This window comes from Rhodococcus sp. C26F (assembly GCF_053345925.1).
Genome location: NZ_JBKFBA010000010.1, coordinates 57,672 through 112,071, shown reverse-complemented (window position 1 = coordinate 112,071; position 54,400 = coordinate 57,672). Strand labels below are relative to the sequence as shown.

Sequence of the window (54,400 nt, the reverse complement as noted above, 5' to 3'; positions counted from 1 at the left end):
GGTCGCCTCGGGTGTTTCCGGGGTCAGCTGCCGTTGAAGAACTTCCGCAGCCGCGTGGACAGCGGATGGGTGACGTTGAAGCTCCCGCCGCGGACCTTGCCTGTCACCACGACGTGCAGCGGTCCGTACGGCGCTCCGCCGCGCACCTTCGACGACACGCTCGACGCGACGTTCTCGACGCCGTTGACGTCGGCCGTGGCCTCGGCGGGGAGCACGATGTTGATCGAGCTGAGGTAGTCGCTCACGTCGATCCGCACGACCTGCGTCTGCATCACCGCTTCGGTGAAGTCGAGGGTCACGGAGGACGCGACGGTGTCGAGAACGATGGCGGGCGGCACGTGCCAGCGACCCTTGCGTTCGATGCCGGAGACGCGGCCCTTGATCACGAGAGGAGCGCCCTGGCCGGTCGCGGGGAAAGCAGCTGCACTCGGCGCCGGGTAGCCGGCCGCACTCGGCGCCGGATAGTGCGCCTGCGACATGCCCGGCAGATTCTGTTCCTGGAACTCGGGCCGGATCTGGATACCGGGCAGGTCGACGAGCACCTGGTTCAGGTCGCCTCGGGTCTTGGCCGCGAGGACGGTGTCCATCCGTTCGGTGAACTCCCCGAGCGAGAGCATTCCCTGCCCGACCGCCCGCTGCAGAAGTTCGCCGACGTGCTCGCGCTCGGCGTCCGACACCCGCAGATCCTTCGATTCCATGCCCCCGAGCTTAACGGGACGAACGGTATGCCTCCGAAGTCGTCGGGGCCACTGTGCGGGGCGCTATTCGAGGCCCTGTTCGATGACGTAGCGGGTGAGTTCGACGCGGTTGGCGAGCTGCAGTTTGCGTAGCGTCGCTTGGACGTGGTTCTCCACCGTGCGGTGGCTGAGCGTCAGTCGCGCTGCGATCTGTTTCGCCGACAACCCTTTCGCGACGAGACGCAACACTTCGGTCTCCCGGCCGGTCAGGGTCGGTGGGGGTCTCCGGTCGGCGACGTCGTTCGACATCCGGCGGTACTCGCCGAGCACGAGCCCGGCCAGTCCGGGGGTGAAGACGGCCTGTCCCCGCGCGGTCGCGAGAACGGCGTCGACGAGTTCGTGCACCGAGGCGCTCTTCACGAGATAGCCGGACGCGCCCGCCTTGACCGCGCCGAGGACGTCGTCGCGTTCGGAGGACGCCGACAGGACCAGCACCCGGCTGTCCGGGGAGACCTCGAGGACCGCGCGGGTCGCCTCGGTGCCGGTGCCGTCGGGCATCGCCATGTCCATGAGCACGACGTCGGGGCGGACGACGGCGGCACGGCGCGCGGCGCTCGCGACACCGTCGGCCTCGGCGACGACGGTGAACCCGGCCTCTTCGAGGTCACGTCCGACGGCGTTGCGCCAGATCGGGTGGTCGTCGACCACCATCACGCTGACGGTGCTGCGTTCCTCTGTGGTGTTCTCGTGTGTTTCCGCGCTGATCTCGGCCACTCATTCCCCCTTCGGTACCCGGATCTCCCATTCGGTTCCTTCGCCTACGTCGCTGTCGAGCAGTGCGACGCCGCCGAGCCATTCCGCTCGCCCGACGATCGACTTGGACACCCCCATGCGTCCCTGTTCGCGAGCTTCGTCGAGTCTGCCCGGTTCGATCCCGACGCCGTCGTCCCGGATGCTGAGTACGATCTCGTCGCCGAGATCCTCGAGGAGGATGTAGGCGGCGGCACCGGCGCCGGCGTGCAGTTGCGTGTTCGACAGCGCCGCTGTCGTGAGCGCCGCGAGTTCCTCCGCTCGATCCCGCGGGATCATGATCGGGTCGGCGGGCGCGGACACCGTCGCACCGGTCCCGGCCCGGGCTCGGACGAGGGCGGTGAGGTCGGCATGCTCACCGCCGCGGTCGACGTCGGTGTCCTGTTCGGAGATCAGCTGCCGCAGCGCGGTCTCCTGTTCGCGGGCCAACTCGGCGAGTTCCGTCGCATCACCGCCCAGCTCGAGTCCGCGCCGCTGCACGAGCGCGAGCACCTGCAGCACGCCGTCGTGCACCTGCCGGGCGAGCCGGTCCCGTTCCTCGGTGGCCGCTGCCACGCGCACGGCCTGCTCGAGTTGCCGGTGCGCACTGCGCGCGGTGGTGGTGGCGAAACCCATCGCCACACCGCACGCGACGAGCACCGGCGCCGTCGCGTCGCGCCACAGGTCCAAGTTGATCTGATCGCGCACCACCGCGCTGACGACGGACATCAGCAGCGCCGAGCCGATGCCCGTGAGCGGACCGCCGAGGATCGCGGCCGACAGCACGGCGTTGGCGACCCACAGCGTGGTGGGCATGGTCTGGTGGTTGCTGTACCAGTCGTGGTCGGCGACCAGCCGGGTCGCCGCCATCAACGCGACGGCGAGGATCTGGTCCACCACGGTGACCGTGCGCCGCAATCGTGCCTCGCGGGAGAGCAACACCGCCGAGACGAGCGACCATGTCACGAGCACCCCGACGAAGAACCACGACAGGCCCGGACGGGTGTAGTTCACAACGGTCGAGAACTGCGATCCCACCGCATATGCGACGGTCACGAGCCGGAAGACCTGGGCGGCCCGCCACAGGGGCGCATCCGCATCGGGACCGGTCGGAGACGGCCTCATGTGTACGTTTCGCACCTTTCGTCACAGTAGGTGGGGCGAGTGAATCCAACCACTCCGCGCCTCCAACGGTGACCGCCCCATCCTGTGACCGTCCGCACAGTGGTTTGATTTGAAGTCGTGCTGAGGTCGTACCGAGCTGTCGCCGCTACCTTGCGGAGTCGTTGGCCGCTCTACATGGTCTCCATGGGCGCGTCGAACCTGTTCGGTGCGATGCTCGTGTTCGCCTTCGTCCGGTACGGCATCCCCATCGCCGAGACCGACGCCATCATCGCGGATCGGGTCCGCAACTTCGCGGTCTTCGCGGTGTACCTGGTCTTCGCCGGCATCGTGAGCCTCGGTGCCGCGGCGATCACGCTGCGCTCGGTCGTCCGGTGGCAGCTCCGTGGCGGCCCGCCCACCCGGGCCGAACAGATGGCGGCCCTGCACGCCCCGTTGCGACAGGCGATCGTGCACCTCGGCCTGTGGCTGCTCGGCGGCGTGCTCTTCGTCTTCCTCACCGCCGAGGAGATGCCGTCGCTCGCGGTGGCGGTCTCGGTCACCGTCGCGATGGCCGCGACCAGCACTTTCGGTTTCACCTACATGCTCGGTGAACGCATCCTGCGGCCGGTCGCCGCGCGGGCGCTGAGCGAGGGAAACTTCGACCGGACGATGGCTCCCGGCGTCGGCACGCGCCTGGCCATGACCTGGGGCCTGGGCACGCTCATGCCGGTCGCCGGGATCGTGCTGCTGTGCGTGACGCAGTTGAGCGCCAACACCGACTTCGACGCCGACGCACTCGCCCTGTCCGTGCTCGCGCTCGCCGTGGCGTCGATCGGTCTCGCGCTCGTGTTGTCGCTGCTGACGTCGGCGCAGATCTCCGACCCGATCAAGCAGTTGCGCTGGGCGATCGAACGCGTGCAGCGCGGTGCCTCGGGAGTGCAGGTCGAGGTGTTCGACGGCAGCGAGATCGGACGCCTGCAGGTCGGCTTCAACCGCATGATGGCCGAGTCCGACGAACGCCGGCGTCTGCGGGAGTTGTTCGGTCAGCACGTCGGCGAGGACGTCGCGCGCCGGGCCCTGCAGTACGGCACCGAACTCGGCGGTGAGACGCGCTACGTCGCGGTGCTGTTCGTCGACATGGTGGGTTCGACGGCGACGGCCGCCGAGCGCCCGCCGAGCGAGGTCGTCGAGCTGCTCAACGAGTTCTTCCGTGTCGTCGTCGAGGTGGTCGACCACCATCACGGCTTCGTCAACAAGTTCATGGGCGACGCGGCATTGGTGATCTTCGGCGCTCCCCTCGACCGGCCCGACGCCCCCACGGCGGCGCTCGCGGCGGCCCGCGAACTGCGTTTCGCTCTGGACGAGATCACCGGACTCGATGTCGGGATCGGCGTGTCGGCGGGACTCGCGGTGGCCGGCAACATCGGCGCGGCGGAGCGCTTCGAGTACACGGTGATCGGCGACCCGGTCAACGAGGCCTCGCGCCTGACCGAGCTCGCGAAACTGCGTCCGAGCAGGGTTCTCGCGTCGTCGAGCGCGTTGTACTTCGCGGACGACGAGGAGCGCAGCCACTGGGAACTCGGCGACGAGGTGCAGCTGCGCGGCCGGCGGCGGATGACCCATCTCGCATGGCCGGTTCGCTATCCCGGAGCCCCCGGAGACGCGAACGGGACGGACGAATCGAACCCTTCGACGGACGAGTGACGGCCCGTCCCGCGACACCCGCGAACGACGCGGAACGGCCATAGCGCCCTCTTCGTGACCCGACGGTCGGTTACGGTGAACAGCGTGGCGCAGCCGCACGACGATCCTCCATGCCCCGACGCCACGCCGCGTCGGGGCTCGTTCCGGTGGATCAAGTGGGTATCGGCGATCGCCCTCGTGGCCCTGCTGACGGTCGAGGCGATCTACCTGTGGCCGACGATGAGCGACTCGTGGCGCGCGGTCACGGAGATGCACTGGGGCTGGTTCGCGGCGGCCGTGCTGGCGCAGATGATCTCCCTCAGCGGCTTCGCGGGAGTGCAGCAGCGACTGCTCCGCGCCGGCGGGGTCCGCGTCGGGCACTGGCGGTCGGCGTCGGTGATCTACGGCAGCACGGCGATGGCGGTGACCCTGCCCGCAGGACCGGTCTTCTCCACGGCCTTCACCTACAAGCAGACCCGCAAGTGGGGTGCGACCCCCGTGGTCGCCTCGTGGCAACTCGCAGTCTCCGGCGTCATCGCGGCCGTGACCCTGGCGTCGGTGGGCATGATCGGCGCGTTCGCGGTGGGCAGCCGGATCAGCCCCGTCACTCTCGTGTTGTCGCTCGCGGGCGCGATCGCGTTGATCTTCGGCCTGCGGTACGTCGCGAAGAACCCCACGTCGATCGAAGCGGCGGGCACGTGGGTGCTCCATCGGGTCAACCGCATCACGAGGAAGCCGAGGGACACCGGCTTCGACGTCTTCGAACGCACCCTCGCGCAGCTCGAGTCCGTCGAACTCGCGCGTCGCGACGGTGTGGCCGCGGTGGCGTGGTCGGCCGTGCACCGTGCAGCCGATGTCGCGTGCCTCGGACTGGCGTGCTGGGCCGTCGGCGGCTCCCCGTCGGTGGCGGGGTTGTTCATCGCGTTCGCGGCAGCGAAGGCCGTGGGCAGCGTGCCGCTCGCGCCGGGCGGCCTCGGATTCGTGGACGGCACCCTCATCGCGACGCTCACCGCTGCCGGGCTGAGCGCGTCGCAGTCGCTGGCAGCGGTCTTCGTGTACCGGATGGTGAGCTTCGCGTTCGTGGCCCTGACCGGCTGGGCCACCGTCGCCGCGATGTACCGGGGCAACGGACCCGACGAGATCGATCCGATCGCCGAGCGCGCAGAACACGAGCGCAGCGCCCTGGAGCGGCGGCGTCGTCCGGTCGAGAATCCCGAGCCGGCGTGATCCGCCTCACAATGTAGTTGCGCAAGCAACTATTTGGTGGCATGGTTGTCGGCAAGCAGTTGAAAGTTTAATCATCGAGGAGGACCACCATGACCACCGCCACCACCACCTTCCCCGGCCTGACCACCGGCACCTGGGCCATCGACCCCGTCCACTCGAACGTGGGCTTCACCGTCCGGCACCTCGTCGTCAGCAAGGTTCGCGGCACCTTCGAGAACTTCTCCGGCGCCATCACCGTCGCCGAGGACGGCACCGCATCGGTGAACGCCGAGATCGACGTCAAGTCGATCAACACCAAGAACGCCGACCGCGACGCGCACGTCCGCTCCGCCGACTTCTTCGACGCCGAGCAGTTCCCCGTCGCCACCTTCACCTCGACCGACGTGCGTGCCGACGGTGACGACTACATCGTCACGGGCGACTTCACGCTCCACGGCGTCACCCGCCCGGTCGACCTGAAGCTCGAGTTCAACGGCGTCAACCCCGGCATGGGCCAGGGCCCGGTCGCCGGCTTCGAGGCCACCACCGTTATCAACCGCAAGGATTTCGGCATCAGCATCGAGATGCCGCTCGAAGGCGGCGGAGCCGTCGTCGGCGACAAGATCACCATCACCCTCGAGATCGAGGCCGGTCTGCAGGCCTGACCTCTCTCGCACAGACAGCGCCCCTGCTCCGGCAGGGGCGCTGTCGCGTTCCACCCGCTCTACCGGCCCGGATCGTGCTCGAGAGCACGCGCCGGAGATTCCGACGCGCCCCGCGCCGCCGCTACTCTGGACCCGTGAAGAAGTACATCCCGGCGTTGGCGATCGACGTCGTTCTCGTCGTCGTATTCGCCGTGCTCGGTCGTTCCAGTCACGACGAAGTGCTCGATCTCGTGGGGCTCGCAGGAACGGCGTGGCCGTTCCTCGGCGGCCTCACCGTCGGATGGTTCTTCACCGCGTGGCTCTACCGCGACAAGTTCGACGCCTTCGCGGCCGTTCCCACCGGACTGCTCGTGTGGGTGAGCACCCTCGTCGTGGGGATGCTGCTGCGGGCCGTCACCGGTCAGGGCACCGCGACCGCCTTCATCATCGTCGCGACGATCTTCCTGGGCCTGTTCCTGGTGGGCTGGCGCGTGGTCGTCGGACTGCTCCAGCGCCGCAAGGTCGACGCTCACTGACCTCGCCGAGGTCGACCAGTACCGACCCTCCGGTCGCAGCTCTCACACTCGCACGCGAAGTGTGATCTGCGACCGCGGGATACGCGAATTTTTCGCGCTCGCGCCCCGTGCGGTGGAACAGTGGAGATCATGTCCACGCTGGAACCACCTACTCTGACCGGGTCGCGATCCGACCATCGGTTCTTCGGTCAGCCACTACCCCTGGCCAACCTGTTCGGTGTCGAGATGTGGGAGCGATTCTCCTTCTACGGCATGCAGGGCATTCTGATCTACTACCTGTACTACTCGGCATCCGAGGGCGGGTTGGGGATCAGCCAGGGGGCCGCGACCTCCATCGTCGGCGCCTACGGCGGCACGGTCTACCTGTCGACGATTCTCGGGGCGTGGATCGCCGACCGGCTGCTGGGTTCCGAACGGACCCTGTTCTACAGCGCCGTGCTCATCATGTTCGGCCACATCGCGCTCGCGGTGCTGCCCGGTTTCGTCGGAGTCGGTGTCGGCCTGGTGCTGGTCGCGTTCGGTAGCGGTGGTCTGAAGGCCACGGCGACGTCGATCGTCGGCGATCTCTACGACGAGCAGGACCCCCGACGCGACGCCGGTTTCTCCATCTTCTACATGGGCGTGAATATCGGCGCGCTCGTCGGCCCGCTGCTCACCGGCTTCCTGCAGACGCGCTACGGCTTCCACTGGGGCTTCGGTCTCGCCGCGGTCGGCATGTTCCTCGGCCTGCTGCAGTACACGATCTACCGCAAGCATCTCGGCGACATCGGCAAGGTGCCGCCGCATCCGCTTCCCGCCGAGACGCGCACGAAAGCCGCCGGGATCGGTCTGGTCGCCGTGGTCCTCATCGCGGTCGCCGCGCTGACCGGCCTCGTCACGACGAGCAACATGTCCGACATCGTCGTCGCCCTGACCATCATCGCGACGATCACCTACTTCGTCATCATGCTGTCGAGCAAGCAGATCACGCCGGTCGAGCGCAGCCGGGTGCTGTCGTTCATCCCGATGTTCATCGCGAGCGCGGTGTTCTGGTCGCTCTTCCAGCAGCAGTTCACGATGGTCGCCGTCTACGCCGACACACGCCTGGACCGCGATCTGTTCGGGTGGGAGTTCCCGCCGTCCTGGGTGCAGTCGATCAACCCGGTCTTCATCATCCTGTTCGCGGGTGTCTTCGCCGCCGTGTGGACCAAACTCGGACCGCGTCAGCCCTCGTCGCCCATCAAGTTCGCCGCGGGCACGATCATCATGGGTATCGCCTTCCTGTGCTTCATCCCCATGGCCGGTGGCGGCCCCAACAGCGCTCCGCTGCTCGGACTGGTCTTCATCCTGCTGCTGTTCACCTTCGCCGAGCTGTTCCTGTCCCCCGTCGGACTGTCGCTGTCGACGAAGCTCGCACCGAAGAACTTCCACACCCAGATGGTCGCGTTGTTCTACCTGTCCGTCGCATGCGGCACGGCCATGGCCGGCACCCTTGCCGGGTTCTACGACGAGAACAACGAGGTGCCGTACTACCTGTGGATCGGTGGAGCGTCGATCGCAGTGGGCGTCGTGCTGGCCCTGTTCGCGCCGCGCATCAAGAAGCTCATGCACGGCGTGCAGTGACACCGCTGCACAGAGCGCTGCACAGAGACACCGCTCAGCGGAGAGCGAGCCATACCGCCAACCCGAACCCTGCAAGCGCGACACCCACGCGCAGCAGGTTCGGGGGTATGCGCCGCACGAGCGGCGGACCGCAGTAGCCACCGGCGAACGCGCCGACGGCCATCGCGGCCGCCGCACCCCAGTGCACGGGTCCGAAGACGGCGAACCCGATCGCCGCGACCAGGTTGGCGACGCCGAGCAGGTAGCTCTTGAGGATGCTCGCGCGCCAAATCTGCTCGGACGTGCAGATCAGCACCAGCGCGTAGAAGACGACGCCGGCGCCGGCACCGAAGTATCCGCCGTAGACCGCGACGACGAAGACCGCCACGGAGAACACCCGCGGCAGGTCGCGGCCGCCGGCCAGAGTGCGGATGCGTGGCTGGAGCAGCAGCGCGAGAGCGGCGAGCGCGACGAATCCCGGAACGATCGCTTCGAACGAGTCGGGCGGGGCGACGAGCAGGACGGCCGCCCCCACCACACCGCCGAGCGCGGCGTAGAGCGTCCACCACCACACGCGGGGGCCGGTGTCGACGACCTCCCGCGTCGAGTTCGTCAACGCCCCGACACCGACACCGACCATCGCAACGGTGTTGGTGACGTTCGCCGCGACCGGCGGGAGGCCGACGGCGAGCAACGCCGGATACGAGACGATCGACGCCAGGCCGGTGACGAACCCGACGACACCCGCGAAGAATCCGGCAACCACGAGCAGTGCCAGGTCGAGGACGGTCACGATCGCTCAACGTACCCGTCCACCGTGGACCGGCCCCCGGCGGATCAGTGCGCCATCGACCGGCCTCGCGGTCAGTGCGCCATCGACCGACCTCCGGCGGTCACTCCCCGAGCAGGGGTTCTCCGAGCTTGCGCAGGAAGGTGTCGGCCATCTTGATCGCGCGGTCGCCGCCGTCGGCATCGGCGACGAAGACCGCGAAGGCCAGGTCGCCGGTGTAGCCGAAGAACCAGCGGTCCTTGCCGCTCGCTGCGGCGATACCCGCGAGGCCGGCGTGTCCGCGGAGGAAGGACGCCGGGCCGTTCTGCACGTTGTCGGTCATCATGCCGCGCAGGGCGTCGATCACCGAGCCGGGCAGCGCCTCGGGGGCGTCGTGGACGACCGTCTCCTGGCCCTGCACGATCGTCGGGACGGCGGCACTGCCCCGTGCGACCGAAGCTGCCAGCACCGCGGCGCCGAGCGGCGTGATCAGGTTCTCGTCGGAGTCCGATCCAGCGAACTGGACCACTCCGGAGCGGTTGTGCCCGATCTGCGAGGTCTCGAACTCGAAGCCCGGCACGTCGTAGTCGACGCCGAGGCCGAGGCGACGGGCGGTCGAGGCGACGTCATCGGATCCCACGTCGTTCGGATCGACGCCGCGCTCGAGGCCGGCCGCGAGCCGGACCGGATCGAGAACGCCGCCGGCCGGGTAGAGACCGTGGGTGATGACGGGACCGAGTTCCATGGCCCAGTTGTTGACGTCGGCGGCGAGGATGCCACCGGTCGAGGGCTGGATGGCGACCACCGCGGCCGGGGTACCTGCGGTGACGACCGCTTCCTTCGCGGCGAGCTGCACCTGGGAGTCGACGGTCGCCTGCAGGTCCGGAGGCGGCGGGCCCTGGAAGCCCGCCACCTGGATCGGGCCCTCCTCGGGATCCTCGAGGGTGACCGCCCAGCCTGCCGTCCGGTCGCGTTCGAGCTGCCAGGCCGAGCGCAGCGAGTCGAGCAGCGGCGTGGAGATCCGCCGATCGGCGCTGATCAGGGTGGGTGTCGTGAGCACCTCGACCCCGGGGATCGACACGATGCCGTCCTCGAGGAACTGGTAGTCCTGGTCGCGGAGCTTGACCGCGGTGATCCGGTTTCCGGGGTTCTCCGCCATCCGCTCCTGCATCAGCTGGGCGGTGATGACGGGCGCGACCGGCTCGAGAACCGCCGCGAGACGAGTGGTGGTGTCGACGGGGTCGGGCATCGCCGCCGGGTCGAGCACCACGGCGTTGATGGTCTGTTCCTCCATGAGGAGGCGGCCCGTGCGGTCGAAGATCTTCGGCGGCGCGGCGTCGGTGCGCACGTGGTGGACGGTGCGTCCGCCGGACAGGTCGGGGACGACGACCTCCGGGTCCCAGGACACACGCCAGCCGACGGCGAGTTTCCGCACCGAACCGGTGACCTGATAGGACCAGTCCTTGCCCTCACCGAAATTCCAGCCGGCGGAGAGCGTGAAGTATCCCGAGTCGTCGTTGAGTTCGACCAGCTGGGTGACGTCGTAGTCGACGGTGCCGTCGGACAGACCGTCGTACATCTGCGAGATCGTTTCCTCCGCCGCGTTCGGGTAGGAGGTCAGGGCCGCCGCTGCGCCCGCATCACGATCGTCGAGGGCGGCAACGAAGTCGTCGACGAGGCGTTGCGCCTCGCTTCGAGAATCCGAGAACACAACCGTCGTCAGAGCGACGACAGCCACGACGAGGCACACGGCCAGCGCGACGATGCGCCCCCACTTCCCCCGCCAATCACGAAATCTCATATGTAACAACCTTCACTTCAGTCACACGAGATACCAGCACGCGTTGTGCACGAACACATCACAATTGCGCCACGCGTCCTACCCCCTCAGCCATCGCCCCGCCGCCTCGACGGCAGGGGCCGAGCCGTCCGCCCCCGACACGAACACCGCAAAGGCAAGATTATCCTGTGATCCGATAAACCAGCCGTGCGCCCCGACGTTGTCACCGTACTCCGCCGTCCCCGTCTTCCCCGCCAGATCGGGAATGTCGCGCAACGTGCCGGCTGTACCCTCGATCACAGTCTCGCGCATCATCTCTCGCAGTGCCGCGAGCACGTTCTCGGGCATCGGTTCGGCCTCCCGATCCGCGGTCGCCGGCTGCCCCTCCACGATCGTCGGAACCGGCGTGCGGCCGTTCGCCGCCGAGGCTGCGACCAGCGCCATCCCGAACGGCGACGCCGTCACCTGCCCCTGTCCGATCGCTGCCTCCACGCGGGCAGCATCGGTGTCGGCGACCGGCACGTCACCCGTGACCGTGACGAGACCGGGCGTGACGTAATCGATGCCGATACCGAAGCGTTCCGCAGTGGCGCGCAGGGCGTCGGGCGGCAGGTCCAGAGCGAGCTGCCCCATCGTCGTATTGCACGAGAACGCGAACGCGGTGTGCAGCGGCACCGGGCCGAGATCGAAGTTCTCGTCGTTGGGGATCGTGCGCGAACCGATCGAGGCAACGCCAGGGCACGGCAGCACGGTGTCGGGTTCGGCGAGCCCGGCATCGAGCGCCGCCGCGGTCGTCACCACCTTGAACGTCGATCCCGGCGGGTAGAGACCGGTCGCGGCGATCGGCCCCTCGGCGTCGGCCGCGTCGTTCTGGGCCATCGTGCGGATCGCGCCCGTCGAGGGTTCGATCCCGACGATCACGGCGGGCGTGTCGAAACCCGCGAGGACCTCCTCGGCCCGTCGCTGCAGGTCGAGGTCGATCGTGGTGGTCAGGTCGGGTGCCTCCGGTCCCGCTTCGCCGGCGACCTGGCTCGTCGTGCCGTCCGCCGCGACCCGCCGGATCACCCAGCCGGCCGAGGCGTCCTGCCCCTCCTGCCAGAGTTCGGCGAGACCGGACCACACGGGCGAGGCGAGATCGCGCTCGGTGGTGAGCAGACGGGTCTGCGGCACGAGCGTCACGCCGGGCAGCGCGGCAAGGCGATCCTCGATCGGCGCGAGGTCCTCCTCACGCAACGTGATCACACCCGCAGTACCGCCGGCGGCCGCCGCGACCTGCTCGGCGAGGCTCTCCGCCGTGATGGTCGGGACGACCGTGGCCAGCACGGGAGCGACCGCGGCGGGAGCGGCGGTGGCATCGAGGTTCACGACGGTGACGACCTGCTCCCCCATGAGCGGCTGCCCGGCCCGGTCGAAGATCGTCGGCGGGGCGCCGACGATGGTCAGGTACTCCAGCGACGCGCCGCCCGCCAGTTCCGGCGACAGCACCGTGGGATCCCAGCGGACCCGCCACGCGTCGGCCTCCGGGTCCTCCGTCGCGCTGCCGGTGGTGCGGTACGACCAGTCGCGGCCCTCCCCGAAGGTCCACGTCACGTCGAGGTCGAAGGTGTCGCCGTCGCCCGTCCCCGCGACACTCACGGTGGGATCGTCGTGGCCGAGCCCGGCGAAGAGGGCGTCGATCGCGGACTCCGCTGCCACCGGATCGGTGGTCAACGCCGCCGCGCCGGAGACGTCGCCGGCGTCGAGAGCGGCAGCGAACTCCTCCGCGATCGTCTCGGGCTGATCGGGGCCGGTCGCACACGCCGACAGCGACAGCACCGTGGCTGCCGCGACACCCATACCAATCAGTCGGATCCGCACGGTCCCGATCATGCCTGCACTTTCGAGCCCGTGCCTGTTACCGCAGGTAGGAGTCGGGGTGAAATATTCGGTTGCATCCCGGACGGTGCGGTATCACCATGATGTTCGCATCCCGTACCCGTCGATCGGAGAAGTCCGTTGCTCCTGTGAGAGGTCCCGTCCCCGCGCACTCGCGCAACCGACCCTCACCCTTCGGGAGCCATCATGTCTTCATCCGGTATCACGCTGTCCGCACTCTCCTACGTCCATCCGGACGGCACCGTCGCCGTGCAGGATCTCGATGCCGTCGTCCCGGCCGGGCGGATCGGCCTGGTGGGCCGCAACGGAAGTGGGAAGACCACCCTGCTCCGGCTCATCGCGGGTGAACTCCGCCCGACCTCCGGTTCGTCGACGGTGCGCGGACGGGTCGCCTACCTCCCTCAGGACGTGACCCTCGATCCGACGGTGCCGGTCGATTCCGTCCTCGGCATCGGAGAGATCCGGAAATCGCTGCGCCGCATCGAATCCGGATCGTTCGACGATCGGGACTTCGAGGTCGTCGCCGACCGCTGGGACATCGAGGACCGCGCCCTCGCGCTCATGCACCGCGTCGGCCTCGACCGGATCCTGCACGACGCCGGGGATTTCGATCGCACCGTCGGGCAGCTCTCCGGCGGGGAGACCGTGCTGCTCGCCTTCACCGCACGCCTGCTCGACGAGCCCGACGTGCTGCTGCTCGACGAGCCGACGAACAATCTCGACGCCGACGGTCGTGCGCGCCTGCAGGATGCGCTCGACCGATTCCCCGGCACGGTGCTCGTCGCCGGGCACGACCGGGAACTGCTCGACCGCACGGACTCGATCGCCGAACTGCGCAACGGCGCGTTGCGCCTGTTCGGCGGCGGATTCGGCGAGTACGAACGGATCGTCGCGGAGGAACAGGAGGCGGCGCGGGCAGCGGTGCGGGACGCCCGCAACGACGTGCGACGCCAGGCACGCGAACTGGCGGCGGCGCACGTCACGATCGCCCGACGGCAACGCTACGGGCAGAAGATGTACGAGCAGAAGCGCGAACCCAAGATCGTCATGGGAGCGCGCAAACGGCAGGCGCAGGAATCCGCCGGGCGTTTCCGCCGCGAGCACGAGGAGGATCTGACCACGGCACGGGAGAACCTGGACCGCGCGAAGGACGCGGTGCGCGACGATCCGGAGATCCGCATCGACCTGCCCGGGACCGCGGTTCCGCCCGGCCGGCGGGTGGCGGACGCCCCGCTCGAGATCGTCGGGCCGGAACGGATCGCGCTGCGCGGGCCCAACGGGTCGGGGAAGACGACCCTGCTGCATCGCATCGTCGAAGCGGAACCCCATGTTCCCTTCGCGTTGCTCCCGCAGCGCCTCGACATCTTCGACGACGATCGTTCGATCGTGGAGAACGCCGAGGATCGGGCGCCGCACCTGACTCCGCAGCAGGTGCGGGCACGTCTGGCCCGCTTCCTGTTCCGCGGCCGTCACGCCGAGGTCGCCGTGGGAGCACTGTCGGGCGGGGAACGACTGCGGGCCGCGCTCGCGATCGTGCTCGCGGCCGATCCCGCTCCGCAGTTGCTGCTGTTGGACGAGCCCACCAACAACCTCGACCTGGCCGGTCTCGCGCACCTGATCCAGGCCCTGCGTGCCTACAACGGTGCGCTCGTGGTGGTCTCGCACGACGAACGATTCCTCGAGGAGGTGATGGTGGATCGGTCGGTCGAACTCGAAAGATGAGCCGTTCGGAGATGTTCGGAGATACTGCTGGGATGAGCCACGCGACGAATCCCGCCGACGGCACCCGGATCCGGTTCACCACGGCAGGCCCCGAGGGGGCACCGGTCGTGCTGCTGGTCCACGGCAGTGCCCTGTCGTCGGCGGTGTGGCGGGCCTTCGGGTACGTGAAGGCGCTCGGCGGGGATTTCCGCCTGGTCATGCCCGATCTGCGTGGACACGGCCGTAGCGACACCCCGCACGACGAGGACGCGTATGCGATGGACGCGATCGTCGGGGATCTGCTCGCCGTCCTGGACGCGGTGGGAGCCGACCGGGTGCACTACGTCGGCTATTCGTTCGGCGCCCGTGCGGGACTCGCGCTCGCCGTCGCCGCTCCGGAGCGGCTGGCGAGCCTGACCCTGCTCGGCGGGAGCGCACGCCCCCAGCAGGGGTCGATGGACGCGATGTTCTTCCCCGGCACCGTCGACGTGCTCGAGCGCGAGGGCATGGACGGTTTCGTCCGTGCCTGGGAGAAGAGGCGTCGCACGCCGGTCGATCCCGCGACGCGGTCGGCCTTCCTGAAGAACGACGCGCAGGCTCTCGCCGCCTATTTCTGCCGGTCGGATCGGGAACCGGGAATCGGCGACGAGACCCTCGCCGGCATCGACGTGCCCGTGCTCGCCGTCGTCGGATCGGACGACCGCCTACGTGTGGAGGACACCCGCGCGTTGTCGCGCACCGTCCCCGGTGCGCGACTCGCGATCCTGCGCGGGGTGGACCATGCCGAGACGGTCTCGGCCGCACTGCCTGCGGTCGAGACCTTTCTCTCGGCACGCGCCGGTCGGAAACCGACCGACACGCTCTGATGCTCAGGCCGGGACGACGACCTGTTCCCGCGGTGTCATCGCCGGCACCGGCCGGGACTGCTGCGCCCTCCGGTGCGGTGCGACCACGGCCTTCTCCTGCGCAGCACGGGCCACCGCCTGCTGCCGGCCGGCTCCGGATGCCTCCGCGAGCAGCGCCGACACCGACCGCTTCATGACCTCGACGGCCTCGGGCACCGGCAAGCGCAGTACGTCCCGCAGCGACACCCAGGTGGGCCAGGTCGTCGACACACCCAGCAGGTTCTCGATGTGGGTGCGGACGGTGCCGTCGACGCCCTCGAACTGGTCGGAGAACAACGCCCTGATCTCGTATCGCGCCCGGTCGAGATAACGCACGCGGTTGCGCTGCAACTCGCGCGAGAACGGCGCGCGGATCTCGGACGACCGCGCGAACGGCGCGATGTATTCGAGCATCTCCGCCCGCTGCCTGCAGTAGGCGTCGATCCGGTCGTCGAGCGGCAGCGACGGATCGATCGGCTCGTAGGCGTCGTCCTGGCGCCGCATCAGTTCGGCGCCGGTGGCGGCGAACAACGTCTCGAGGTCGCCGAAGTGTCCCCACAACGATCGCAGGGACACCCCGGCCCGCGAGGCGATCTGCGCCCCTGTGGGTTTGAGCTCTCCCGCCCTGATGAGCGCGATATGAGCCTCTATGACGGCCTGCCGGGTGCGCTCTGCGCGAGCGCTCCTGCCGTCCGTCGTGACCGACGGCTTTTCGCCGTCCCTTCGTTCCGCGTACATCGCTCCCCCGATTTCCGCTCGGATTCCCCTCCGGACCGGTCACTCCCCTCGTCGGTGACCGGCATAACTTTTCTCATGGCGAACAATAGTCGACACAGCGGGGGAATTGTCATCCCCCCCTCTGGAAATTGTCCCTTTTGCGAATTTAGAGCGGCTGTATGCAGGGCTTACTGTGCGAGCAATCCCTTCGCGATATGTGTTACTTGAATTTCGTTACTACCGGCGTAGATCATCAACGATTTCGCATCCCGGGCGAGTTGTTCGACGCGATATTCGGCCATGTATCCGTTTCCTCCGAACAGCTGCACGGCCTCCATCGCCACCTCGGTCGCCGCCCGCGACGAGTACAGCTTCATCGCCGACGCCTCCGACAGGCTCACCGGTTTCCCCGCCTGCGCGCGCTCGATCGCACTGAAGACCATGTTGCGGACGTTCACCCGCGCGATCTCCATCTCGGCGAGCTTGAGCTGGATCAACTGAAACTCGGCGATCTCCTTGCCCCACAGCTTCCGGGACTTCGCGTACTCGGTGCACAGCTTCAGGCACTGCTCGATGATGCCCAGGGACAGATAGGCGATGCCGATCCGTTCGGTGGCGAAGGATTCGCGCGCACTGTCCTTGCCGTCGCTGCGACCGCCGTCCTCGGTCTCCCCGAGCAGCCGGTCGCGGGTCAGGCGCACGTTGTCGAAGAACAACTCGCCCGTCGGCGAGGAGTTCATGCCCATCTTCTTGAACGGTGGGCTCTGGGTGAGCCCCTCCATGCCCTTGTCCAGCACGAATGCGAGCACCTTGCGGTCGCGGCGATCCACCGAAGGATCCCCCTCGTCGAGCTTCGCGTACACGATGATCACGTCGGCGTACGGGCCGTTGGTGATGAAGGTCTTCTGCCCGTTGAGGATGTAGTCCTCCCCGTCGCGGCGCACCGTCGTCTTCATCCCGCCGAACGCATCGGAACCCGAATCGGGTTCGGTGATCGCCCACGCACCGACTTTCTCGAAGGTCACCAGCTCGGGCAGCCACCGCTTCTTCTGCGCGAGGGTGCCGCGGCTGCGGATCGTGCCCGCCGTCAGGCCCAGGCTGACGCCCAGCGAGGCGATGAGCCCGAGACTCACCCCGGCGATCTCGATGTTGAGCAACGCCGCCATCCCCGGCGACCCGCCGGTACCCCCGGACGATCCCGAAGGCTTCTCTCCGCGTTCCTCTTTCGCGAGGGCACGTTCGAGCGACTCGCGGGCCATCTCGTCGATGCCGAAAGTCGCGTACAACTTCCGGATGATGTCGTACGGCGGCAATTCTCCCGACTCGAGACTGTCGACGTGCGGACGGATTTCCTTCTCGATGAATCCGCGAAGTGCGTCGCGGAACATGAGGTCTGTGTCGGACCACTCGTACATGCACCGAACATAGAACAGGTGTCGATTCCGTCCCGCTGTTTCGTCCCACTGGGCAACCGAAAACGCTCCACGTACAGCGTGCCGGTACTAGCCTTCGCCGCAGAGCACTCCGTCGGCGAGAGGGACATCGGAGATGGTCGATTCGAGTGGGTTTGCCGGCACGGACGTCCTCGCCCTGCACATGGGCGACGGCCTGATCGCCGACCGCGCGTCCGCGTGGTTCTTCGTCATCGCCGTGATCGGGGTCAGCATCGCCGCCTGGTACGCACGCAGCGACCTGAACAAGAGGTCGGTGCCCACGGCGGCGGCGGTCTGCGCCCTGTTGTTCGCCCTGCAGGTGGTCGACGTTCCGGTGCTGCCGGACGTGAGCGGCCACGTCGTGGGCGGCGCGCTCGCGGCGATCCTGCTCGGCCCGTTCGTGGGTGCGGTCGCATTGACGATCGTCCTCGTGGTGCAGGCCTTCGTCTTCGCCGACGGCGGCCTGTCGGCGCTGGGCGCCAACGTCACGAACATGGTGCTCGTCGCCATCGCCGCCGGTTTCCTCACCGCGACGGCACTGCGCGCCCTGTGCGAACACCACGGTGTGCGGCGGTTCGTCATGCTCGGCCTGGTCTCGTTCGTCGGTGGGTTCGTCTCGGTCCTCGCGGCCGTGACGGGTTTCGTCGTCGAGTACGCCCTCGGCGGTACCTATGCGGTGCCGGTGTCGAACATCGGATTCCTCTACGCGACGCACATTCCCGTCGGGCTGGTCGAGGGTGTGGTGACGGCCGCCGTCGTGCTCGCCGTCGCGCGGGTCTCGCCGGAGTCCGTCCATCTCACGCGACTGCCGGTCAATCCTCTCGACGCGACCACGTCTCCGCCCCCGCCTCCGCGTCCGCGCGCTCGCGGGACGCTGTTCATCGGCCTGGCATTCACCTCGCTCGTGGTCGCGGGGATCGTCGCGCCGCTCGCCGTCGACACCTCCGGTGCTCTCGAGGTGGCCACCACGCGGGGCTGTGAGATCGACTCGCTCGCCGAGGATCTCACGGGCGACTGCATGGCGCGGGACGTCGAGGAACACCGGCTCGCCGACAGCGCACTGGCCGACTACACGATCGACGACCGCCCCGGTTCGACGGGCGTGGCCGCGGTGCTGGGCACGCTCGGCACCTTCGTCCTGGCCAGCGTGTGTTTCCGCGCTCTCGTGCCGCGGCCGGCGAACACCACCGCCGAGCAACGCACCCAGCAGCGGAGCAGCTCGGCGGGCTGAGTCCGCAGGCCGCCGCGGTGGTGCGATCAGACGGACAGGTGGGCCTCGATGGTCGCCGCGGCCATGTCGCGACCGAACCGGATGGGCTCGACCGAGTGCTCGAACTTGCTGCCCGACAGGGCACCGTCGTAGATCAGCTGCACGCGCCGTGCCACGGCCTCGGGCCCGGACACCCCGGCAAGATCGAGCAGTTCGACGAGCGTCGAGTTCAGCCATTCCCGGTGCGCGAGTACCGGTTCGAGTGGTTCCTGCGGGAACTCAGTCGCAGCGTTGGCGTACTGGCATCCCCGGAAGTTCTTCTTCGGCGCCGACTGCATCGCGAGATCGAAGAAGGTGAGGATCTTCGTGATCGGATCGTCGAGCGGTTCGACAGCGGCGTGCCACCGCTGCCGGTCGCGCTGGTCGAGGTCGTCCAGATAGGCGAGCACCAGTGCGTCTTTCGACCCGTACGACGAGTAGAGGCTCGCGCGGGCGACGCCGGCCTCGGCGAGGATGCGGTCGATGCCCACCGCACGGATGCCGTGCTCGGCGAAGAGCGCGCTCGCGGTGTCGAGCAGGCGTGTGGCGGGTGAGGGCTTGGACGGTGATCCCTCGGCTTTCCCCTTCGGACCGGCCGCGCCCTTCGGAGTGCCGGTCGATTCACTCTCGACGAACGTACGCACGTGCCCAGCGTAACGGACAGGGCGCGATAGACAGACCGTTCTATTCACAGTACGGTGGAGCACGTGACACACAGCCTTCTGACTCGCCGCCTGCACGTGGATCTCGTGCGGGTGTCGACTGCTGCGTGTTGTCGCTCCTCTCTCTGACCGGCCTCGTCTGCGTGCGCCGCATGCCGTAGTCGCCCCGTCCGAAGACGAAACGGCGCCCCGTCGTGCCCGGACCGGTCACAGTTCCAACCCGCTTTCCCGGAAGGTGACCCCATGTCGCTGTATCTCTACGAACTCGTCCCCACCGAAGGCCAGGCCGAGGCTGCCATCAAGGCCTTCGACGATGCTGTCGTCGCTGCCGGCGGCGAACTGATCGAATCGCAGGTCACCACCGGTGGCACGCGTGTCTTCGCGATCGCCGAGTTCGACGCGTGCCGCCCCGCGCAGCTCGAGTCGGCCTCCCTCGATGTCGCCGAGATCGTCGGCCCGAACGAGGTCCGTCTCGTCGGCGCCGAGCTCGACCAGATCAAGGCCACCCGCCCCGAGGCCGGTTACCTCGTCGAGTGGGACATCCCCGACACGATCGACATGGAGACCTACCTCGCGCGCAAGAAGGCGAACTCGCCGAAGTACGCCGACGTCCCCGAGGTGAGCTTCCTGCGCACCTACGTCCGCGAGGACATGGACAAGTGCCTGTGCTTCTACAACGCCCCCGACGAGGCCGCCGTCGTGCGTGCCCGCGAGGTCGTCAGCACGCCCATCGACCGTCTCCACTCCCTCGAAGGATGATCATCCGATGACCGCGGCCATTGACGGGACGAGCGAGCAACAGCGCGCGGCGATCGCAGAATTCGTACGCGATCGCGCCGCTGCTCTCGATCGCGGAGAAACCGACATCCGCACCGACATCGCCCGCACCGGCGAGCTCGGCCTGCTCCGCAAGGGGCTGGACGGGGAGTGTCTCTCCGAGATGGTCGCGGTCATCGACGAGGTCGCCGGCGAATCGCTCGCCGTCGGCTTCTCGCTGTGGGCGCAGCGCATGGCGCTCGAATACATCGACCGCGCACCGCAGTTCCTGCGCGATCGCTACCGGGACGACCTCGCGTCCGGCCGCACGATCGGCGTCACCGCCATGGCCGCGGCCCTCAAGCATCTCGCCGGTCTCGGCGAACTGCCCCTCGTCGCCGAACGGACCGACGACGGCATCACCGTCACCGGCCCGATCCACTGGGCGTCCAACGTCTTTCCCGACTCGGTGATCGTCTTTCCGGCCCGCACCGCCGACGGCGATCGTCTCGTCGCCGTCGTCCGCGCCGATGCCGAGGGCATCACCATCGCGGATTCACCCGAACTGCTCGCGCTGGGTGCCACGTCGTCGACCTCGCTGAAGTTCGACGGTGTGCGGATCCCGCAGTCGCACATCCTCACCGAGGATCTCGCGAACTTCTGCGGTTCGATCCGACCCACCTTCATGATGTTGCAGACCTCGTTCTGCGTCGGCATCGCACGCGCATCGCTCACCGAGGCGGCCGGCCGCCTGCACGGACTCGGCGAGCAGTTCACCGGTGAGTACGAAGAACTTTCGGCGCGCTACGAGTCGCTGCGCGAACGGCTGTACCGCTTCGCCACCGATCCCACCTCGATCGCTCCCGCGGAGTTCATCCGTCTGCGTCTCGACGGTTCGGTCGTGGCGGTCGCCGCGACCCGCCTCGAGGCGACGCTGCGCGGTGGTGCCGGATACGCGACGGCCAGCGCCACCAACCGCCGGTTCCGTGAGGCGGCCTTCCTGCCCATTCAATCGCCGTCGGAAGGACAGCTTCGGTGGGAACTGTCGCAGTACGAATAACGAACGGATACAAGAGTTTCGCCGGTCGCCGTAGCCCGGTCCTCCAAGGGGTGGACCTGGATATCGCGACCGGCGAGTTCCTGGTCGTGCTCGGCAGCAGCGGTAGCGGCAAGTCGACGCTGCTGCGGATCGTCGCGGGTCTCGATCACCTCGATCGCGGTTCCGTCGACTGGCCCGACACCGAGGGCGACAACCGTCCGCACACCGGAATGGTCTTCCAGCAGCCCTTCCTGATGCCGTGGCTCACCGTGCGCGAGAACATCGCCTTCGGGGGACGTTTCGCCGCGCATCGCGAGCGGTTCGACACCGCCTACGCCGATTCGCTCCTCGAGCGTTTCGGCCTCTCCGCGCTCGCCGGCTACTACCCCGACCAACTGTCCGGTGGTCAGGCCCAGCGCATCGCCGTCATCCGCGCCGTCGCGGTGCGTCCGCGACTGCTGCTGCTCGACGAACCGTTCAGCGCCCTCGACCCGGCCACCCGTTCCGATCTGCGGTCGTGGCTCGGCGAACTCGCGCGCGATCTCGGTTTCACCACGGTCCTCGTCACCCACGACATCGACGAGGCGCTCGAACTCGCCGACCGCATCGCACTGTTCGGGAGTTCGGGCGTGGTGCAGCAGGAATGGACGCTCGGCGGCATGTCGGCGCTCGACCGCGACGCTCTCCGTCCGGCCATCCTGGCGCACTACCGCGATTCGTCGCTGTCCGCGACATGACCGATTCGGGCCTGTTCAGCCGTCGCACCCTTGTGCGCGGTGCGCTCGGCCTCGCGGCTGCCGGTGGTATCGCCGGCACGATCGACCTCGCGCGCACAGCGACCACCGACCGCGCCAATCGCACGGGGCAGTTGCGCATCGGCTACCTGCCGATCACCGATGCCGCGCCGCTGCTCGTCGCGCACGGGTCGAGCCTGTATCCCACCGGCGTCGTCGATTCCGCGAAGCCGGTGCTCTTCCGAAGCTGGGCGTCGCTGGCGGAGGCCTTCATCAGCCGACGCGTCGACGTCGTGCACCTGCTCATGCCCATGGCCGTCCAGTTGCGGTACAGCCTCGGCAGCTCCGTGCGGATCCTCGGCTGGAACCACACCAACGGCTCGGCACTGACGGTCGCCCCGCACATCACCGACCTGAGCGATCTCGCCGGGCAGACGGTGGCGATCCCGTTCTGGTGGTCGATCCACAACATCGCCCTGCAGCAGCTGTTGCGGGCGCACGGGCTGACACCGGTCGTGCGGGAGGCGCCGTCGAAGTCCGCCCGCACCGTGGGTCTCGTCGTGATGGGTCCGTCCGACATGATCCCGGCCCTGGCGAACGGCTCGATCGCCGCGTTCACCGTCGCCGATCCGTTCAACGCCGCCGCGGAGGTTCGCGGGGTGGGGCGGATCCACCGCTTCCTCGGTGATGTGTGGCGCGACCACGCGTGCTGCGCCCTGCTCGTGCACGAGGACCTGATCGAACGCGACCCCGTCGCCGTACAGTCCCTCACCGACTCGGTGGTCTCCGCCCAGTTGCAGATCGGCGCCGACCGTCAGGCGGCGGCCGCGATGCTGTCCGCCGGATACCTGCCGCAGCCGTTGCCCGCGATCACGAAGGCGCTGACCTATCCCGATCGCGAGGCCGGCACGGTGCACCCGCAGTGGCAACCGCAGCGCATCGGCTACCAGCCGTTCCCTTTCCCGACCTTCACCTCGGCGCTGATCGAGGCGATGCACGACACCGTCGTCGACGGCGACACGCGGTTCCTCTCGCGCCTCGACCCTGCGACCGTGCACGACGACCTCGTCGACGACCGGTTCGTCCGCACGTCCCTCACCCGCGTCGACGGCACCGATGCCTTCGGCCTTCCCGCCGATCTCACCCGCACAGAGGAGGTCGATCCTTCGTGAGCGCCCCGACCAGCACGGCGCCGGAGACGGCCCGCACCGCCCGGCAGTTGCCTCTCGTCCCCCAGGCCGTCGCCATCGTCATCGCCGTGGCTTTGTGGTGGCTCGTGACGACGGTGCTCGTCGCGCCGGATTCGCTCGTGCGGGACTTCGCCCCGCAGTACGTCTTCCCGGCGATCGTCGACCTGTTCGCACGTGGTGTCCTGCTGCCCGACACCCTCGCAAGCCTGTGGCGGTTGCTGGTGGGTCTGCTGATCGCCGCGACGCTCGGCATCCCGCTCGGGTTGTTGATCGGACTCAATCCGCTGGTCGAGCGCGCGACGATGCCCATCATGCAGTTCCTGCGGATGATCTCGCCGCTGTCCTGGGCACCGATCGCCGTGGCGCTGTTCGGCATCGGGCACCAGCCTGTCTTCTTCCTCATCGCCGCCGCCGCGATCTGGCCGATCGTCATCAACACGGCTGCCGGTGTGCACGGCATCGACCAGGGCTATCTGATGGTGGCCCGCTCGTTCGGCGCGACACGACTCGAACTGCTCACCACCGTCGTCCTGCCGGCCATCCGCGCGCAGGTGCAGACCGGTCTGCGGGTCGGTCTCGGTATCGCGTGGGTCGTGCTCGTGCCCGCCGAGATGCTCGGTGTGCGATCGGGTCTCGGCTACCAGATCCTCAACGCCCGCGACCAGCTCGCCTACGACCAGGTCATGGCCGTGATCGTCGTGATCGGTTTCCTCGGGTTCTGGCTCGACTGGGCGGCGCGGCACCTGCTGCGCGAACGTCGTAAGCCGGTGAGCGTCGAGGAAGCCGACCGCCCGCTCTGACCTGCGATCAGGATTCGATCGGGGTCAGCACGAAGACGGGGAGCACCCGGTCGGTGCGCTTCGCGTACAGCGCGTAGTTCGGCCACGTCTGCAGCAGCACCTGCCACAGCCGCTCGCGCTCGTCGCCCTCCGCGATCCGCACCGACACCGCGTACTCGTGCCCGTCGTACAGCACTTCGGCCCGATCGGTCGCGCGCAGGTTGACGGCCCAGGACGGCGTCTTCGGATGCCCCCAGTTCGAGCCCACCACGAGCCATCCCCCCTCGTGCGGCACACACAGCAGCGGCGTGGACCGCGGCTCACCGGACTTACGGCCCTTCACGGTGAGCACGAGCGACGGCAGCCCCGCGATCGCGAGCAGGGTGATCTTGCCCCGCGTGAGGCGTTGGATGGCCTTGTCCACCGAGATGATCGGCCGTGAATACCGCGGTAACCACGGCAACGCTCCGATACGGACGGCAACCGGTCGGAGCGGATTCATGCGGCTATCTCCCCCAGGCTGCCAGCAGCGTTCGGGCTGCAGCGACGACGGCCAGCGGCTGATCGATCATCGGATGATGACCCGAGGCCGGAAGGTCGATCAGTAACGCTTCGGAGCCCAGATTATCGACGATCCGCCCGTAGAGCGCGTCATCGATGATGCCGCGTTCGCAGCGGAAGTAGGCGACGGCGCATCCCGGGTTCATCACCTCGAGGCTACGGCGCCCCTCGCGGCCCATGCGGAGATTGTCGAATTTCCACGACCATCCCCCGTCGACCTGCTTCAGCGCCCCGCGGGCAATGTGCTCGAGCACGTAGGGTTCGGCGTCGTCCTGCGGCGGCACGAGACGGAACCGCGCGACGGCGTCCTCCACCGCGGCGTACACCCTCGGCGGCCTCGCGCTCGCGACGGCCTTCGCACGCATCTCGAGTTCCTCGGGCGTCATGTCGCGGATCGGCGAGTCGATGATCACCACGCCCGTGAGCCTGTCGCCGTGCAGGTGCGAGGCCGCGAACGACACGATCCCGCCCATACTGTGGCCGATGAGGACCGGCGGACCGCTGATACCGCCGGCCCGGGCCGCGGCGAGGACTTCCTCGGCCCACGCTTCCAGGGTGTAGTGCTCGCGATGGTCGCTGTCGCCATGACCGCTCAGGTCGAGCGCGACGACGCGACGTCCGGCGGCGAGCTGCGGGCCGATGTGGTCCCACCACCCCGAATGCGCCATACCGCCGTGGACCAGCACGACGCCCGGCAGACCGGATTCGCCCCACGCCCGGTAGGCGATGGTCGCACCGGCTGCCTCGACCTTTCCGGTCTCGACGGGTGCGGCCAGGGCGTCGACGAACCACCGTGGAGCAGATCCGTTATTGCTCATCATCCGAACTTATGTCAGATGTGACGAGCGCCAACATCCGGGCCATCAGTTCGATCCGTCGCACGTCGAATTCCGGCTGCGGATGCACCGTTGACGCCAGTGCTTCGCCGTCGAACATGTGCACGAGCGACAGCAGCAGGGTGTCGAAGACGTCGGACGGGAACCGGGCCGCGACCGGCAGGGACCTGCCGAAATCGACGATCTGGGCGTGGTAGCGCTCGGCCATCGGCGCGAGATGCTCCCGCAATGCCGGGTCGGTGCGCGCCGCGCCGAGCAGTTCGTACCATGCGGCGTTCATCGGGGCCCGGCAGGCGGTGCGCAGCAGTTCGAGGCACACCCGCAGCGACTCGGAGATGTCCGCGTGCTCGTCACCGAGCGCCGCAAGGCCGGCCTCGAAGTTGGCGAACTGGCGTTCGCGGACGGCGTCGGCCGCCGCGATCATCAGGTCGAGTCGCGTCGGGAAGTGCCGGAACACTCCACCCGACGACACCCCCGAGCGCCGGCACACCTCACCGATCGTGGTCGCGGTGTAGCCGAGTTCGGAGAGGGAGGTGATGGTCGCGTCGAGGATGCGACCGATCGTCTCCTCCCTGCGCTCCTGCTGGGTGCGGCGAACTGCGGGTGCACTCACGCGACGGGCTCACCCGCCGGGGTGCGGATCGGCGCAGGTCCGCGCTCCTCCACTCCGGCGCGAAGGAACCGGCCGGTGCCGACGGTGTGTCCGTAGCCGGGCACGAACTCGCCGTCGCGGTAGACCACCCGGCCGGCGACCGCCGTCGCCGTCACCGCGCGATCGTTGCGGTTGACCATGCGGCGGATTCCGCCGAACTCCTCGAGCGGAGCCTCGTGGTAGGCGTCGACATCGGCGTTCAGCCCGGCAGGATCGACGACGACGAAGTCGGCGCGGTCGCCCACCCGCAGGTGGCCGGCGTCGATTCCGTAGAAGTCACCGAGTTCGCCGGTGAGCTTGTGGACGGCCTCGGGCAGCGTGAGGAACGGCTTACCCGCCTTCTCGGCGTCGTGGACGCGGCGGAGCAGGCAGATCGCGAAGTTGTAGAAGGCCATGTTCCGCAGGTGGGCGCCGGCGTCCGAGAATCCCACGGTGACGCCGGGGGTGCGGATGAGCCGGTCGGCGACCTTGCTGCGGTCGTTGGCGATCACGGTGTGCCACCGAAACTTCCGGCCGTGCTCGACGACGAGGTCGAGGAAGGTGTCGACCGGGTGCAGTTTCCTCTCGCGCGCGACGTCGCCGATCGACCGGCCGATGAGCGAGGCGTCGGGGCATTCGACGATCCGGGTGTCGTCGAAGTCGCGGTGCCACACGCGGGGTGAGAACTTCTTCTCGAAGTCCTGCCGGAACCAGCGACGGTAGGCCTCGTCGCGCAGCAGGTCGTTGCGGACGAGTTCGTCCTGCAGATGCAGTGCGGCACGGCCCGATCCGAATTCCTCGAAGACGACGAGGTCGATGCCGTCGGAGTACACCTCGAAGGTCGTGGGCAGGTGCTGCCAACGGAAGGTGCCCTTGCCGATCCGGTTGGCAGCGAACGCGATCGGACCGAAGATGCGGTTGACCCACCGCTCGGCCTTCGTGTCGGCCGCGGCGAGCACCGACGCCTTCATCGGCTTGCGTCCGATGCCCGTGCTGGCGAGGGCGAAGAACGCGACGTCGTACTTGGTGTTGAGATTCGGCACGGCCTGCAGGGTGCGGCCGCGTCGGCGCAGGATCTTGTGCAGGCGGCGGAATTCCGACCACGACGCGTGCGTCGAGGGCAGGGTGCGCGAACGGTAGCGGTCGCCGTCCATCTTGTCCCACGGGTTCGTCATCGTCGACACTCCGAGGAAGCCGGCGTCCAGGGCGTCCTCGACGCGCGCGTCGATGTCGGCGAGTTCGGCGCGGGTCGGGCGGTTCGCCGACTCCGTGGAGCGTCCGAGTCCCATCACCGACGCGCGGACGTCCGAATGTCCCACGAAGGCCGTCACGTTCGGGCCGAGGGGCAACTTGTTCAGCGCCTCGATGTATTCGCGGGGCGTGCTCCACGTCTTGGACTTCTCGAGGGCCGAGAGGACGTGCTCGCGCGGGAGTGCCTCGACGCGGCTGAAGAGGTCGGCGGCGTCGACCGGCGGCACGAACACCGTCGAGATCGAGCAGTTGCCCATGAGCACGGTCGTGACGCCGTGCCGCACCGACTCGGACAGACCCGGACCCACGAGCACTTCGGCGTCGTAGTGGGTGTGGGTGTCGACGAAGCCGGGCATCACCCAGCGGCCGTGCGCGTCGACGACCTCGGTGTCCGGGCCGGCGGGAAGGCTGTCGGAGGTCGCGGTGACGACGACCCCGTCGCGGATGCCGAGGTTGCGGACGACGCCGGGCGCGCCCGTCCCGTCGAACCAGAGACCACCTCGGACGATGACGTCGAAATCCCCATGATTGTGATCCACACCACTCATGGCGCGAGGGTAACACGGAAAAGAGGTCACACACTCTCTAAATTCCCGGTCCCGACGGTCTACGGTTCGGCCATGGATCTCGACACCACTCCGGCACTGCTCGTCGACCGCGACATCCTCGATCGCAACATCGCGCGGATGGCGCAGTCCGCTGCCTCGCGAGGCCTGTCGCTGCGACCCCACGCGAAGACGCACAAGTGCTCCGAGATCGGACGGCGTCAGCTCGATGCGGGAGCCCGGGGCCTGACGGTCGCGACCGTCGCCGAGGCCGAAGTCTTCGCCGGCAGTGGCGTCGACAACGAGGGCTTCGACGACCTGTTCGTCGCGTATCCGCTGTGGGTCGACGCCGCCCGCGGCGCTCGGTTGCGCGCGCTGGCCGACCGGGCACGCCTCACGGTCGGGATCGATTCGGCGACCGGAGCCCGGCAACTCGTCGAGCACGCCGGCACCGCGATCGGTGTGCTCGTCGAGATCGACAGCGGGCACCACCGTACCGGTGTGCTGCCCGAGCAGGCCGGAACCGTGGCGTCGGCGGCGCGCGAGGCAGGCCTCGACGTGCGTGGTGTCTTCACCTTCCCCGGCCACTCGTACGCACCCGACGCGCCGGGCAGCGCCGCCCGGGAGGAAGCCGACGCGCTGGCCACGGCAGCGGCGTCGCTACGAGCAGCCGGGATCGAACCGGCGGTGATCAGTGGCGGCTCCTCCCCCACAGCGCTGCTCGAAGTGCCCACGATCGCAACCGAACTGCGACCAGGGGTGTACGTCTTCGGCGACGCCCAGCAACTCGAACTCGGCGCGGTGAGCGAATCCGACATCGCACTGACCGCCCTGGCGACCGTCGTCTCCGCTCGCGACGAGGTGATCGTGCTCGATGCCGGTTCCAAGGTGCTCGGCGCCGATCGAGCCGCGTGGGCCACGGGGTACGGACGCATCCTCGGGGAACCGGACGCGCGCATCACCGCACTGTCGGAGCATCACGCGACCGTGCAGTGGCCGGAGGCGTCGACCCGCCCACGGCTCGGCGACAGGGTGCGGGTGATTCCCAACCACGTGTGCAACGCCGTGAACCTCGCGGACGAACTGACCGTGATCTCGAACGGTGAAGTGGTGGACACCTGGCGGGTGGTCGCGCGAGGATGTACGACGTGATGCGCAGACACCTGGCCTGCCTGACCGCGGCGGTGGTACTGCCGCTGAGTGCGTGCGCGTCCGAATCGACCGCGCCGGACACCGAGACCACCACAGGGACGATCACCGCAGGGACGGCGACCACCGAGACCGTCACGGACGCAACCGCCTCCGCGGTGTCCGGAGCCGGTGGGGCGGACAGGGTGGACGGGGTGCCCCGCGTGATCGGGACCGTGGCGTCCGGACTCGACACGCCGTGGGGCATCGCCTTCCTGCCCACCGGTTCCGCGCTGGTCACCGAACGCAACAGCGGCCGGATCGTCGAGATCACCGACGGCGAGGTCCGCGAGGTGGGTCGCGTCGGCGAGACCCTCGCGCAGGGCGAATCGGGATTGCTGGGGATCGCGGTGTCGCCGACCTTCGAGACCGACCGCTTCGTCTATCTCTACGTGACGACCGGCAGCGACAACCGGGTACTTCGAGCCGTTTTCGACGACACCACGCTTGCCGAACCGGAGGTGATCCTCGACGGCATCCCGGCCGCCCGGATCCACGACGGCGGGCGGATGATCTTCGGTCCCGACGGGATGCTGTACGTCGCGACCGGCGAGGCAGGCCGACGCGAACTGGCACAGGACCCGAATTCGCTCGGCGGCAAGATCCTTCGCATCACGGGCGACGGCGAACCCGCGCCCGGCAATCCCGATCCGGCATCGCCGGTGTACTCGCTCGGCCACCGCAACGTACAAGGACTCGCGTTCGACGATCGAGGACGGTTGTGGGCGTCGGAATTCGGGCAGAACGACGTCGACGAGTTGAATTTCGTGACGGCCGGAGCGAACTACGGCTGGCCCGTGGTCGAAGGAGCCGGGGGCTCCGACGAATTCGTCGATCCGGTCCTCACCTGGCCGGTCTCGCAGGCGTCACCGTCGGGGCTGGCGTGGTTCGACGGCAGCCTGTGGATGGCAGGCCTGCGCGGAGAACGCCTCTGGCGCATCGATATCCCGAATACTGATGTGCAGGACACCGCAGTCACCGCGACCGACTTCTTCGTCGGCGAGTACGGAAGGTTGCGGACCGTCGTCGCCGCGCCGGACGGCTCGTTGTGGCTGACGACGTCCAATCGGGACGGTCGCGGCAGCCCGGCCGGCGACGACGACCGCATCCTCCGGATCGAGATCTCCTGACGATCAGGGGACGAGAACGACCACCGTCTCGGCGACCAGCGCCGGGCGCTCTCCACCCTCGATCTCGATGGTGTATCCGACGACGAGGTTCGCGCCCTTGGCGGTGCGCTCGAGCGACTTGAACTCGGCGCCGGCACGGATCCGCGAGCCGACGGGGACCGGCGCGGGGTAACGAACCTTGTTGCTGCCGTAGTTGACCTTCATCTTCAGGCCCTCGAGGGAGAAGATCTGGGTGCCGAGGACCGGCAGCAGCGACAGGGTCAGGTAACCGTGGGCGATGGTCTTGCCGTACGGGCCGTCCTTCGCGCGCTCGGGGTCGACGTGGATCCACTGGTGATCACCGGTGGCCTCGGCGAACAGGTCGATGCGCTTCTGGTCGATCTCGAGCCAGTCGCTGTAGCCGAGGTGCTCGCCGACGGCCTTCTCGACCTCGTCGATTCCGTTGAAAACCCGCATTGTTGCTCCTGTCGATGTGCGGCGAAGGTCAGAGACCGGCTCGCCTGAGGGTGACGCGATAGGTGTAGTGCTCGGGCAGAAAGTAACTCACCGACAACTCGGTGGGCACCCCGTCGTCGTTCGAGTACAACCGGTCGACGCGCAGCAAGGGATGCCCCACTTCGCAGTTCAGCTCGGTCGCCACCTGGTCGGTGGCAAGCGCGACCGTGATGGACTGTGCGGCTTCGACGATCGGGCTGTCGAGATGCGGTTCGAGCAGCCCGATCATCGTGTTCCGGCTGGACGCACCCGCTTGGAGCTCCGGCGAGTCGAGTACGTGCGCGGCGACGGGTTCGGGCAGGTGAACCGTGGTGAGTACGAAGGGGATTCCGTCGTGCAGGCGCTTGAACACCGCCGTGTACAGCACGTCGGTGTCGAGACGCAGCCGGCTCGCGGCGTCGATGTCGACTCCGCGTCGCAGCGGCGAGACGATCTGCATGACCGTGTCGGCCGACAACGCGAGCAGATCCTCGATCGAGCCGAGCTGGCGCCGGTAGCGCCGGCCCGACTCGTTCGCGAAGGTGCCGCGGCCGGGAACGCGGTAGACGATGCCGTCGGCCACGAGATCCTGGAAGGCGCGACGCACCGTCTGCCGGCTCACGCCGTGTTCCTCGGCGAGTTCGGCCTCGGTGGGCAGCCGCGTGCCGTCGCTGTACCGTCCCGCCTCGACGGCCTCCCGGAGCTGGCGCGCGAGTTGCGCGTAGGCCGGTTCCGTTTCCCGCACCTTGTAGTCCATGACGGACCGATCCTAGCGGCCGGTCGTCACAGTCCGCCGCGTGCTACGAGCTGGCCGGCGATGACGTTGCGCTGGATCTCGTTGGTGCCCTCACCGACGATCATCAGCGGCGCGTCGCGGAAGTAGCGCTCGACGTCGTACTCGGTGGAGTAACCGTAGCCGCCGTGGATACGCACCGCGTTGAGCGCGATCTCCATCGCGATCTCCGAGCAGTACAGCTTGGCCATGCCGGCCTCCATGTCGCAGCGCTCGCCGCTGTCGTACTTCTCCGCCGCGTAGCGCGCCAGCTGCCGCGCGGCGGTGAGCTTGGTGGCCATCTCCGCCAGGTAGTTGCCGATGGACTGGTGCTTCCAGATCGGCTGGCCGAAGCTCTCGCGCTGCTGCGCGTAGGCGAGGGAATCCTCGAGTGCGGCGGTCGCGACACCGAGGGCGCGGGAGGCGACCTGCAGGCGGCCGGTCTCGAGGCCCTTCATCATGTGGGCGAAGCCCTTGCCGGGCTCGCCGCCGAGGATCGCGTCGGCGGAGATGCGGTAGTTGTCGAAGCTCAGCTCGCACGACTCGACGCCCTTGTAACCCAGTTTGGGCAGGTCGCGCGAGACGGTCAGGCCCGGGCCGTGCTCGACGAGCACGACGGAGATGCCCTTGTGGCGCGGCTGCGCTGTGGGGTCGGTCTTGCACAGCAGGGCGATCAGCCCCGAGCGACGCGCGTTGGTGATCCACGTCTTGGCACCGTTGATGACCAGCTCGTCGCCGTCACGCTTGGCGGTCGTGGTCATCGCCTGCAGGTCGGAGCCGCCGCCGGGCTCGGTCAGCGCCATCGTCGCGCGGATCTCACCGGTGGCGAGCTTGGGCAGATACTTGCTCTTCTGCTCCTCGGTGCCGAACAGGGTCAGCAGCTTGGCGACGACGGTGTGCCCGCCCATCGCACCCGAGAGCGACATCCATCCGCGGGCGAGTTCCTCGGTGACCTGGACGTAGCAGGGCATCGACACCGGCGATCCGCCGTACTCCTCGGGCACGGCGAGCCCGTAGATGCCGATCTGCTTCATCTGCTCGATCCACTTCTCGGGGTACTCGTTGGCGTGCTCGACCTCCTGCACCGACGGCTTGACCTCCCGATCGATGAAGTCGCGGACGGTCTTGACCAGAAAAGTCTCTTCGTCGTTCAGGTAGGTCACGGGGCATCCTTCGTTGGGGACGGGCCACACGGACCCGAGAAACTTTGTACGGCCATTTTGTGGACCGAGTTCGGACGTTGTCAACGTAAAGACCGTCATTCGACGTCGTGATTGCAGAGTTTTCGACGATACGAACGACTGCACCTTCCTATGAGCACACCTCTCCGTGGGGTGGCATACCGCCAACAATGGCCGTACATTTAGCGCCGTCATTGCCGACCGAACTCCCCGAGGTCCCCGTGTCTTCCGAGCAACACCTCCGCCGGCGCGCCGTTCTCGTCGCCCCCGGCTCCGACGAACGCAAAGCCGGTAAGGCCCTCGCCTCCGCCGCCGACGAGGTCGTCCTCGACCTCGAGGACGCCGTCACCGCCGCCCAGAAGGACGCCGCCCGCGAACTCGTGGCTCCCCTGGTCCGCGAACACGGCGCCGCACGCACCGTCTCCGTGCGCATCAACGGACGCGGCACCCCCTGGTTCGAGGACGACCTGCGCACGTGCGCCGCACTCGGCGACGCCCTCGCCTCGATCGTGATCCCCAAGGTCGAGAGCGCCGACGACCCCGTCGAGGCCGACCGCATCCTCGGCGATTCGACCGTCCCGGTGCAGGCCCTCATCGAGACCCCCGCCGGCGTGCAGCGCATCGACGAGATCGTCGCCGGGCCCCGGGTTGCCGGCGTGATCATCGGCTACGCCGACCTCGGCGCCTCCCTGGGCCGCGCCCGCACCGCCGCGCCCGAGCACTGGCTCTACGTGCAGGACCGCGTGCTGCACGCCGCCCGCGCCGCGGGTGTCCAGGCGATCGACGGCCCGTTCCTCGGCATCGCCGACGACGACGCCTTCCGTCACTCGGTGCAGTGGGTGTCCGATCTCGGATTCGACGGAAAGTGGGTCATCCACCCTGCGCAGATCACCTCTGCGGCAGCGGCCTTCACCCCCACCGACGATCAGGTCGACGCCGCCCGCAAGGTTCTCGCCGCGCTCGAGGAAGCCGAGAACCGCGGCGCCGGAGCCGCCCAGCTCGACGGGCAGATGCTCGACGAGGCCGTCGCCGTCGCCGCCCGCCGCACCCTGTCGAAGATCGGAGCCTGAAAGCCATGACCACCTCGTACGTCGGCGGACCCTATTTCGACGAACTGACCGTCGGTCAGGTCTTCGACGCCGCCCCCGCCGTGACGCTCACCGACGGCCTCGCCGCCGCGCACCAGAGCATTCTCGGTGACCGCCTGCGCCTTCCGCTCGACAAGCACCTCTCGGCCGCCGTCGCGGGTGGGCCGGTCGCGCACGCCGGTTTCGTCACCGACATCGCGATCGGGCAGTCCACGCTCGTCACGCACCACGTCAAGGCCAACCTCTTCTACCGAGGCCTGCGTTTCCGCCGCTTTCCGCACATCGGCGACACTCTCTACACCACTACCGAAGTCGTGGGGCTGAAGGAGAATTCGGCCAAACCCGGACGCAGGCCCACCGGACTCGCGGCGCTGCGCATGAACACCGTCGACCAGGACGGCAACACCGTCCTCGACTTCTACCGCTGCGCGATGCTGCCGCTGAGCGAGAACCCCGACCCCGACCGCGTCGTGCACTCCGACGACCTCTCGGCCATCGGACCGCAGGACGAACCGCAGTGGTCCGCGCCCGCCGACTGGGATCTGGATGTCTACCGGTCGAAGGTGCCGGGCGAGCACTTCGACAAGTCCCTCGCCGGTGCCGTGCTGCAGTCCAGCGGCGACGTCGTCTCGAGCGCACCGGAACTCGCGCGCCTGAGCCTCAACATCGCGGCGACGCACCACGACGAGCGGGTCGGCGCGTCGGGTCGTCTCGTGTACGGCGGCCACACCATCGGCCTGGCCTTCTCGCAGGCGACGCGCGCGCTGCCGAATCTCGTGACGGTGCTGGGTTGGAAGTCGTGCGACCACACCGGTCCGGTGCAGGAGGGCGACACCCTCACCAGCGACCTGCACGTCGAATCCGCCGAGCCCCTCGCCGAGGGCGGTGGCGTGCTGAACCTGCGGTCGGTCGTCTACGCGCACCGTGGCGATGCCGCGAATGACAACCGTGGCGATGCCGAGCCGGCGCCCGTGCTGGATTGGCGGTTCACCGCACTCATGGCCTGACAGCCCCTGCCGAAACCGACGTTGTGCGCGAAATCCTTTGGGAAATCGCGAACAACGTCGGTTTCGTCGTTATGCATCGACTCGTTTGACGAGGCGCTCGTAGCGCTGCCGGGCGGCCTGGGTGCTTCCCAGGCCGAGGCCGAAAGCGATCTCCTGCCAGGTCATCCCGCGCTCCCGCGCGATGCGGAGGATCAGCGCCTCGAGTTGGTCCATCTCGGCGCGCGCCTTCGGGACGAGGCCGAGCGCGGCGATGACGTCGGCGTCGTCGACCTCGGGTTCGTCGGGGCCGGGACTGTGCACGCCGCCCGCCAGTGCCGCGACGAGACGGATGGCGCCGAGCGGGTCGAGCATCTCCGGGTGCGACTGCCTGGCCCGTTGTTCGGGAGTGCTGCCGTGCCGTTCGGCGATCCGGAAGAGCCCCGCGTACTCACGGTGGGCGCGTTCGCGACTCGGATTGGGTGGGGTGAAACCTTCCTCGGACATGAACCCAGGATGGCGCGTGAACAAGTTGTTGTCAACAGTTTGTTCACACATCGCGGATCTCGTCCGCCAATCCCCAGTCGAGCGCGCGGGAGACGTCGAGGGGCGCAGCCGTGACGAACAGGTGCAGCGACCGCCACCGGCCGATCCTCCTGGGGATGCTGACCGTCCCACCTGCCCCGGGGATGAGACCCATCGAGACCTCCGGGAGGCGGAAGACCGTGTCGGGAGTCGCGACCACCCGGCCCGCGAAGGCCGGGATCTCGATCCCTGCACCGACGCAGTGACCATGCAGGCGCACCTCGATGCGACCGGCGAGCTGCGCGACGAGACGCCCCGCTCCCCCTCGCGTGCGGACGAAGTGCGCGAGCGTGATGTCGGGCGTGCGGCCGAACTCGTCGAGATCACCGCCGGCGCAGAACGACGACCCCGCCCCGTCGAGCACCACCCGTTCGATGCTGTCGTCGAGAATCGCGAGTCGCAAGGCGTCGACCAGGGCGTCGCGCAGCACCGTGCCGTAGGCGTTGCGGCGCTCGGGTCGGTTGAGCGTGATGTGCAGGAGGTCGCCGTCGCGGGCGATCAGCACCGGTTCGTCCGAGGGCGGCGGCAGGGGGCGCGGGCCGCGTCCGGCGAGCCACGCGGCGAACTCCGGACCACCCTGCAGCGTCGAGTAGGCGAGCGACTCCACGTCGATCGCTTCCGGCACCGCGAGCGTCTCCGAGGCGCGCACGACCTGCCGTGCCACCAGCGCGGCCTGCGGGTTCGCGGCGACGGCCTCGGCGAAGGCGGCGATGCTCGCATCCGGGTCCGGTGTCTCCACCACCCCGCGGGACTGCGCGACCGGCGCGTAGGTGAGGTCGAGGGCGTCGATCAACGGACGAACCTCGGTCGGGATCTCGCGGGTCGCGCGGCCGACGAGGATCCGATCGGCCAGCGCCGCCTGTTCGACGGCACGCTCGATCAGGGGAACGCCCCCGTCGAGGTCGACGACGACCATCGGCCGGGACACGGCACCACCCTCGCCGAGAAGGGGCTCTCCCGCCGCGCCGTTCGCCAGGTCCGCAGCGGAGAGAAGCATCGCTCGTGCCGTATCCATGTGGTCCGTCCTTGTACTCCACCAGGCCCCATCCGGCACGAAATGTAACATCACGGTCGTGGCCACCGACCTCGCCGCACACCCGGTACGCGACTGGGCCGACAGCGGAATTGCCTCTCTGACCGGCAGAGTCGACGGTCCCCCACTGCTCCCTCCCGGTCGCGCCGCCACCGTCGCCCGCGAACGCTCCGCATGGATCGCTGCCGCGTCCGATGGCGTCGTCGACCTCGACGGCGCGCGTCTGCTGTCCGAACGTGCCGCGTTCACCGGTCGTGGTCGCGGTGGAGCGGTCTCCGCCGGGGGTGCGTGTCGTCTGCTGCCGACAATCGACGGCTGGGCGGCGGTCTCGTGCGCGCGTCCCGACGATCCACTCCTGCTCGGCGCCCTGATCGGCCGGGAGATCCCCGACGATCCCTGGCCTGCCGTCGCCGACTGGCTCGTCGAACACACCGGGGCGGAGCTGGCCGACCGTGCCGAACTGCTCGGGGTCGCGGCGGGTCCTGTCGTCCACGGTGTGGCCGCTCCCCTGACGCCGTCGGAGCCCCGCTCGGTCGACGGGTTGCTCGTCGTCGACTTCAGCGCGTTGTGGGCCGGCCCCCTGTGCGCGCATCTGCTCGGTCTTGCCGGTGCGCGCGTCGTCAAGGTCGAGACTCCGTCGCGGCCGGACGGTGCGCGTCGCGGCAATGCCGACTTCTATCGACTTCTGCACGGCGGGCACGAATCCGTCGTGCTCGACCCGGCCGACAACACGCAGCGACGCGAACTCGCAGACCTGGTGGCAGCGGCCGACATCGTGATCGAGGCGTCGAGACCGCGGGCGCTCGCCGGTTTCGGACTCGACGCTGCGAAGGCCGTGGACGACGGCACCACGTGGATCTCGATCACCGCACACGGACGGGATTCGCACCGGGTGGGTTTCGGCGACGACATCGCCGCCTCCGCCGGTCTGATCGCGTACGACGCGGAGGGTCCCGCATTCGTCGGCGATGCGATCGCCGATCCCCTCACGGGTCTCACGGCCGCGGCACTGGCCATGTCGGCACCACCCGACGGACGCGGAAAGCTCTGGGACATCTCGATGTCCGCTGTCGTCGCGGCGACTCTCGACGAACTCACGACCATCTCGCAACCCGCCATCCGCGACGGCGAGCAGTGGGTGCTGCAGACAGCGGACGGTGTCGTTGCCGTCACCGAACCGCAGAAGCGTGAAATCTCCGGTGAGGTCGCCGAATCCGGGCGCGATACCCAGCGTGCGCTCACCGATCTGGGCATCCGGTCGTGAGCTTCCTCGTCGTACGCGACGTCGAGGTCGACGGCGCCCGAGGGGATGTCCTGATTCGCGACGGAGTCATCGCGGCCGTCGCCACGGAAGTTCCTGTGCCGACGTCGGCGACGGTCGTCGACGGCCATGGAGGCGTACTGCTTCCGGGCCTGCACGACCACCACATCCACCTGCACGCCCTCGCCGCCGACCGCGCATCGGTCCGCTGCGGCCCGCCCGCCGTCCGCGCCGCCGACGATCTCGCCCGCACACTCGCAAGCGCGGCCGGCGACGGATGGATCCGGGGTGTCGGGTATTCGGAAGAGGTTGCGGGTCTGCTGGATTCGGATTCTCTCGATGCGTTGCACGCCGAGCGTCCCGTTCGCATCCAACATCGAAGCGGCGCAGTGTGGTTCCTGAACTCCACTGCCGCCGCGCTCACGGGACTCGCTACCGCCGATCACCCCGGCGTCGAACGCGACGAGAAGGGACATCCGACGGGACGGGTGTGGCGCGCCGACACATGGCTCCGCGACCGGCTACCCGACTCGGGCCCGCCGTCGCTCGCAGATGTGGGCGCCGAACTGGCGTCCTACGGCATCACAGGCCTCACCGACGCGACGCCCGACCTCACTCCGTCGACCCTCGAGCACCTTCGCACTTCGCACGTCGACGGATCAGTCCCGCAACACATCCGACTTCTCGGTGCACCATTCGATTTCGGCGGCTTCGCGACGTTCGCCGCGGGCCCGTACAAGATCGTGCTCGCCGACTCCGGACTTCCCGACCTCGACGACCTCGCGACGACGATCCGCCGCACCCACGATGCGGGTCGCGCGGTGGCGGTGCACTGCGTCAGCCGCGAAGCGTTCGCGATCCTGCTCGCCGTCCTCACCGAGGTGGGCACCGTCCCCGGCGACCGCATCGAGCACGGCGCCCTCATCCCGGTCGAGTCGATCGACGACCTGCGGNGCGCCTGGGCCTGCAGGTCGTCACCCAGCCCGGCTTCCTCGCCGACCGCGGCGACGCCTATCTCCGCGACGTGCCCGCCGTCGACCTGCCCGACCTCTATCGCTGCCGAAGCCTCATCGACGGCGACGTGCCGGTCGCGCTGTCCAGCGATGCCCCTTACGGCCCCGCCGACCCGTGGGCGGTGATCTCCGCCGCGGTCTCTCGCACGTGCCCGACCGGTGAGGTCGTCGGGGCGGACGAACGCATTCCCGCTGCGACGGCACTGGCCCGGTATCTGGCGCCGCTCGACGATCCCAGTGGTGCTGCCCGTCGCGTGCGGGTCGGCGCGGCGGCCGACCTCGTCCTGCTCGACCGTGCAATGGCCGACGCCCTCGCAGCACCCACCGCAGAGATGGTCCGCGCGACCGTCATTGCCGGTCGCGTCGTCCACCACACCTGATCCGCTACAACCTCGGCCATCCGCCACAGCAATGTGCCGTAGCGGATGACCAGGACGGTAGCGGATCCACCTGTCCCACAATTCCAGAGCACGCGCTCTGTTATTGTCTCGATCATGGCGCGCACACGCACCCACGACCTGGATCAACTGATGGACGCGGCCGAAGCACTCGCGGTGGAGTCCGGCCCCACCGCCGTCACCGTCCGCGCACTCTCCGAGACGACGTCGGTGTCCAACGGCGCGATCTACCACGCTTTCGGGTCGCGGGCAGGACTGATGGGGCACGTCTGGCTGCGCGCGGCCCGGCGCTTCCTCGACCTGCAACGCGACGCCGTCGACCGCGCCCTCGCAACCGGGTCGGCCCCGCAGAACGCCATCGAGGCCGTCGTCACCGCCGCGGACGCGCCCGCCGAGTATTCGATCCGCTACCCCGTCTCCGGGCACTTCCTCCTCGCCGTACGTCGCGCGGACGTCCTCGGTTCCGGCGACGCCCCGAACGACGTCGCCACACAATTGAACGCCCTCGACGACGCGCTCACGGCCCTGTTCGTCCGACTCGCCCGCGGCGTGTGGAACCGCGCCGATCGCGAAGCGGTGGCGGTGATCCGCGACTGCGTCGTCGAACTCCCTGCCGCCCTGCTCCTGCGGGGACGACGGGACCCCACTCCCGCCGTCCGCGACCGCCTCGCCGCGGCCGTCCGAGCAGTCCTCGCCCTCACCCCACCCGATCCGGCACAACGCTGATCGCCCGACCGACAAGGACATCCGTCATGACGACCAACCTCGGCATCTGGAACAAACTGCAGCGCGTGCCGTTCGGGAACTGGCTGTTCACCCAGGCCGTGTGTTTCAAGGCGCCCTACTTCCGCAGCATCCATCCCCTCATCCACGAACTGCGGCCGGGCCTGTGCCGGGTCACCGCACCGAATCGGCGCAGCGTGCACAACCACCTCGGCACCTATCACGCGATCGCGTCGTGCAACATGGCCGAGATCGCCGGCGGCATGATGACCGACGCCACCGTCCCCGCCACCCACCGCTGGATCCCCGTCGGGATGACCGTGGAGTACAAGTCGAAGGCGACCACCGCCGTCACCGCGGTCGCCCGGCTCGACGACATCCCGGACTTCCCCGACGAGCCCACCGAACTCGTCGTCCCCGTGGACGTCTCGGATGCCGACGGCAAGGTCTTCGTCACGGCGCGCATCGCCATGAACGTCTCGCCGAAGCCCCGCCGATAGACACCATCCGCTACAACGTCGGTCATCCGCTACAGCAGATTGCCGTCGTGGATGGCCAGGACGGTAGCGGATGCCGGCGTCAGGGCACGGTCCACGTGTTGTCGCCCCGCAGCAACTGCTGCAGGTCGGCGGTACCGGATTCCTGCGCGGCCCGCACCCGGGCTCGCTCGGCGTCGTCGTAGGTCGTCCGCGCGACCTGCCGCACGATCCCCGTGACGACGTAACGCAGATCCTGGTCCGACAGCCGCGACAGTGCGTACGCGTACTCGGGGTCGTCGGTGTGCGCGTCGTGCACGACGATGTCGGCGGCATCCACCTCCGAGCGCTTCGCCACCCGCAGTCCGAAACCCTTTCGGACGACGCACAGCTCGTCGTCGACTCCGAAGATGATCGGTTCGCCGTGTCGCAGCGGGATCAGGTGCGACGGCGCTTCGTCCTTGCGCAGCACGTCGAACGAGCCGTCGTTGAAGATCGGGCAGTCCTGCAGGATCTCGACGAAGGCCGCGCCGCGATGGTGTGCCGCCGCGCGCAGGACCCCCGTCAGCCCGGCGCGATCGGAGTCGAGCGCACGTGCGACGAAGGACGCCTCGGCGCCGAGTGCGAGCGACAGCGTGTTGAACGGCGCGTCGACCGACCCGCCGGGTGAGGACTTGGTGACCTTGCCGACCTCCGAGGTCGGCGAGTACTGCCCCTTGGTGAGCCCGTAGATCCGGTTGTTGAACAACAGGATCCGCATGTTCACGTTCCGGCGCAGGGCGTGGACGAGATGGTTGCCGCCGATCGACAGAGCGTCGCCGTCGCCGGTGACGACCCACACCGACAGATCCGGACGCGTCACCGCGAGACCGGTCGCGAGCGTCGGGGCGCGTCCGTGGATCGAGTGCACACCATAGGTGTCGAGATAGTAGGGAAAGCGCGACGAGCATCCGATGCCGGAGACGAACACGAGATTCTCACGCCGGACACCCAATTCGGGCAGCAGGCTGCGGACCGTCGCGAGGATGACGTAGTCGCCGCAGCCCGGACACCACCGCACCTCCTGATCGGAGGTGAAGTCCTTCGCCTTCTGCGGGTCGTCCGTGCGAGGCACACCGTCGAGCGCGTCGGTGTGCGGGCGGAGTCCGAGATCGTGGCCGAGGAGTCCGGTCATGCTCGTGCCCTCTCTGCTGTGGGGTCGAGTTTCGTCGAGGAGGCGACTGCGGCCGGTGTCCGGGATCGTTCGGTATGGGCGAGTGTTCCGGCGAACTCGGCCTCGATGGCGTCGTGGAGTTCGTCGGCGCGGAACGCCATGCCCGCCACCTTCGTCACCGGCTGGATGTCGGCGTCGAACCGCGACCGCAGCAGGAACGACAGCTGACCGAGGTTCATCTCGGGGACCAGCACGCGCCGGTAGCGGCCGAGCACGTCGCCGAGATTCTTCGGCATCGGCGCCAGGTGCCGGAGGTGCGCGCGGGCGACGACATGCCCCGCTCGCCGGGCGCGGCGCACGGCTTCGCCGATCGGCCCGTACGACGAGCCCCAACCGAGCACCAGCACTTCGGCGTCACCGGTGGGGTCGTCGACGTCGAGATCCGGGACGTCGATGCCGGCCACCCGCGCGACCCGCAGTCGGGTCATCAGCTCGTGGTTGGTGTGGTGGTACGAGATGTCGCCGGTGCCGTCGGCCTTCTCGAGCCCGCCGATCCGATGCTCGCGACCCGCGGTTCCGGGTATCGCCCAGTCGCGGGCGAGGGTGTCGGCATGGCGGGCGTAGGGCTGATAGCCGGGGTCGTCGTCGCCCGGCGACCCGGCGAAGCGCGGATCGATGCGGGGCAGGTCGTCGACGTCGGGGATCCGCCACGGTTCGGATCCGTTGGCGATCGCACCGTCGGACAACAGCATGACCGGGGTGCGGTAGGTGATGGCGATGCGCGCGGCTTCGAGTGCCGTGTCGAAGCAATCGGCGGGCGACTGCGGTGCGACGATCGCGACGGGTGATTCGCCGTTGCGGCCGAACATCGCCTGCATCAGGTCGGCCTGTTCGGTCTTCGTCGGAAGGCCCGTGGACGGTCCGCCGCGCTGGACGTCGACGACGATCAGCGGCAGTTCGGTCATCACCGCCAGACCGATGGCCTCGGATTGCAGGGCGATTCCCGGACCCGACGTGCTCGTGACCCCGAGCGCGCCACCGTAGGACGCGCCGATCGCGGCGCCGATACCCGCGATCTCGTCCTCGGCCTGGAAGGTGTGCACTCCGAAGCGTCCGAGTCTGCTCAGTTCGTGGAGGATGTCGGAGGCCGGCGTGATCGGGTAGGTGCCGAGGAAGACGTCCATCCCCGCCGCGCGACCCGCCGCGACGAGACCGTAGGCGAGGGCGGTGTTGCCGGTGATCTGCCGGTACGTGCCGGGTGCCAGCGACGCGCGGGCCACCTCGTAGGTCGTGGCGAACGTCTCGGTGGTCTCCCCGTAGTTCCAGCCGGCGCGCAGGGCGAGGACATTCGCGTGCGCGATGTCGGGCTTCGACGCGAACTTGCGCTCGAGGAACGTCTCGACCGGCGAGATCGGCCGCCCGTACATCCACGACAGGAGACCGAGCGCGAACATGTTCTTCGAGCGCTGCGCGTCCTTCTTGCCGACGCCGGCGGGTTCGACGGCTCCGGCGGTGAGCGTGCTCATCGGCAGGGCGTGGACGGTCAGGTGCTCCACGGCGTCGGTCCCCAGCGGATCGGCGTCGTAGCCCGCCTTGCTCAGGTTCCGTTTGGTGAACTCGTCGCTGTTGACGATGACGGTGCCGCCCCGGGGCAGGTCGCCGACGTTGGCCTTGAAGGCCGCCGGGTTCATCGCGACCAGCACGTCGGGCCGGTCCCCTGCGGTGAGGATGTCGTGATCGGCGATCTGGATCTGGAAACTCGAGACCCCGGGAAGAGTGCCCTGAGGTGCGCGGATCTCGGCGGGGAAGTTGGGTTGTGTGGCCAGGTCGTTGCCGAAGGCGGCCGCCTCGGCGGTGAACCGGTCACCGGCGAGTTGCATGCCGTCGCCTGAGTCGCCGGCGATGCGGATGACGACCTGTTCGAGTTTCGCGCTCGACGCCATGCGCTCCATCGTGGCCCTCACGCGCGCATGTGCAACCGTTTCTCCCGAAAAATTCTGCTCATCCGCTACAAGATCGGCTTTCCGCTACAGCAATTGCCGGCAATCACCGCAGCGGAAAGCCAACTTTGTAGCGAACGCGTCAGGAGCGGACGGTGTCGCCGACGAAGCTCAGCGCCTGTGGCCACGACACGGCGTAGGCGTCGGCGTTGACGGGATTGCCGTGCCGGTCGCGGGAGGAGAAACCGTGTTCGGCGCCCGGGTAGACGTGGGTGATGGTCGCGCCGGTCTCGCGCTGTTGCAGCGTCGCCTGCAGGTTCGCGAAGGTCTCGGCCCTCATGATCGTGTCGGCGCCGGCGTGCAGCACCATGACGGGTGCCGCGACGCGACCTGCCTGCTCGACGGCGTCGATCGTGTGGTTCGGGGCGGGCGGCACCGCGATCGACGGGTGGTAGGCCACGACGTTCGCGACCCGCGTGTCGCGGGCGCCGAGGATCAGGGCGAGGCGTCCGCCGAGGCACCATCCGATCACGCCGACCTTCTCCAGGCGCAGTTCACCGAAGGCATGGTCGAGCAGGGTCGCCATCTCCGCGAGGCACTTCTCGTCGTCGAGGCCCCGCATCAACTCCACGAGTTCCTCGCGCGAGGTGTCGTCGGCGCTCGGTCCGTGCCAGGGGTCCCAGACGAGCGCGGTCACGCCGGTTCCGGCGATGTCGTGCGCGTATTCGCGGACCTGGGCGTCGATGCCGGTGATCATGGGCAGCAGCAGCATTCCTCCGGTGGCACCACCGAGCGGCCTGGCCAGATAGGCGCGCAGACCTGCGATGTGAACGAATTCTGCCTCGATGTCGGTCATCGACCGTCCTTTCCCTTGCGTCGTTTGTTCGTCATGATCTTCGTACGAAGTCGTTCACCGGGCAGCGCATCCACTCGTCGCCGCAGCTCAGGGACCGTCCGTCCCACCCACCGAAAAAAATGAGAACATCATTTCCGATTTGCGGTATCGTTCCTCTCGTGCACTGGCGGACGATCGGAGCACGGCAGACGGCTCGCTCGAAAGGGATACAGGCAGATGGCTCGCACCGTATTGGTCAGTGGTGGCACCGGCGGCCTCGGCAGCGCCGTGACGAAACATCTCCTCGACACCGGATGGCGGGTCGTGGTGCCGTGGCTGGTCCGTGACGAGCTCGAGCGCGTGGGCACGCATCCGAACCTGCAACTGGTCCAGGCCGACCTCTCCGACGAGCAGCAGCTCGAGGACGCCCTGAACCTGGCGTGCGACGATCCCGACGCTCCCCTGTTCGGCGTCGTCAACCTCGTCGGCGGCTTCGCCTCGGGACCGCGGGTGCACGAGACCCCGATCGAGGTGCTCGACTCCCAGCTCGACCTCAACCTGCGCACCGCCTATTCCGTCAGCCAGGCGGCGCTGCCCCACCTGATCCGCCGCGGCGGTGGATCGATCGTCTGCATCTCCACCGCCGCGACGCTCAACCCCTTCCCGGGCGGCGCCTCCTACATCGCCTCCAAAGCGGCGGTGTCGGCGCTGGTCGAGACCATGGCGCTCGAGTACCGCGACGATCACATCCGCGTCAACGCGCTGCTGCCGGTCGTCATCGACACCCCGGCCAACCGCGCCGCGATGCCCGACGCCGACACGAGCCGCTGGTCGAAGCCGGCCGACATCGCGAAGGTCATCGAGTTCCTGATCTCCGATGCGGGCGCCTCCATCACCGGTGGCCTGATCCCCGTCACCAACGTCGGCTGACAGCGTCAGGCCGACTGGAGGCGACCGAGTTTCATCGAGCGTTCGAACGCTCGCCGTTCGGCGTAGTTCATGCCGCCCCATACGCCGTGCGTCTCTCCGGTACGCAAGGCGTGCGCTCGGCACGCGTCGATCACCGGGCAGGAGCGACAGACCTCCTTCGCCTGTCGCTCGGCCCGGAGCACCGCACCGCGGCCGTCCTCGGACTGAGGGAAGAACATCGACGTGTCCACCCCGCGGCACCGCGCCGCGACCACCCAGTCACGGTCGCCGGATCCGTACATCGCCGCCTCCTTGCCCATCGGGTCATCGCGGACCCGCACTCGTCGAACGAGTATTTGTACGGCCATTTTTCGGTACCCGGCGGGGATCGTCAATCGCTGAGCAGCACGAATCCATCAGAATCGACGATGCCAGTCGCTTCGGATACCTATAAGCACCGGAATTTATGGCCGCACATTTGATGAGCGGACGGAGCAGAGCGGATCAGCCGACGATGCCGGCCTTCTTCAGGCCCGCGATCTGCTCGTCGGTGAGCCCGAGATCGGCGAGCACCGTGTCGGTGTGCTGACCGAGACCCGGAACCGCACCCATCGGCAGTTCGACGTCGCGGAAGTTCATCGGCGGCAGGATGCCGCGCACCGGACCCGCCTCGGTCTGCACCTCACGCCAGCGGTCGCGCGTCGCGAGCTGGGGGTGCTCGATGAGTCCGCGCAGATCCCGCAACTGTGCGGCCGGCACACCGGCGTCGGCGAGTTTCTCGTCGAGCTCTGCGCTCGTGAACTGCTTGGTGGCCTGCCCGACCAGCGCATCGACCTCCTCGCGGCGACGCACCCGCTCGAGATTGGTGGCGTAGCGCGGATCGTCGCCCAGTTCGGGCATGCCGAGCACATCGGTGAGCGTGCGCCAGCCCCGGTCGTTCTGCACGCCGATGAGGATCTCGCCGTCCGAGGTGGGGTACTTGTCGTACGGCGCGATCGAGGTGTGCGACAGACCCATCCGCGGCACCTGGCGTCCCTGGTACATCTGCAGGTACATCGGGTAGCCGAGCCATTCGGCGGTCGCGTCGAACATCGACACGTCGATCGTCGCGCCGACGCCGGTGCGGTGCCGGCGCAGCAGCGCCGCCTGGATCGAGGTGAGCGCGTACATGCCCGCGGCGATGTCCGAGGTGGGGATGCCCGTCTTCACCGCCGTCTCGGGCGTGCCGGTGATCGAGCACAGGCCGGTCTCGGACTGCACGAGCATGTCGTAGGCCTTGCGGTCGCGCATCGGTCCGTCGGTGCCGTATCCCGACATGTTGACCACCACCAGTTCCGGGTGATCCGCACGCAGGTCGTCGGCACCGAGTCCGAGACGCTCCACCGCGCCGGGTGCGAGATTCTGCAAGAAGACGTCGGCGCCGCGGATCAGCTTCTTCACCGCGTCGATGCCCTCGGGCGCCTTCAGGTCCACGGCGAAGGATTCCTTGCCGCGGTTGAGCCACACGAAGTGGGCGGCCAGTCCCTGCACCGCGCCGTCGTAGACGCGCGCGAAGTCGCCGTCGCCGACGCGTTCGACCTTGACGACCCGGGCTCCGAGATCCGCGAGATGGCGCGTCGCGAGGGGCGCGGCGACCGCCTGCTCGAGGCTCACCACGGTGATGCCCTCCAGCGGCAGGCCTGCAGAAACCTCGACCTCGCTCCGATTGGTTCCGTCGCTCGTCACCCGTGTGTCCTTTCGCGTCCGCGGTTCCCGTCCGGCGTCGGTGTATGTCTACCAGTCCGAACACCGACTCCCCGGTAATACCTCTGGGGTATCGATCCGCGTTCCATTGGGTATTGGACTGGAAAGCCGAGCCCTGCCACTCTCTGTTGAGACGCAGACCACATTCCACCCGCCTCGTCGGGGGCGTAAGAGACGGAGGGCGCATGAGTTCGTCCACACCTACCGATCAGGAGATCGCGAAGAAGGCCCGCAAGGCCGGTATCGCCTCCTTCATCGGCACCACCATCGAGTGGTACGACTTCTACATCTACGGCACGGCCGCCGCGCTGGTGTTCGGCCAGGTCTTCTTCTCGGACGAACTCTCGAGCGGTGTCGCGACCCTCCTCGCGTTCGTCACCCTCTGGGCCGGCTTCCTCGCCCGCCCCCTCGGTGGCGTCATCTTCGGCCATCTCGGCGACCGCATCGGACGCAAGAACACCCTCGTCATCACGCTCGTCATGATGGGCATCGCGACGGTGGGTATCGGCCTGCTCCCGACCTACGCACAGATCGGGATGTGGGCGCCGGTCCTGCTGGTCTTCCTGCGCATCGTGCAGGGCGTCGCGGTCGGCGGCGAATGGGGCGGTGCCGTCCTCATCGCCAGCGAGAACGCCCCGAAGGGCAAGGGAATCCTGTATTCGGCGTTCGCGCAGCAGGGTTCGCCCGCCGGCAACCTGCTGTCGACGATGGCCTTCTTCTTCCTCGCAGCGCTGCCCACCCCGCAGTTCATGATGTGGGGCTGGCGCATCCCGTTCCTGCTCTCGGGCGTGCTGGTCGTCATCGGCATGGTGATCCGCCTCAAGCTCGAGGAATCGGACGCGATGAAAGCCGTTCTGGCACGCAAGAAGACCGTCAAGCTCCCGATCAAGGAAGTGCTGCGCAAGCACTGGGTCCTGGTCCTGCTCGGCGCCGGCGCACTGCCCCTCGCCCAGGTGACCTACTTCAAGAACACCTTCGCGCTGTCGTGGGCGACGAGCGAACTCGGTTACGAGCGCGGCACCTTCCTCGCGATCATCGCCATCGCCCTCGTCGTGCAGTTCATCGTGCAGCCGTTCGGTGCCGTGCTGGTGTCGAAGATCGACATGCGCAAGGCCATGCTCCTGATGATCGTCCCGGAGCTGTTCCTCATGCCGGCGATGTTCTTCGCGATCCGCACCGAGACCTTCGCGGTCGCCGTGATCGGTATGTGCCTCGCGACGATTCCGCACTCGATGTTCTACGGCGCGATCGCCGGCATCCTGGCCCGCGCCTTCCCGGCGAACATCCGGTACTCGGGCCTGTCGCTCGCCTACCAGCTGTGCTCGCTGATCGTCGGTGGTGGCACCCCGGTTCTCGCCCAGTACCTGCTCAACTCGTCCGGTGACGTCACCGGCGTGGCCATCGCGGCGGCCTGCTACGCAGCGGTCTCCCTCGTGTGCACCCTGGCACTGCTCGAGCGCACCGGATACGACCCGAAGGCACCGTCGGTCGCCGAGAAGTCCGACGCCGACGAACTCGCCCTCGAGCAGTCGGAGGCGGCCGAGCGCGACCGCCGCACGCCGGGCGCCGAGGACACCCCTCGCTCCGACGACACCCCACGAGATCACGTCCATGCCTAGGACGGATCCTTCGCACTCGGGGCCGGCCGGCGCAGTCGCCNGGCCGGCCCCGGTCACTCCGGAGTCGGCAGCGCTTCCTCGGAGAGGCGGAGAACCTCCCGCAGCGCGGCACTGTCGTCGTCCTCCCGCCACACGAGCCGTACGTCGAGCGGCTCGGGATGATCTGCGAGAGGAACGAACACGACCTCGGGGTTGATGACGTTCGCCGCGACCGACGAGACCGTCATCGAACATCCTACTCCGGCCGAGACCAGGGCGATCAGCGACAGCGAATCCGGGGCGCTCTGAACGATTCTGGGCGTGAATCCGACGTCGTGGGCGAGACGGAGCAACAGCTCGCGCAGCATCGATCCGGGTTCGGCGGGCAGCATCACCCACGCCTCGTGCGCGAGGTCCTCGAGCCGGACCTGCTCACGGTCGGCGAGCGGGTGCTCCTTGGGCAGCGCCACGACGAGGTTCTCTCGGGCCACGACGCGCGACGCGATCCCCGGTGGGAAGAACAGCAGGCGCACGATGCCGATGTCGAGCTTGCCCGCGGCCAGCTTGTTGAGCGCCTCGCTCGCGTACGCCGAACTGTCGAGCACGAATTCGATACCGGGATGAGTGCGCCGCACGAGCTTCGCCCACCGGCCCACGAGATAGTGCGAGGACGAACCGGCGAAACCGATACGGACCCTGCCGGTCTGACCCGACCCCGCGGCGGTCACCGCCATCTCGGCGAGCCGGCAGGCGTCGAGGATGTTCCGGGCCGGCTCCACGAGCGCACGACCGCTCTCCGTCAACCGCACGCTGCGGGTGTTGCGTTCGAAGAGTTCGGCGCCGAGTTCCTTCTCGAGCCTGCGGATCGTGCGGCTGAGCGGCGGCTGGGCCATGTGCAGCCGTTGCGCCGCGCGACCGAAATGCAGTTCCTCCGCCACCGCCAGGAACGCCTTCACCTGCTGGATCTCCACCCGTCGATTATTGCGCCTGCGGGCGCCTGATATCCGACACCGAATTACCGACCACACGGAGGACGACCGGTATGCCGGACAAACTCATGACCATGCGCGAGGCGATCGCCACCTATGTCGAGGACGGCATGACCGTTGCCCTCGAGGGTTTCTCGCACCTCATCCCGTTCGCGGCGGCGCACGAGATCATCCGGCAGGGCAGGCGCGACCTGACGTTGTGCCGCATGACCCCCGACATCATCTCCGATCAGCTCATCGCCGCCGACTGCGTGTCGAAGCTCGTCGCGTCGTTCTTCGCCAGCGGCTCGGCCGGGTCGCTCTACGAGATCCGCCGTCGCATCGAGAACCACGACCCCGTCGCACTCGAGGTCGAGGAGTACAGCCACTACGGCATGGTCTGCCGCTACCAGGCCGGCGCGGCCGGGCTGCCCTTCTTCCCGCTGCGCTCGTATGCCGGCAGCGACCTGCCGAAGATCAACCCGAACATCCGGCTCGTCGACGATCCCTTCGGCGGCGGCAGCGTCTACGTCGTGCCTCCGCTGAACCCGGACGTGACGATCATCCACGCGCAGCGCGCCGACCGCTCCGGCAACGTCCAGATCTGGGGCATCGCCGGTGTGCAGCAGGAAGCGGTCTACGCCGCGAAGAAGGCCATCGTGGTGGTCGAGGAGATCGTCGACGACGACGTGATCCGCTCCGATCCCAGCCGCACCCTCGTCCCCTCGCACGCGGTGGACGCGGTGGTGCTGAGCCCGCGCGGAGCGCACCCCTCCTATGCGCAGGGTTACTACGACCGCGACTGCGCGTTCTACCGCCGATGGACCGCGATCAGCAAGGACCCCCAGCAACTGCGCACCTGGTTGAAGGAATGGGTCCTCACCACCGCCGATCACGCCGAATACCTCGAGAAACTGGGCGAGGAGTACTGGGCCGACCTCGAGGTCGCGCCGCGCCCCTCCGGGACCGTCGACTACGGGAGCCGAAAGTGACCACCACCGAAACCTTCTCCACCACCGAACTGATCGTCTCCGTCGCCGCGCGGGCCCTGGCCGGCAAGGCCCGGGTCTTCGCCGGAGTGGGTCTGCCCACCCTCGCCGTCGACCTCGCAGCTCGCACGTCGAACCCCGACGTCGAGCTGATCTACGAATCCGGTGTCTGCGGTGCGCACCCCGAGGCGATGGCCGAGGGCATCGCCGACTCCGTCGTGGTCTCCGGCGCCGAATCCGTGGTGTCCATGGCGTCGCTGTTCGGGTACGTGCTGCAGGGCGGCAACGTCGACGTCGGGTTCCTCGGTGCGGCGCAGATCGACCGCTACGGCAGCCTCAACACCAGCATCATCGGTGACTGGGACAAGCCCACCGTGCGCCTGCCCGGCGGCGGCGGAGCCGTCGAGATCATGCCCAACGCCGGCGAGGTGTTCGTGATCATGCGACGCCACGATCCGAGCGCCTTCCCCGCCGAACTGGACTTCTGCACGACCCCGAGTCCGGTGCGTGCCCGCGAGGCGGGCATCGGCATCATGCCTCGCGGCCGCGGGGTGACGAAGGTGTTCACCAGCCTGGGCGTGCTGTCGCGGCAGGATCCCTTCGCCGAACTCGAACTGACCAGCATCCACCGCGGTGTCACCGTCGACCAGGTCCACGCCGCCACCGGCTGGGATCTGAAGGTCTCCGACGAGCTGACGCTGACCGAGGATCCCACCGCCGAGGAGATCGACCTGCTGCGCAACGAGATCGACAAGGTCCGCCTGTATCTGCGGTGATCCCGTCGACGTGACCGACGTGGCGGCTGGCAGGATGTCCGCAACGGACGACGCCCGGATCCTGCGAGCCTGCGCGCGTCCGGCGTGATGCTCGGCGGACGGACCGCCGCGTGATGCGGGAAGGCGGCACGTCATGCACGCGAGCGCGATCCACGACCTCGTGGACGGCACGGTCGTCGCGGCCGTGATGCCGTTGACCGTGGCGGACTCCGGCGCGGATCGGGGCGTCCCCGTCCTGATGCCCTTGACCGACCTCGCGCGTGGGTCGGTGGCCGGTCGCGCTGCCGTCGCGCTCGTCGACGAGCACGAGGTGTTCGCCGATCCCGCGACAGTGCTGCACCGGATCGCCGCTGTGCGCGAGCGCGGATTCGCCGTGGCGGTGCGCATCGCGGAATCGGCGTCGCGCGCCACGGTGGTCCTGGCCCTGGTGGAACCGGAGGTGGTCGTCGTACCGGCCGAGGCACTCGTCGCATCCGACGTGCGGGCCGCCACGACCCTGCTGTCGTTGCGGGCTCATGACGAGCGCACGAACTCCGTCGTTCTCGCCGAGGGCGTCGACTCCGACCTTCATCGCGAGGCGGCCCTCGCCCACGGTATCGATTTCGGTTGCGGTACAGCACTACACGTTGCGGAGGGTGAGGCCGGTCCTTCGTCGCCGCGCGGCGGGTTGTTCCGTGAACCCACCTGGAGCGCACCGCTCGACGACGCGACCGCCACGCCCTTCCGCATCCTGTCTGCCGGTCGGGAACGCGTGCGGAGCGGCAAGGGTCTGCTCGTGTCCATGAGCGCCGACCTCGAGGCGCGAGCCGGGGAGGCCGGACCCGACACGATCGCCCTCGGCACCTTCCAGCACCACGACCACTTCACCGGGGCCGCACGCAGACGATGGCTGTCGATGGCCGACACCCTCGCGCACGTCGCGGTCTTCGCGGTCGGGTTCGGCACGAGCACCTCGGGCCCGGACCTCGTCCCGATCGAGCCGCACGATCCCCTCGTCGACGAGTGGAACGTCATCCTCCTGGGAGAGTCGTTCGCGTGCGCGCTCTCGGCCCTCGACCTGCACCGTCGAACGGCCGGCGGCGAGCGGGAGTTCGAGTACGTCGTCTCCTACGACCGGGAGGCCGTCGCCCGCGCGGCGCGCGCGACCCTGTCCCGTCCCCGACCGGTACCCCTGGAGGCCCCACCGTCGTCCTGAGCCGTTCTCCCTCGGGTCACCCCTCGAAACGCGCCAGGATGCTGTGGGCGCACCGGATCACGGTGCCGCGGTCGTAGGACAGCACGTAGTGGAATTCGCGGTCGAGATCCGCTGCGTCGGTGTGCATGTCGAGCGCGGCGAGCACGCACGCGAAGTGCGGGCCGAGGACGACGACGTTCCATTCGTCGACCATCGGATCGTTCGGGTCCAACGGCGCGTGGTGTACCGCGGAGTCGACGTAGGGATCGATTCCGACGCCGTAGACCCCGGTGTAGGCGACCTGCTCGGCGAGCTGCGCCCATCGTGCCCGGGAGGTCGGGGTGAAGTGCTCGGCGCGCTGGAAGGTGCCGAGCGCGATCGTCTCCGGTCCGGCTCCCACCGCGTTGGTCTCGAGCAGCTTGCTCATCGACACCAGAAGTCGCTTGAAACTACGTGTGCGCCTGCGCCCTTCGGACGCCAGAGCGAAGGGGGTGAGCTCGGGGCCGTCGGGAACGGCCGGTCGTGGACGCAGCGACATCGGTTCGACATCCGAATCCGCTTGCGCGGCATCCCCGGTCGATCCGACTGCCGGATACAGCGCGCCCATTCCGTATTCGGCGGCCAATCCCAGAGCGCGGCGGCGATGCAGTTCCGAATCGACGCCCTGCGCGATGACGACCGCGCTGCTGGATTCGATGTACGCGGCGACGGCGTGCGCAATCCTCGCCGTCGAGGAGTCGGCCGCACGCGCGATCAAGGCCGGCGACGTGATGATCACATCCGGTTCGACGAGCGGCAGCAGCGCGAGGGCCTGAGCACGCGCTCCCACACCGTCCACCGCGACGAGCATGCCGGCGGTGCGCGCCGCCGCAATGGTGCGCAGCGTCCTGGCAGGGGCGGCGATCAGCGCCTGCTCGGTGATGAGAGCGACCGTGGTCGGGCCCCCTCGATCCCCGAGCGCGCCGAGTTCGTCGAGCGAATCGAGATCGACGGTCACCAGATGCGGAACCGCCGACTCGGCGTGCCGACCGGCCCTGCGCCACTTGATCCGGTCCAGTTCCGACTTCTGATGCATGGCCCGGGCGGCCTCGCTCAGAGCGGTCGCATCGTGCAACGATGATCCTTCCGGACCACGCAGTTGCAGTTCGACGGCGGACAGCGCACCGCTGCCGAGCCGGTGGATGGGGGCGAGCTCCGTCTCCACGACGAGGCCGCCGAACGCGGCCTCCGCGTCAGCGGCAGCGTCGGCAGGAACAGCGCTCATGGATCCAGCATCCCATCTCCGGCCACCGATCGTCCGCTCGGGCCGACGAGGCGGGCATCTTCGACAGTTTCCGCAGCTCACACGATCACCGTTATCGGACTGTGATATTGCGTTATCGTTCCGTTATAGAACGGGTCGTCGGGAAGCGACCTCCGTCGGACAGGCTCTGTGCAAGCCCGAGGCGAGTTCTCACCGCGACCCGCATTCCCACCGTGACCACGGCAGGCCGACCGCCTGCTCAGGATCCAGCCCGCACCGGACGGCACGAATCCACGCCGACAGGAGACCGCAATGAGCACACGTACGAGCACCACCCGCAGGATCATCACCCACACCGGGGCACCCTCACGTTCCGGTGCAGCGACCGTCGCCCGGGCGCCGCGCTACCGTCTCGACGTCCACTCCCCCTCCCGTCGCTGCAGTGTCCTGCGGGCGAAGGGTGATCTCGACATGACCGCCCGAGCGGAGTTCGCCTCCACTCTCGGCGACCTTGCACACTCGGGCGACCACGTCGTCGTCGACCTGACCGAGGTGACCTTCATGTACTCCGAGGTCGCCTCGATGCTCGCCGATGCCGTTCACATCCGGCCCGGCCGTTTCCATGTCGTCGCACCCACGCGCCAGGTACGCATGCTGCTCGACATCCTCGCTCCCGACCTCGACGTCACCGACCGCACCGAGTGCGACACGGCCGGGAGCCCGTCAGCCGCCTGACGAAGGCGACCGGCGGCGATCAGCGCGCCGGGCCACCCGTGATCAACGCCCACACGTCCCCGGCCTCACCGGCCGCGGCGAGCAGTTCGGAGTCCCACGACGCGACCGTCCCGAATTCGCTGCGCCACGACAGGATCCGGTTGGCGTGCCGATGCAGCTCGTGTTCCATCGTGAAGCCGATCGCGCCGAGCGCCTGATGCGCGTTGCGGGCGACGACCGAGGCCGCATGTCCGGCACACGACGCAGCCGCTGCGATTGCGAAGCGGGTCGACGCGTCACCGAAACCTCCGGCGAGAACGGCATCGACCGCGCCGTCCGCGGCGGCGTGCACGAGCGAGGCCTCGGTGGCGATGTCGGCGACGAGCGCCTGCACCGCCTGGAACTTGCCCAGCGGACGACCGAACTGCACGCGCGCGGTGG

At 68.5% G+C, this 54,400-nt stretch carries 53 protein-coding genes and 1 pseudogene (1 of these 54 running past the window's edge); 28 read left to right on the top strand and 26 right to left on the bottom strand.

Annotation, left to right across the window (positions count from 1 at the left end):
* Positions 1-23: 23 nt before the first annotated feature.
* From ACLBYD_RS13900 to macS, 3 genes are all read right to left on the bottom strand, one after another.
* Positions 24-698: a DUF1707 SHOCT-like domain-containing protein gene (locus tag ACLBYD_RS13900; protein ID WP_447816901.1), complete on the bottom strand. Its 675-nt coding sequence runs from the start codon at positions 696-698 to the stop codon at positions 24-26.
* Positions 699-761: 63 nt separating this feature from the next.
* Positions 762-1,388 carry a response regulator gene (locus ACLBYD_RS13895; RefSeq protein ID WP_060650815.1) on the bottom strand — a complete coding sequence of 209 codons (627 nt, stop codon included), beginning with the start codon at positions 1,386-1,388 and terminating at the stop codon, positions 762-764.
* Between the two features lie 63 nt (positions 1,389-1,451).
* Positions 1,452-2,591 carry a MacS family sensor histidine kinase gene (macS, locus tag ACLBYD_RS13890; protein ID WP_447816900.1) on the bottom strand — a complete coding sequence of 380 codons (1,140 nt, stop codon included), beginning with the start codon at positions 2,589-2,591 and terminating at the stop codon, positions 1,452-1,454.
* A gap of 174 nt (positions 2,592-2,765) precedes the next feature.
* Between macS and ACLBYD_RS13885 the strand changes: the two genes are divergently transcribed.
* The 5 genes from ACLBYD_RS13885 to ACLBYD_RS13865 all read left to right on the top strand — a co-directional run bounded on the left by ACLBYD_RS13885 (position 2,766) and on the right by ACLBYD_RS13865 (position 8,241).
* A complete protein-coding gene (locus ACLBYD_RS13885; RefSeq protein ID WP_447816930.1) occupies positions 2,766-4,274 on the top strand; it encodes an adenylate/guanylate cyclase domain-containing protein in 1,509 nt (502 codons plus the stop codon).
* Between the two features lie 84 nt (positions 4,275-4,358).
* Positions 4,359-5,480 carry a lysylphosphatidylglycerol synthase transmembrane domain-containing protein gene (locus ACLBYD_RS13880; RefSeq protein WP_447816899.1) on the top strand — a complete coding sequence of 374 codons (1,122 nt, stop codon included), beginning with the start codon at positions 4,359-4,361 and terminating at the stop codon, positions 5,478-5,480.
* A gap of 89 nt (positions 5,481-5,569) precedes the next feature.
* Positions 5,570-6,124 (top strand): YceI family protein, encoded by a 555-nt coding sequence (locus ACLBYD_RS13875; protein WP_447816898.1) that lies wholly within the window; start codon positions 5,570-5,572, stop codon positions 6,122-6,124.
* Positions 6,125-6,258: 134 nt separating this feature from the next.
* On the top strand, positions 6,259-6,639 hold the full coding sequence (locus ACLBYD_RS13870) for a DUF3054 domain-containing protein (protein ID WP_271038068.1): 381 nt from the start codon (positions 6,259-6,261) through the stop codon (positions 6,637-6,639).
* Positions 6,640-6,768: 129 nt separating this feature from the next.
* Complete coding sequence (locus tag ACLBYD_RS13865) at positions 6,769-8,241, top strand: peptide MFS transporter (protein WP_447816897.1); 1,473 nt, start codon at positions 6,769-6,771, stop codon at positions 8,239-8,241.
* Between the two features lie 34 nt (positions 8,242-8,275).
* On the opposite strand, the gene ACLBYD_RS13860 is transcribed toward ACLBYD_RS13865, so the two are convergent.
* From ACLBYD_RS13860 to ACLBYD_RS13850, 3 genes are all read right to left on the bottom strand, one after another.
* On the bottom strand, positions 8,276-9,013 hold the full coding sequence (locus ACLBYD_RS13860) for a sulfite exporter TauE/SafE family protein (RefSeq protein ID WP_447816896.1): 738 nt from the start codon (positions 9,011-9,013) through the stop codon (positions 8,276-8,278).
* Positions 9,014-9,113: 100 nt separating this feature from the next.
* A complete protein-coding gene (locus tag ACLBYD_RS13855; RefSeq protein ID WP_447816895.1) occupies positions 9,114-10,790 on the bottom strand; it encodes an NTF2-like N-terminal transpeptidase domain-containing protein in 1,677 nt (558 codons plus the stop codon).
* A 78-nt stretch (positions 10,791-10,868) separates the two neighbouring features.
* A complete protein-coding gene (locus tag ACLBYD_RS13850) occupies positions 10,869-12,638 on the bottom strand; it encodes a penicillin-binding transpeptidase domain-containing protein (protein ID WP_447816894.1) in 1,770 nt (589 codons plus the stop codon).
* A gap of 192 nt (positions 12,639-12,830) precedes the next feature.
* Here ACLBYD_RS13850 and ACLBYD_RS13845 point away from each other — a divergent pair, with 192 nt between their 5' ends.
* Positions 12,831-14,366 carry an ABC-F family ATP-binding cassette domain-containing protein gene (locus tag ACLBYD_RS13845; RefSeq protein ID WP_447816893.1) on the top strand — a complete coding sequence of 512 codons (1,536 nt, stop codon included), beginning with the start codon at positions 12,831-12,833 and terminating at the stop codon, positions 14,364-14,366.
* A gap of 32 nt (positions 14,367-14,398) precedes the next feature.
* Positions 14,399-15,211 carry an alpha/beta fold hydrolase gene (locus ACLBYD_RS13840; protein WP_447816892.1) on the top strand — a complete coding sequence of 271 codons (813 nt, stop codon included), beginning with the start codon at positions 14,399-14,401 and terminating at the stop codon, positions 15,209-15,211.
* Between the two features lie 3 nt (positions 15,212-15,214).
* On the opposite strand, the gene ACLBYD_RS13835 is transcribed toward ACLBYD_RS13840, so the two are convergent.
* Positions 15,215-15,967, bottom strand: coding sequence for a TetR/AcrR family transcriptional regulator (locus ACLBYD_RS13835; RefSeq protein WP_447816891.1), 753 nt, complete (start codon positions 15,965-15,967; stop codon positions 15,215-15,217).
* A 167-nt stretch (positions 15,968-16,134) separates the two neighbouring features.
* Positions 16,135-17,361, bottom strand: coding sequence for an acyl-CoA dehydrogenase family protein (locus ACLBYD_RS13830; protein WP_447816890.1), 1,227 nt, complete (start codon positions 17,359-17,361; stop codon positions 16,135-16,137).
* 133 nt (positions 17,362-17,494) lie between these two features.
* On the opposite strand from ACLBYD_RS13830, the gene ACLBYD_RS13825 reads away from it, so the two are divergent.
* Positions 17,495-18,610: an energy-coupling factor ABC transporter permease gene (locus ACLBYD_RS13825; RefSeq protein WP_447816889.1), complete on the top strand. Its 1,116-nt coding sequence runs from the start codon at positions 17,495-17,497 to the stop codon at positions 18,608-18,610.
* Positions 18,611-18,636: 26 nt separating this feature from the next.
* On the opposite strand, the gene ACLBYD_RS13820 is transcribed toward ACLBYD_RS13825, so the two are convergent.
* A complete protein-coding gene (locus ACLBYD_RS13820) occupies positions 18,637-19,167 on the bottom strand; it encodes a TetR/AcrR family transcriptional regulator (protein WP_447816929.1) in 531 nt (176 codons plus the stop codon).
* A 159-nt stretch (positions 19,168-19,326) separates the two neighbouring features.
* Between ACLBYD_RS13820 and ACLBYD_RS13815 the strand changes: the two genes are divergently transcribed.
* The 6 genes from ACLBYD_RS13815 to ACLBYD_RS13790 all read left to right on the top strand — a co-directional run bounded on the left by ACLBYD_RS13815 (position 19,327) and on the right by ACLBYD_RS13790 (position 23,809).
* Positions 19,327-19,419, top strand: coding sequence for a putative leader peptide (locus ACLBYD_RS13815; RefSeq protein ID WP_363890111.1), 93 nt, complete (start codon positions 19,327-19,329; stop codon positions 19,417-19,419).
* A gap of 114 nt (positions 19,420-19,533) precedes the next feature.
* Entirely contained in the window at positions 19,534-20,049 is a 516-nt protein-coding gene (locus tag ACLBYD_RS13810; protein WP_016694511.1) for a DUF4242 domain-containing protein, read from the top strand.
* A 7-nt stretch (positions 20,050-20,056) separates the two neighbouring features.
* Complete coding sequence (locus ACLBYD_RS13805) at positions 20,057-21,106, top strand: acyl-CoA dehydrogenase family protein (protein ID WP_447816888.1); 1,050 nt, start codon at positions 20,057-20,059, stop codon at positions 21,104-21,106.
* Positions 21,082-21,822: an ABC transporter ATP-binding protein gene (locus tag ACLBYD_RS13800; RefSeq protein WP_172414956.1), complete on the top strand. Its 741-nt coding sequence runs from the start codon at positions 21,082-21,084 to the stop codon at positions 21,820-21,822. Before ACLBYD_RS13805 ends, ACLBYD_RS13800 begins: the two co-directional genes overlap by 25 nt.
* A complete protein-coding gene (locus ACLBYD_RS13795) occupies positions 21,819-22,991 on the top strand; it encodes an ABC transporter substrate-binding protein (protein WP_447816887.1) in 1,173 nt (390 codons plus the stop codon). Before ACLBYD_RS13800 ends, ACLBYD_RS13795 begins: the two co-directional genes overlap by 4 nt.
* A 47-nt stretch (positions 22,992-23,038) precedes the next feature.
* On the top strand, positions 23,039-23,809 hold the full coding sequence (locus ACLBYD_RS13790; protein WP_269072686.1) for an ABC transporter permease: 771 nt from the start codon (positions 23,039-23,041) through the stop codon (positions 23,807-23,809).
* 7 nt (positions 23,810-23,816) lie between these two features.
* On the opposite strand, the gene ACLBYD_RS13785 is transcribed toward ACLBYD_RS13790, so the two are convergent.
* The 4 genes from ACLBYD_RS13785 to ACLBYD_RS13770 are packed head-to-tail and all read right to left on the bottom strand — an operon-like array spanning position 23,817 to position 27,615.
* Positions 23,817-24,290 (bottom strand): nitroreductase family deazaflavin-dependent oxidoreductase, encoded by a 474-nt coding sequence (locus ACLBYD_RS13785; protein ID WP_447816886.1) that lies wholly within the window; start codon positions 24,288-24,290, stop codon positions 23,817-23,819.
* Between the two features lie 4 nt (positions 24,291-24,294).
* The gene (locus ACLBYD_RS13780) at positions 24,295-25,167 is read right to left on the bottom strand and encodes an alpha/beta fold hydrolase (protein ID WP_447816885.1); all 873 of its coding nucleotides are present in this window, start codon (positions 25,165-25,167) and stop codon (positions 24,295-24,297) included.
* Entirely contained in the window at positions 25,157-25,798 is a 642-nt protein-coding gene (locus ACLBYD_RS13775) for a TetR/AcrR family transcriptional regulator (protein WP_447816884.1), read from the bottom strand. The genes ACLBYD_RS13780 and ACLBYD_RS13775 overlap by 11 nt, the downstream gene beginning before the upstream one ends.
* Positions 25,795-27,615, bottom strand: coding sequence for an N-acyl-D-amino-acid deacylase family protein (locus ACLBYD_RS13770; RefSeq protein ID WP_447816883.1), 1,821 nt, complete (start codon positions 27,613-27,615; stop codon positions 25,795-25,797). Before ACLBYD_RS13770 ends, ACLBYD_RS13775 begins: the two co-directional genes overlap by 4 nt.
* Positions 27,616-27,687: 72 nt before the next feature.
* On the opposite strand from ACLBYD_RS13770, the gene ACLBYD_RS13765 reads away from it, so the two are divergent.
* Both ACLBYD_RS13765 and ACLBYD_RS13760 read left to right on the top strand, forming a co-directional pair.
* Positions 27,688-28,764, top strand: a complete 1,077-nt coding sequence (locus tag ACLBYD_RS13765) for an alanine racemase (protein ID WP_447816882.1) — start codon at positions 27,688-27,690, stop codon at positions 28,762-28,764.
* On the top strand, positions 28,764-29,930 hold the full coding sequence (locus ACLBYD_RS13760) for a PQQ-dependent sugar dehydrogenase (RefSeq protein WP_447816928.1): 1,167 nt from the start codon (positions 28,764-28,766) through the stop codon (positions 29,928-29,930). Before ACLBYD_RS13765 ends, ACLBYD_RS13760 begins: the two co-directional genes overlap by 1 nt.
* Positions 29,931-29,933: 3 nt before the next feature.
* On the opposite strand, the gene ACLBYD_RS13755 is transcribed toward ACLBYD_RS13760, so the two are convergent.
* Genes ACLBYD_RS13755 through ACLBYD_RS13745 form a run of 3 tightly spaced genes read right to left on the bottom strand, consistent with a single transcriptional unit; the run spans position 29,934 to position 32,339 of the window.
* Positions 29,934-30,386, bottom strand: coding sequence for a MaoC family dehydratase (locus tag ACLBYD_RS13755; protein ID WP_447816881.1), 453 nt, complete (start codon positions 30,384-30,386; stop codon positions 29,934-29,936).
* A 28-nt stretch (positions 30,387-30,414) separates the two neighbouring features.
* Entirely contained in the window at positions 30,415-31,161 is a 747-nt protein-coding gene (locus ACLBYD_RS13750) for a GntR family transcriptional regulator (RefSeq protein WP_271039190.1), read from the bottom strand.
* Between the two features lie 26 nt (positions 31,162-31,187).
* Positions 31,188-32,339 carry an acyl-CoA dehydrogenase family protein gene (locus ACLBYD_RS13745; RefSeq protein WP_447816880.1) on the bottom strand — a complete coding sequence of 384 codons (1,152 nt, stop codon included), beginning with the start codon at positions 32,337-32,339 and terminating at the stop codon, positions 31,188-31,190.
* Between the two features lie 212 nt (positions 32,340-32,551).
* On the opposite strand from ACLBYD_RS13745, the gene ACLBYD_RS13740 reads away from it, so the two are divergent.
* Positions 32,552-33,427 carry an HpcH/HpaI aldolase/citrate lyase family protein gene (locus tag ACLBYD_RS13740; RefSeq protein ID WP_447816927.1) on the top strand — a complete coding sequence of 292 codons (876 nt, stop codon included), beginning with the start codon at positions 32,552-32,554 and terminating at the stop codon, positions 33,425-33,427.
* Between the two features lie 5 nt (positions 33,428-33,432).
* Positions 33,433-34,452: a MaoC family dehydratase gene (locus ACLBYD_RS13735; RefSeq protein WP_447816879.1), complete on the top strand. Its 1,020-nt coding sequence runs from the start codon at positions 33,433-33,435 to the stop codon at positions 34,450-34,452.
* Between the two features lie 69 nt (positions 34,453-34,521).
* Here ACLBYD_RS13735 and ACLBYD_RS13730 read toward each other — a convergent pair whose 3' ends face one another.
* Together ACLBYD_RS13730 and ACLBYD_RS13725 are read right to left on the bottom strand one after the other, a co-directional pair.
* Positions 34,522-34,935 carry a hypothetical protein gene (locus ACLBYD_RS13730; protein WP_016692377.1) on the bottom strand — a complete coding sequence of 138 codons (414 nt, stop codon included), beginning with the start codon at positions 34,933-34,935 and terminating at the stop codon, positions 34,522-34,524.
* A 43-nt stretch (positions 34,936-34,978) separates the two neighbouring features.
* On the bottom strand, positions 34,979-36,028 hold the full coding sequence (locus tag ACLBYD_RS13725) for an enoyl-CoA hydratase/isomerase family protein (protein WP_447816878.1): 1,050 nt from the start codon (positions 36,026-36,028) through the stop codon (positions 34,979-34,981).
* 58 nt (positions 36,029-36,086) lie between these two features.
* On the opposite strand from ACLBYD_RS13725, the gene ACLBYD_RS13720 reads away from it, so the two are divergent.
* From ACLBYD_RS13720 to ACLBYD_RS13705, 4 genes and pseudogenes are all read left to right on the top strand, one after another.
* Positions 36,087-37,310: a CoA transferase gene (locus tag ACLBYD_RS13720; RefSeq protein ID WP_447816877.1), complete on the top strand. Its 1,224-nt coding sequence runs from the start codon at positions 36,087-36,089 to the stop codon at positions 37,308-37,310.
* Positions 37,307-38,700, top strand: a pseudogene (locus ACLBYD_RS13715) (amidohydrolase family protein). Before ACLBYD_RS13720 ends, ACLBYD_RS13715 begins: the two are co-directional and overlap by 4 nt.
* A gap of 114 nt (positions 38,701-38,814) precedes the next feature.
* Positions 38,815-39,444, top strand: a complete 630-nt coding sequence (locus ACLBYD_RS13710) for a TetR/AcrR family transcriptional regulator (RefSeq protein WP_447816876.1) — start codon at positions 38,815-38,817, stop codon at positions 39,442-39,444.
* A gap of 26 nt (positions 39,445-39,470) precedes the next feature.
* Entirely contained in the window at positions 39,471-39,941 is a 471-nt protein-coding gene (locus tag ACLBYD_RS13705; protein WP_447816875.1) for a hotdog fold domain-containing protein, read from the top strand.
* Positions 39,942-40,020: 79 nt separating this feature from the next.
* Here the strand turns inward: ACLBYD_RS13705 and ACLBYD_RS13700 are convergent, their stop codons facing one another.
* From ACLBYD_RS13700 to ACLBYD_RS13690, 3 genes are all read right to left on the bottom strand, one after another.
* Positions 40,021-41,091, bottom strand: coding sequence for a 2-oxoacid:ferredoxin oxidoreductase subunit beta (locus ACLBYD_RS13700; protein WP_447816874.1), 1,071 nt, complete (start codon positions 41,089-41,091; stop codon positions 40,021-40,023).
* Entirely contained in the window at positions 41,088-43,022 is a 1,935-nt protein-coding gene (locus tag ACLBYD_RS13695) for a 2-oxoacid:acceptor oxidoreductase subunit alpha (RefSeq protein ID WP_447816926.1), read from the bottom strand. Before ACLBYD_RS13695 ends, ACLBYD_RS13700 begins: the two co-directional genes overlap by 4 nt.
* A gap of 130 nt (positions 43,023-43,152) precedes the next feature.
* The gene (locus ACLBYD_RS13690; protein WP_447816873.1) at positions 43,153-43,866 is read right to left on the bottom strand and encodes a dienelactone hydrolase family protein; all 714 of its coding nucleotides are present in this window, start codon (positions 43,864-43,866) and stop codon (positions 43,153-43,155) included.
* A 216-nt stretch (positions 43,867-44,082) separates the two neighbouring features.
* Between ACLBYD_RS13690 and ACLBYD_RS13685 the strand changes: the two genes are divergently transcribed.
* Complete coding sequence (locus tag ACLBYD_RS13685) at positions 44,083-44,775, top strand: SDR family NAD(P)-dependent oxidoreductase (protein WP_248690669.1); 693 nt, start codon at positions 44,083-44,085, stop codon at positions 44,773-44,775.
* Positions 44,776-44,780: 5 nt separating this feature from the next.
* Here ACLBYD_RS13685 and ACLBYD_RS13680 read toward each other — a convergent pair whose 3' ends face one another.
* Together ACLBYD_RS13680 and ACLBYD_RS13675 are read right to left on the bottom strand one after the other, a co-directional pair.
* Entirely contained in the window at positions 44,781-45,095 is a 315-nt protein-coding gene (locus ACLBYD_RS13680; RefSeq protein WP_447816872.1) for a WhiB family transcriptional regulator, read from the bottom strand.
* 163 nt (positions 45,096-45,258) lie between these two features.
* Positions 45,259-46,479 (bottom strand): CaiB/BaiF CoA transferase family protein, encoded by a 1,221-nt coding sequence (locus tag ACLBYD_RS13675; RefSeq protein WP_447816871.1) that lies wholly within the window; start codon positions 46,477-46,479, stop codon positions 45,259-45,261.
* Positions 46,480-46,682: 203 nt separating this feature from the next.
* Between ACLBYD_RS13675 and ACLBYD_RS13670 the strand changes: the two genes are divergently transcribed.
* The gene (locus ACLBYD_RS13670; protein ID WP_447816870.1) at positions 46,683-48,116 is read left to right on the top strand and encodes an MFS transporter; all 1,434 of its coding nucleotides are present in this window, start codon (positions 46,683-46,685) and stop codon (positions 48,114-48,116) included.
* 53 nt (positions 48,117-48,169) lie between these two features.
* On the opposite strand, the gene ACLBYD_RS13665 is transcribed toward ACLBYD_RS13670, so the two are convergent.
* A complete protein-coding gene (locus ACLBYD_RS13665) occupies positions 48,170-49,066 on the bottom strand; it encodes a LysR family transcriptional regulator (RefSeq protein WP_447816869.1) in 897 nt (298 codons plus the stop codon).
* Between the two features lie 71 nt (positions 49,067-49,137).
* Between ACLBYD_RS13665 and ACLBYD_RS13660 the strand changes: the two genes are divergently transcribed.
* From ACLBYD_RS13660 to ACLBYD_RS13650, 3 genes are all read left to right on the top strand, one after another.
* Complete coding sequence (locus ACLBYD_RS13660; RefSeq protein WP_447816868.1) at positions 49,138-50,055, top strand: CoA transferase subunit A; 918 nt, start codon at positions 49,138-49,140, stop codon at positions 50,053-50,055.
* Positions 50,052-50,828 carry a CoA-transferase subunit beta gene (locus ACLBYD_RS13655; protein WP_447816867.1) on the top strand — a complete coding sequence of 259 codons (777 nt, stop codon included), beginning with the start codon at positions 50,052-50,054 and terminating at the stop codon, positions 50,826-50,828. Before ACLBYD_RS13660 ends, ACLBYD_RS13655 begins: the two co-directional genes overlap by 4 nt.
* Positions 50,829-50,961: 133 nt before the next feature.
* A complete protein-coding gene (locus ACLBYD_RS13650; RefSeq protein WP_447816866.1) occupies positions 50,962-52,023 on the top strand; it encodes a DICT sensory domain-containing protein in 1,062 nt (353 codons plus the stop codon).
* A gap of 16 nt (positions 52,024-52,039) precedes the next feature.
* On the opposite strand, the gene ACLBYD_RS13645 is transcribed toward ACLBYD_RS13650, so the two are convergent.
* On the bottom strand, positions 52,040-53,266 hold the full coding sequence (locus ACLBYD_RS13645; protein WP_447816865.1) for an EAL domain-containing protein: 1,227 nt from the start codon (positions 53,264-53,266) through the stop codon (positions 52,040-52,042).
* A 291-nt stretch (positions 53,267-53,557) separates the two neighbouring features.
* Between ACLBYD_RS13645 and ACLBYD_RS13640 the strand changes: the two genes are divergently transcribed.
* A complete protein-coding gene (locus ACLBYD_RS13640; protein ID WP_447816864.1) occupies positions 53,558-53,980 on the top strand; it encodes an STAS domain-containing protein in 423 nt (140 codons plus the stop codon).
* A gap of 19 nt (positions 53,981-53,999) precedes the next feature.
* Here ACLBYD_RS13640 and ACLBYD_RS13635 read toward each other — a convergent pair whose 3' ends face one another.
* Positions 54,000-54,400 carry the end of an acyl-CoA dehydrogenase family protein gene (locus tag ACLBYD_RS13635; protein ID WP_447816863.1) on the bottom strand. 640 nt of this gene lie beyond the right edge of the window, so the window shows 401 of its 1,041 coding nt (coding positions 641-1,041); its start codon lies beyond the right edge, outside the window — the gene reads right to left on this strand; it ends in the stop codon at positions 54,000-54,002.

Bases quoted from the DNA above. Each gene is read 5' to 3' on its own strand.
- ACLBYD_RS13825 (WP_447816889.1), top strand. From the start codon at position 17,495: ATGGTCGATTCGAGTGGGTTTGCCGGCACGGACGTCCTCGCCCTGCAC.
- ACLBYD_RS13650 (WP_447816866.1), top strand. From the start codon at position 50,962: ATGCACGCGAGCGCGATCCACGACCTCGTGGACGGCACGGTCGTCGCG.
- ACLBYD_RS13705 (WP_447816875.1), top strand. From the start codon at position 39,471: ATGACGACCAACCTCGGCATCTGGAACAAACTGCAGCGCGTGCCGTTC.
- ACLBYD_RS13700 (WP_447816874.1), bottom strand. From the start codon at position 41,091: ATGACCGGACTCCTCGGCCACGATCTCGGACTCCGCCCGCACACCGAC.
- ACLBYD_RS13755 (WP_447816881.1), bottom strand. From the start codon at position 30,386: ATGCGGGTTTTCAACGGAATCGACGAGGTCGAGAAGGCCGTCGGCGAG.
- ACLBYD_RS13670 (WP_447816870.1), top strand. From the start codon at position 46,683: ATGAGTTCGTCCACACCTACCGATCAGGAGATCGCGAAGAAGGCCCGC.
- ACLBYD_RS13830 (WP_447816890.1), bottom strand. From the start codon at position 17,361: ATGTACGAGTGGTCCGACACAGACCTCATGTTCCGCGACGCACTTCGC.
- ACLBYD_RS13695 (WP_447816926.1), bottom strand. From the start codon at position 43,022: ATGGAGCGCATGGCGTCGAGCGCGAAACTCGAACAGGTCGTCATCCGC.
- ACLBYD_RS13895 (WP_060650815.1), bottom strand. From the start codon at position 1,388: ATGGTGGTCGACGACCACCCGATCTGGCGCAACGCCGTCGGACGTGAC.
- ACLBYD_RS13710 (WP_447816876.1), top strand. From the start codon at position 38,815: ATGGCGCGCACACGCACCCACGACCTGGATCAACTGATGGACGCGGCC.
- ACLBYD_RS13765 (WP_447816882.1), top strand. From the start codon at position 27,688: ATGGATCTCGACACCACTCCGGCACTGCTCGTCGACCGCGACATCCTC.
- ACLBYD_RS13750 (WP_271039190.1), bottom strand. From the start codon at position 31,161: ATGGACTACAAGGTGCGGGAAACGGAACCGGCCTACGCGCAACTCGCG.
- macS (WP_447816900.1), bottom strand. From the start codon at position 2,591: ATGAGGCCGTCTCCGACCGGTCCCGATGCGGATGCGCCCCTGTGGCGG.
- ACLBYD_RS13835 (WP_447816891.1), bottom strand. From the start codon at position 15,967: ATGTACGCGGAACGAAGGGACGGCGAAAAGCCGTCGGTCACGACGGAC.
- ACLBYD_RS13785 (WP_447816886.1), bottom strand. From the start codon at position 24,290: ATGAATCCGCTCCGACCGGTTGCCGTCCGTATCGGAGCGTTGCCGTGG.
- ACLBYD_RS13845 (WP_447816893.1), top strand. From the start codon at position 12,831: ATGTCTTCATCCGGTATCACGCTGTCCGCACTCTCCTACGTCCATCCG.
- ACLBYD_RS13725 (WP_447816878.1), bottom strand. From the start codon at position 36,028: ATGGATACGGCACGAGCGATGCTTCTCTCCGCTGCGGACCTGGCGAAC.
- ACLBYD_RS13780 (WP_447816885.1), bottom strand. From the start codon at position 25,167: ATGAGCAATAACGGATCTGCTCCACGGTGGTTCGTCGACGCCCTGGCC.
- ACLBYD_RS13805 (WP_447816888.1), top strand. From the start codon at position 20,057: ATGACCGCGGCCATTGACGGGACGAGCGAGCAACAGCGCGCGGCGATC.
- ACLBYD_RS13730 (WP_016692377.1), bottom strand. From the start codon at position 34,935: ATGTCCGAGGAAGGTTTCACCCCACCCAATCCGAGTCGCGAACGCGCC.
- ACLBYD_RS13900 (WP_447816901.1), bottom strand. From the start codon at position 698: ATGGAATCGAAGGATCTGCGGGTGTCGGACGCCGAGCGCGAGCACGTC.
- ACLBYD_RS13770 (WP_447816883.1), bottom strand. From the start codon at position 27,615: ATGAGTGGTGTGGATCACAATCATGGGGATTTCGACGTCATCGTCCGA.
- ACLBYD_RS13865 (WP_447816897.1), top strand. From the start codon at position 6,769: ATGTCCACGCTGGAACCACCTACTCTGACCGGGTCGCGATCCGACCAT.
- ACLBYD_RS13850 (WP_447816894.1), bottom strand. From the start codon at position 12,638: ATGATCGGGACCGTGCGGATCCGACTGATTGGTATGGGTGTCGCGGCA.
- ACLBYD_RS13875 (WP_447816898.1), top strand. From the start codon at position 5,570: ATGACCACCGCCACCACCACCTTCCCCGGCCTGACCACCGGCACCTGG.
- ACLBYD_RS13795 (WP_447816887.1), top strand. From the start codon at position 21,819: ATGACCGATTCGGGCCTGTTCAGCCGTCGCACCCTTGTGCGCGGTGCG.
- ACLBYD_RS13810 (WP_016694511.1), top strand. From the start codon at position 19,534: ATGTCGCTGTATCTCTACGAACTCGTCCCCACCGAAGGCCAGGCCGAG.
- ACLBYD_RS13660 (WP_447816868.1), top strand. From the start codon at position 49,138: ATGCCGGACAAACTCATGACCATGCGCGAGGCGATCGCCACCTATGTC.
- ACLBYD_RS13735 (WP_447816879.1), top strand. From the start codon at position 33,433: ATGACCACCTCGTACGTCGGCGGACCCTATTTCGACGAACTGACCGTC.
- ACLBYD_RS13855 (WP_447816895.1), bottom strand. From the start codon at position 10,790: ATGAGATTTCGTGATTGGCGGGGGAAGTGGGGGCGCATCGTCGCGCTG.
- ACLBYD_RS13760 (WP_447816928.1), top strand. From the start codon at position 28,764: ATGCGCAGACACCTGGCCTGCCTGACCGCGGCGGTGGTACTGCCGCTG.
- ACLBYD_RS13640 (WP_447816864.1), top strand. From the start codon at position 53,558: ATGAGCACACGTACGAGCACCACCCGCAGGATCATCACCCACACCGGG.
- ACLBYD_RS13645 (WP_447816865.1), bottom strand. From the start codon at position 53,266: ATGAGCGCTGTTCCTGCCGACGCTGCCGCTGACGCGGAGGCCGCGTTC.
- ACLBYD_RS13840 (WP_447816892.1), top strand. From the start codon at position 14,399: ATGAGCCACGCGACGAATCCCGCCGACGGCACCCGGATCCGGTTCACC.
- ACLBYD_RS13885 (WP_447816930.1), top strand. From the start codon at position 2,766: ATGGTCTCCATGGGCGCGTCGAACCTGTTCGGTGCGATGCTCGTGTTC.
- ACLBYD_RS13685 (WP_248690669.1), top strand. From the start codon at position 44,083: ATGGCTCGCACCGTATTGGTCAGTGGTGGCACCGGCGGCCTCGGCAGC.
- ACLBYD_RS13690 (WP_447816873.1), bottom strand. From the start codon at position 43,866: ATGACCGACATCGAGGCAGAATTCGTTCACATCGCAGGTCTGCGCGCC.